Source organism: Haloarcula nitratireducens, assembly GCF_019599505.1.
In genome coordinates this window covers 494,751-547,800 of the sequence record NZ_RKLT01000001.1, presented here as the reverse complement: position 1 = coordinate 547,800, position 53,050 = coordinate 494,751, and the positions used below count along the sequence as shown (strand labels likewise).

At 67.0% G+C, this 53,050-nt stretch carries 59 protein-coding genes and 1 pseudogene (2 of these 60 only partly in view); 22 read left to right on the top strand and 38 right to left on the bottom strand.

Going from position 1 to position 53,050, the window contains the following annotated elements; genetic code table 11:
• The 3 genes from EGH23_RS02845 to EGH23_RS02835 all read right to left on the bottom strand — a co-directional run.
• On the bottom strand, window positions 1–142 hold the beginning of the coding sequence (locus EGH23_RS02845; protein WP_220578515.1) for a DUF7546 family protein. Its footprint begins 533 nt before the window's first position; only the first 142 of its 675 coding nucleotides appear in the window; its start codon is at window positions 140–142; the stop codon falls past the left edge of the window.
• The gene (locus EGH23_RS02840) at window positions 139–1,542 is read right to left on the bottom strand and encodes a heme o synthase (RefSeq protein WP_220578514.1); all 1,404 of its coding nucleotides are present in this window, start codon (window positions 1,540–1,542) and stop codon (window positions 139–141) included. Before EGH23_RS02840 ends, EGH23_RS02845 begins: the two co-directional genes overlap by 4 nt.
• A 108-nt stretch (window positions 1,543–1,650) precedes the next feature.
• Complete coding sequence (locus EGH23_RS02835; protein ID WP_220578513.1) at window positions 1,651–2,298, bottom strand: hypothetical protein; 648 nt, start codon at window positions 2,296–2,298, stop codon at window positions 1,651–1,653.
• Window positions 2,299–2,539: 241 nt separating this feature from the next.
• Between EGH23_RS02835 and EGH23_RS02830 the strand changes: the two genes are divergently transcribed.
• Window positions 2,540–3,967, top strand: coding sequence for a polysaccharide deacetylase family protein (locus EGH23_RS02830; RefSeq protein ID WP_220578512.1), 1,428 nt, complete (start codon window positions 2,540–2,542; stop codon window positions 3,965–3,967).
• Window positions 3,968–3,971: 4 nt separating this feature from the next.
• Here the strand turns inward: EGH23_RS02830 and EGH23_RS02825 are convergent, their stop codons facing one another.
• Entirely contained in the window at window positions 3,972–4,895 is a 924-nt protein-coding gene (locus EGH23_RS02825; protein ID WP_220578511.1) for a glycosyltransferase family 2 protein, read from the bottom strand.
• Window positions 4,896–5,035: 140 nt separating this feature from the next.
• Here EGH23_RS02825 and EGH23_RS02820 point away from each other — a divergent pair, with 140 nt between their 5' ends.
• Window positions 5,036–6,562 carry a lipopolysaccharide biosynthesis protein gene (locus tag EGH23_RS02820; protein ID WP_220578510.1) on the top strand — a complete coding sequence of 509 codons (1,527 nt, stop codon included), beginning with the start codon at window positions 5,036–5,038 and terminating at the stop codon, window positions 6,560–6,562.
• 20 nt (window positions 6,563–6,582) lie between these two features.
• Here the strand turns inward: EGH23_RS02820 and EGH23_RS02815 are convergent, their stop codons facing one another.
• Together EGH23_RS02815 and EGH23_RS02810 are read right to left on the bottom strand one after the other, a co-directional pair.
• A complete protein-coding gene (locus EGH23_RS02815; protein WP_220578509.1) occupies window positions 6,583–7,554 on the bottom strand; it encodes a glycosyltransferase in 972 nt (323 codons plus the stop codon).
• Window positions 7,555–7,656: 102 nt separating this feature from the next.
• Window positions 7,657–9,006 carry a cohesin domain-containing protein gene (locus tag EGH23_RS02810; protein ID WP_220578508.1) on the bottom strand — a complete coding sequence of 450 codons (1,350 nt, stop codon included), beginning with the start codon at window positions 9,004–9,006 and terminating at the stop codon, window positions 7,657–7,659.
• Between the two features lie 488 nt (window positions 9,007–9,494).
• Here EGH23_RS02810 and coxB point away from each other — a divergent pair.
• Window positions 9,495–10,244: pseudogene (gene coxB, locus EGH23_RS02805) on the top strand (cytochrome c oxidase subunit II); the annotation flags it as partial.
• Between the two features lie 264 nt (window positions 10,245–10,508).
• Window positions 10,509–10,940, top strand: a complete 432-nt coding sequence (locus EGH23_RS02800) for a MaoC family dehydratase (RefSeq protein ID WP_220578506.1) — start codon at window positions 10,509–10,511, stop codon at window positions 10,938–10,940.
• Here EGH23_RS02800 and EGH23_RS02795 read toward each other — a convergent pair.
• On the bottom strand, window positions 10,937–11,200 hold the full coding sequence (locus EGH23_RS02795; RefSeq protein WP_220578505.1) for a DUF2250 domain-containing protein: 264 nt from the start codon (window positions 11,198–11,200) through the stop codon (window positions 10,937–10,939). The genes EGH23_RS02800 and EGH23_RS02795 overlap by 4 nt on opposite strands.
• A gap of 71 nt (window positions 11,201–11,271) precedes the next feature.
• Window positions 11,272–12,006 carry a CAP domain-containing protein gene (locus tag EGH23_RS02790; protein ID WP_220578504.1) on the bottom strand — a complete coding sequence of 245 codons (735 nt, stop codon included), beginning with the start codon at window positions 12,004–12,006 and terminating at the stop codon, window positions 11,272–11,274.
• Window positions 12,007–12,095: 89 nt separating this feature from the next.
• On the opposite strand from EGH23_RS02790, the gene srp19 reads away from it, so the two are divergent.
• From srp19 to EGH23_RS02775, 3 genes are all read left to right on the top strand, one after another.
• Complete coding sequence (srp19, locus tag EGH23_RS02785; RefSeq protein WP_162316466.1) at window positions 12,096–12,374, top strand: signal recognition particle subunit SRP19; 279 nt, start codon at window positions 12,096–12,098, stop codon at window positions 12,372–12,374.
• Window positions 12,371–12,598, top strand: a complete 228-nt coding sequence (locus tag EGH23_RS02780) for an H/ACA ribonucleoprotein complex subunit GAR1 (RefSeq protein WP_162316467.1) — start codon at window positions 12,371–12,373, stop codon at window positions 12,596–12,598. The genes srp19 and EGH23_RS02780 overlap by 4 nt, the downstream gene beginning before the upstream one ends.
• A 75-nt stretch (window positions 12,599–12,673) precedes the next feature.
• Window positions 12,674–13,720: a presenilin family intramembrane aspartyl protease PSH gene (locus EGH23_RS02775; RefSeq protein WP_220578503.1), complete on the top strand. Its 1,047-nt coding sequence runs from the start codon at window positions 12,674–12,676 to the stop codon at window positions 13,718–13,720.
• On the opposite strand, the gene EGH23_RS02770 is transcribed toward EGH23_RS02775, so the two are convergent.
• Both EGH23_RS02770 and EGH23_RS02765 read right to left on the bottom strand, forming a co-directional pair.
• Entirely contained in the window at window positions 13,717–14,724 is a 1,008-nt protein-coding gene (locus EGH23_RS02770; RefSeq protein ID WP_220578502.1) for an ornithine cyclodeaminase family protein, read from the bottom strand. The two genes, EGH23_RS02775 and EGH23_RS02770, sit on opposite strands and share 4 nt — an antisense overlap.
• Before the next feature lie 78 nt (window positions 14,725–14,802).
• Window positions 14,803–15,036, bottom strand: coding sequence for a DUF8015 family protein (locus EGH23_RS02765; protein ID WP_220578501.1), 234 nt, complete (start codon window positions 15,034–15,036; stop codon window positions 14,803–14,805).
• A 462-nt stretch (window positions 15,037–15,498) separates the two neighbouring features.
• Between EGH23_RS02765 and EGH23_RS02760 the strand changes: the two genes are divergently transcribed.
• Complete coding sequence (locus EGH23_RS02760; RefSeq protein WP_164509614.1) at window positions 15,499–15,666, top strand: DUF7331 family protein; 168 nt, start codon at window positions 15,499–15,501, stop codon at window positions 15,664–15,666.
• Between the two features lie 84 nt (window positions 15,667–15,750).
• On the opposite strand, the gene EGH23_RS02755 is transcribed toward EGH23_RS02760, so the two are convergent.
• Window positions 15,751–16,167 carry a DUF3054 domain-containing protein gene (locus EGH23_RS02755; protein WP_220578500.1) on the bottom strand — a complete coding sequence of 139 codons (417 nt, stop codon included), beginning with the start codon at window positions 16,165–16,167 and terminating at the stop codon, window positions 15,751–15,753.
• The gene (locus EGH23_RS02750) at window positions 16,164–16,766 is read right to left on the bottom strand and encodes a class I SAM-dependent methyltransferase (protein WP_220578499.1); all 603 of its coding nucleotides are present in this window, start codon (window positions 16,764–16,766) and stop codon (window positions 16,164–16,166) included. The genes EGH23_RS02755 and EGH23_RS02750 overlap by 4 nt, the downstream gene beginning before the upstream one ends.
• Window positions 16,767–16,840: 74 nt before the next feature.
• Between EGH23_RS02750 and EGH23_RS02745 the strand changes: the two genes are divergently transcribed.
• On the top strand, window positions 16,841–17,365 hold the full coding sequence (locus tag EGH23_RS02745; protein WP_220578498.1) for a GNAT family N-acetyltransferase: 525 nt from the start codon (window positions 16,841–16,843) through the stop codon (window positions 17,363–17,365).
• Here the strand turns inward: EGH23_RS02745 and EGH23_RS02740 are convergent.
• Window positions 17,362–18,174, bottom strand: a complete 813-nt coding sequence (locus EGH23_RS02740) for a DUF8054 domain-containing protein (RefSeq protein WP_220578497.1) — start codon at window positions 18,172–18,174, stop codon at window positions 17,362–17,364. The two genes, EGH23_RS02745 and EGH23_RS02740, sit on opposite strands and share 4 nt — an antisense overlap.
• A gap of 80 nt (window positions 18,175–18,254) precedes the next feature.
• Between EGH23_RS02740 and fen the strand changes: the two genes are divergently transcribed.
• Complete coding sequence (gene fen, locus EGH23_RS02735; RefSeq protein WP_220578496.1) at window positions 18,255–19,235, top strand: flap endonuclease-1; 981 nt, start codon at window positions 18,255–18,257, stop codon at window positions 19,233–19,235.
• A 40-nt stretch (window positions 19,236–19,275) separates the two neighbouring features.
• Here the strand turns inward: fen and EGH23_RS02730 are convergent, their stop codons facing one another.
• The 4 genes from EGH23_RS02730 to EGH23_RS02715 are packed head-to-tail and all read right to left on the bottom strand — an operon-like array spanning window position 19,276 to window position 22,754.
• Window positions 19,276–20,418, bottom strand: coding sequence for an ABC transporter ATP-binding protein (locus tag EGH23_RS02730; protein ID WP_220578495.1), 1,143 nt, complete (start codon window positions 20,416–20,418; stop codon window positions 19,276–19,278).
• 12 nt (window positions 20,419–20,430) lie between these two features.
• On the bottom strand, window positions 20,431–21,357 hold the full coding sequence (locus EGH23_RS02725) for a carbohydrate ABC transporter permease (protein WP_220578494.1): 927 nt from the start codon (window positions 21,355–21,357) through the stop codon (window positions 20,431–20,433).
• Window positions 21,354–22,424, bottom strand: a complete 1,071-nt coding sequence (locus EGH23_RS02720; RefSeq protein WP_220578493.1) for a carbohydrate ABC transporter permease — start codon at window positions 22,422–22,424, stop codon at window positions 21,354–21,356. Before EGH23_RS02720 ends, EGH23_RS02725 begins: the two co-directional genes overlap by 4 nt.
• A 12-nt stretch (window positions 22,425–22,436) precedes the next feature.
• The gene (locus tag EGH23_RS02715) at window positions 22,437–22,754 is read right to left on the bottom strand and encodes a hypothetical protein (RefSeq protein WP_220578492.1); all 318 of its coding nucleotides are present in this window, start codon (window positions 22,752–22,754) and stop codon (window positions 22,437–22,439) included.
• Window positions 22,755–23,184: 430 nt separating this feature from the next.
• On the opposite strand from EGH23_RS02715, the gene EGH23_RS02710 reads away from it, so the two are divergent.
• Complete coding sequence (locus EGH23_RS02710; RefSeq protein WP_220578491.1) at window positions 23,185–24,591, top strand: class II fumarate hydratase; 1,407 nt, start codon at window positions 23,185–23,187, stop codon at window positions 24,589–24,591.
• A gap of 144 nt (window positions 24,592–24,735) precedes the next feature.
• A complete protein-coding gene (locus EGH23_RS02705; protein WP_220578490.1) occupies window positions 24,736–25,917 on the top strand; it encodes a PQQ-binding-like beta-propeller repeat protein in 1,182 nt (393 codons plus the stop codon).
• Between the two features lie 35 nt (window positions 25,918–25,952).
• On the opposite strand, the gene EGH23_RS02700 is transcribed toward EGH23_RS02705, so the two are convergent.
• Window positions 25,953–26,741, bottom strand: a complete 789-nt coding sequence (locus EGH23_RS02700; protein WP_220578489.1) for a hypothetical protein — start codon at window positions 26,739–26,741, stop codon at window positions 25,953–25,955.
• A 163-nt stretch (window positions 26,742–26,904) separates the two neighbouring features.
• Between EGH23_RS02700 and gatE the strand changes: the two genes are divergently transcribed.
• Window positions 26,905–28,782 carry a Glu-tRNA(Gln) amidotransferase subunit GatE gene (gene gatE, locus EGH23_RS02695; RefSeq protein WP_220578488.1) on the top strand — a complete coding sequence of 626 codons (1,878 nt, stop codon included), beginning with the start codon at window positions 26,905–26,907 and terminating at the stop codon, window positions 28,780–28,782.
• A gap of 36 nt (window positions 28,783–28,818) precedes the next feature.
• Here the strand turns inward: gatE and EGH23_RS02690 are convergent, their stop codons facing one another.
• From EGH23_RS02690 to EGH23_RS02680, 3 genes are read right to left on the bottom strand one after another with little or no spacing between them, the layout of a single operon-like run.
• Window positions 28,819–29,568, bottom strand: coding sequence for an RNA methyltransferase (locus EGH23_RS02690; RefSeq protein WP_220578487.1), 750 nt, complete (start codon window positions 29,566–29,568; stop codon window positions 28,819–28,821).
• Window positions 29,565–30,089, bottom strand: coding sequence for a DUF8114 family protein (locus EGH23_RS02685; protein WP_220578486.1), 525 nt, complete (start codon window positions 30,087–30,089; stop codon window positions 29,565–29,567). The genes EGH23_RS02690 and EGH23_RS02685 overlap by 4 nt, the downstream gene beginning before the upstream one ends.
• A 48-nt stretch (window positions 30,090–30,137) precedes the next feature.
• The gene (locus EGH23_RS02680; RefSeq protein ID WP_220578485.1) at window positions 30,138–31,604 is read right to left on the bottom strand and encodes an alpha,alpha-trehalose-phosphate synthase (UDP-forming); all 1,467 of its coding nucleotides are present in this window, start codon (window positions 31,602–31,604) and stop codon (window positions 30,138–30,140) included.
• Between the two features lie 213 nt (window positions 31,605–31,817).
• Between EGH23_RS02680 and EGH23_RS02675 the strand changes: the two genes are divergently transcribed.
• Complete coding sequence (locus EGH23_RS02675) at window positions 31,818–32,513, top strand: 6-hydroxymethylpterin diphosphokinase MptE-like protein (protein ID WP_220578484.1); 696 nt, start codon at window positions 31,818–31,820, stop codon at window positions 32,511–32,513.
• Window positions 32,514–32,567: 54 nt separating this feature from the next.
• Here the strand turns inward: EGH23_RS02675 and EGH23_RS02670 are convergent, their stop codons facing one another.
• Both EGH23_RS02670 and EGH23_RS02665 read right to left on the bottom strand, forming a co-directional pair.
• Entirely contained in the window at window positions 32,568–33,566 is a 999-nt protein-coding gene (locus EGH23_RS02670) for a TIGR04024 family LLM class F420-dependent oxidoreductase (protein ID WP_220578483.1), read from the bottom strand.
• On the bottom strand, window positions 33,563–34,324 hold the full coding sequence (locus tag EGH23_RS02665) for an SDR family NAD(P)-dependent oxidoreductase (RefSeq protein WP_220578482.1): 762 nt from the start codon (window positions 34,322–34,324) through the stop codon (window positions 33,563–33,565). Before EGH23_RS02665 ends, EGH23_RS02670 begins: the two co-directional genes overlap by 4 nt.
• A 117-nt stretch (window positions 34,325–34,441) precedes the next feature.
• On the opposite strand from EGH23_RS02665, the gene EGH23_RS02660 reads away from it, so the two are divergent.
• On the top strand, window positions 34,442–35,122 hold the full coding sequence (locus EGH23_RS02660; RefSeq protein WP_220578481.1) for a haloacid dehalogenase type II: 681 nt from the start codon (window positions 34,442–34,444) through the stop codon (window positions 35,120–35,122).
• Between the two features lie 37 nt (window positions 35,123–35,159).
• Here the strand turns inward: EGH23_RS02660 and EGH23_RS02655 are convergent, their stop codons facing one another.
• From EGH23_RS02655 to EGH23_RS02645, 3 genes are read right to left on the bottom strand one after another with little or no spacing between them, the layout of a single operon-like run.
• A complete protein-coding gene (locus EGH23_RS02655) occupies window positions 35,160–36,269 on the bottom strand; it encodes a glycosyltransferase family protein (RefSeq protein WP_220578480.1) in 1,110 nt (369 codons plus the stop codon).
• Window positions 36,270–36,294: 25 nt separating this feature from the next.
• Window positions 36,295–37,473 carry a dihydropteroate synthase gene (gene folP / locus EGH23_RS02650; protein WP_220578479.1) on the bottom strand — a complete coding sequence of 393 codons (1,179 nt, stop codon included), beginning with the start codon at window positions 37,471–37,473 and terminating at the stop codon, window positions 36,295–36,297.
• 60 nt (window positions 37,474–37,533) lie between these two features.
• A complete protein-coding gene (locus EGH23_RS02645; RefSeq protein ID WP_220578478.1) occupies window positions 37,534–38,028 on the bottom strand; it encodes a dihydrofolate reductase in 495 nt (164 codons plus the stop codon).
• Window positions 38,029–38,150: 122 nt separating this feature from the next.
• Here EGH23_RS02645 and EGH23_RS02640 point away from each other — a divergent pair, with 122 nt between their 5' ends.
• From EGH23_RS02640 to EGH23_RS02625, 4 genes are all read left to right on the top strand, one after another.
• Window positions 38,151–39,161 carry a phosphotransferase family protein gene (locus tag EGH23_RS02640; RefSeq protein ID WP_220578477.1) on the top strand — a complete coding sequence of 337 codons (1,011 nt, stop codon included), beginning with the start codon at window positions 38,151–38,153 and terminating at the stop codon, window positions 39,159–39,161.
• A 193-nt stretch (window positions 39,162–39,354) separates the two neighbouring features.
• Window positions 39,355–40,833, top strand: coding sequence for a COG1361 family protein (locus EGH23_RS02635; RefSeq protein WP_220578476.1), 1,479 nt, complete (start codon window positions 39,355–39,357; stop codon window positions 40,831–40,833).
• Complete coding sequence (locus tag EGH23_RS02630; protein WP_220578475.1) at window positions 40,830–41,510, top strand: ABC transporter ATP-binding protein; 681 nt, start codon at window positions 40,830–40,832, stop codon at window positions 41,508–41,510. Before EGH23_RS02635 ends, EGH23_RS02630 begins: the two co-directional genes overlap by 4 nt.
• The gene (locus tag EGH23_RS02625; protein ID WP_236044593.1) at window positions 41,503–42,648 is read left to right on the top strand and encodes an ABC transporter permease; all 1,146 of its coding nucleotides are present in this window, start codon (window positions 41,503–41,505) and stop codon (window positions 42,646–42,648) included. The genes EGH23_RS02630 and EGH23_RS02625 overlap by 8 nt, the downstream gene beginning before the upstream one ends.
• On the opposite strand, the gene EGH23_RS02620 is transcribed toward EGH23_RS02625, so the two are convergent.
• From EGH23_RS02620 to EGH23_RS02565, 12 genes are all read right to left on the bottom strand, one after another.
• Window positions 42,645–43,157 (bottom strand): HTH domain-containing protein, encoded by a 513-nt coding sequence (locus EGH23_RS02620; protein ID WP_220578474.1) that lies wholly within the window; start codon window positions 43,155–43,157, stop codon window positions 42,645–42,647. The two genes, EGH23_RS02625 and EGH23_RS02620, sit on opposite strands and share 4 nt — an antisense overlap.
• 344 nt (window positions 43,158–43,501) lie before the next feature.
• Window positions 43,502–44,575: a methionine synthase gene (locus tag EGH23_RS02615; RefSeq protein WP_220578473.1), complete on the bottom strand. Its 1,074-nt coding sequence runs from the start codon at window positions 44,573–44,575 to the stop codon at window positions 43,502–43,504.
• An 82-nt stretch (window positions 44,576–44,657) separates the two neighbouring features.
• Complete coding sequence (locus EGH23_RS02610) at window positions 44,658–45,650, bottom strand: 5-methyltetrahydropteroyltriglutamate--homocysteine methyltransferase (RefSeq protein ID WP_220578472.1); 993 nt, start codon at window positions 45,648–45,650, stop codon at window positions 44,658–44,660.
• Window positions 45,651–45,712: 62 nt separating this feature from the next.
• A complete protein-coding gene (locus tag EGH23_RS02605; RefSeq protein WP_220578471.1) occupies window positions 45,713–46,357 on the bottom strand; it encodes a HemK2/MTQ2 family protein methyltransferase in 645 nt (214 codons plus the stop codon).
• A gap of 2 nt (window positions 46,358–46,359) precedes the next feature.
• Window positions 46,360–47,217 carry a 16S ribosomal RNA methyltransferase A gene (locus EGH23_RS02600; RefSeq protein WP_220578470.1) on the bottom strand — a complete coding sequence of 286 codons (858 nt, stop codon included), beginning with the start codon at window positions 47,215–47,217 and terminating at the stop codon, window positions 46,360–46,362.
• Window positions 47,218–47,341: 124 nt separating this feature from the next.
• Window positions 47,342–47,917 carry a DUF655 domain-containing protein gene (locus EGH23_RS02595; RefSeq protein ID WP_220578469.1) on the bottom strand — a complete coding sequence of 192 codons (576 nt, stop codon included), beginning with the start codon at window positions 47,915–47,917 and terminating at the stop codon, window positions 47,342–47,344.
• Window positions 47,918–48,005: 88 nt separating this feature from the next.
• Window positions 48,006–48,362, bottom strand: coding sequence for an RNA polymerase Rpb4 family protein (locus EGH23_RS02590; protein ID WP_220578468.1), 357 nt, complete (start codon window positions 48,360–48,362; stop codon window positions 48,006–48,008).
• 1 nt (window position 48,363) lies between these two features.
• Window positions 48,364–48,657: a 50S ribosomal protein L21e gene (locus tag EGH23_RS02585; RefSeq protein ID WP_162316505.1), complete on the bottom strand. Its 294-nt coding sequence runs from the start codon at window positions 48,655–48,657 to the stop codon at window positions 48,364–48,366.
• 153 nt (window positions 48,658–48,810) lie between these two features.
• Window positions 48,811–49,077 (bottom strand): elongation factor 1-beta, encoded by a 267-nt coding sequence (locus tag EGH23_RS02580; protein ID WP_220578467.1) that lies wholly within the window; start codon window positions 49,075–49,077, stop codon window positions 48,811–48,813.
• A gap of 2 nt (window positions 49,078–49,079) precedes the next feature.
• On the bottom strand, window positions 49,080–49,259 hold the full coding sequence (locus tag EGH23_RS02575) for an HVO_2753 family zinc finger protein (protein WP_220578466.1): 180 nt from the start codon (window positions 49,257–49,259) through the stop codon (window positions 49,080–49,082).
• A 92-nt stretch (window positions 49,260–49,351) separates the two neighbouring features.
• Window positions 49,352–49,936 carry a DUF2391 domain-containing protein gene (locus EGH23_RS02570; RefSeq protein WP_220578465.1) on the bottom strand — a complete coding sequence of 195 codons (585 nt, stop codon included), beginning with the start codon at window positions 49,934–49,936 and terminating at the stop codon, window positions 49,352–49,354.
• Window positions 49,933–50,802, bottom strand: coding sequence for a 3-hydroxyacyl-CoA dehydrogenase family protein (locus EGH23_RS02565; RefSeq protein ID WP_220578464.1), 870 nt, complete (start codon window positions 50,800–50,802; stop codon window positions 49,933–49,935). Before EGH23_RS02565 ends, EGH23_RS02570 begins: the two co-directional genes overlap by 4 nt.
• A 150-nt stretch (window positions 50,803–50,952) precedes the next feature.
• Here EGH23_RS02565 and EGH23_RS02560 point away from each other — a divergent pair, with 150 nt between their 5' ends.
• The 3 genes from EGH23_RS02560 to EGH23_RS02550 all read left to right on the top strand — a co-directional run.
• Window positions 50,953–51,912, top strand: a complete 960-nt coding sequence (locus EGH23_RS02560; protein ID WP_135302450.1) for a transcription initiation factor IIB — start codon at window positions 50,953–50,955, stop codon at window positions 51,910–51,912.
• A gap of 130 nt (window positions 51,913–52,042) precedes the next feature.
• Window positions 52,043–52,225: a hypothetical protein gene (locus EGH23_RS02555; RefSeq protein WP_220578463.1), complete on the top strand. Its 183-nt coding sequence runs from the start codon at window positions 52,043–52,045 to the stop codon at window positions 52,223–52,225.
• A gap of 92 nt (window positions 52,226–52,317) precedes the next feature.
• Window positions 52,318–53,050, top strand: partial view of an NADPH:quinone reductase gene (locus EGH23_RS02550; RefSeq protein WP_220578462.1) — the 5' portion only. Its footprint extends 224 nt past the window's final position; 733 of the gene's 957 nt are visible here — the first part of the coding sequence; the start codon lies at window positions 52,318–52,320; its stop codon lies off the right edge, out of view.

The window sequence follows — 53,050 nt, the reverse complement described above, 5'->3', positions numbered from 1 at the left end:
CCCCGCGCCAGGAGGTGGCGCTGGTCCCGCCGAAGAGGACGTGCATCGCCACCAGCAGTAGCTCCGTGTTGAGAAGCAACGCGCCGTACAGCAGCGTCTCGCGGTCGAACGACGGGTCGAAGCGGCGGGTGATGGTACTCATAGGACGAGCGCGTCGGCGACGATGGCGATCAACAGGAGACCGAGGTAGGCGTTCGAGGCGTGGAACGCGCGGAACGCGGCTTCCTCGGTCTGCTCGCGGTGGAGGCGGACGACGGCCCAGAGGAACACGCCGCCGAGCGTCGCCGACGTGAGCGCGTACACCCAGCCGAGCGACGTGAGCGCGGCCAGTATCCCCGAGGCGATCAGCGTCGCGCCGAGGTAGTAGACGATGTGCTTGCGCGTCTCTGTCTCGCCGCGGACCACGGGCATCATCGGGAAGCCGCCGGCCTCGTAGTCGTCCTTGTACGCGAGCGCGAGGTTGTAGAAGTGCGCGGGCGTCCAGAGGAAGATGACGCCGGCCAGCGCCAGCCCCGCCAACCCGATGGTCCCGTCGATGGCCGTCCAGCCGATGAGCGCCGGGAGCGCCCCCGCCGCGCCGCCGATGACGGTGTTCTGGACGGTGTTCGGCTTGAGGACGAGCGTGTAGACGACGCTGTAGAAGAGGATGGCCGTCAGTCCCAGCGCCGCCGCGAGGACGTTCACCTGCCAGAACAGCGCCATCGCGGCCGCCGCCAGCGCGACGCCGAAGGTCGTCGCGTTGCGCACCGGGATCTGGTGCGTGGCGATGGGGCGGTCGGCGGTGCGGTCCATCCGCTTGTCGATGTCGCGTTCGAGGACGTGGTTGAACGTGCCCGACGCGCCGATGGCGAGGACGCCGCCGCCCAGCGTCAGCAGCACCGTCCGAACGGTGAGCGACTGGCCGGCGTTCAGCGCCATCCCGGCGGCGGCGACCAGACACAGGAGCCACATCAGGCGCGGTTTCATCAGTCGGAAGTACGCGTACGCCGTGCCGAGGACGCGCTCTCGCGTCGAGAGCGCGGCTCGCGGAACCGAACCGTCCTCGCCGTCGCTTTCGTCGGGCATCGGGGCCGGCGAGAGGTCGTCGACGGGTTCCTCGTCGTCGCTGCCCGTCTCGGCTTCGAGGTGCCACGCGAGCGCGAGGACGAACACCCCGAAGATGGCCATGCCGACGGCCAGGTGCGCACCGGGGAGCCGCCCGGTCGCGCCGGAAGTGGCGACGAACGCGCCCAGTGCGACCTGAATCGGGTAGAGCGCCAATCCGGCCAGTAACGCGGCCTTGACGCGTCGGCGCGTCGCCGCTCGGAGGCCGAGGACGACGGTGACGAGCGCGAGGACGCCGACGACCGCGGCGGTCAGGCGGTGGCCGCTGGCGATCAGCAGGGACGGGTTCGAGAGCGTCACCGGCCCCCGACAGAGCGGCCACGAGGTACAGGCGGTCACCGCGTCGGTGATGGCGGCCGTCGCGCCGGCGATGACGAGGAGGTAGACGCCGACGGCGGTGGCGGCCAGCGACCCGGTGAACGTACGGCTCTCTGCCATTACCGTATCCTTCGACGGCGCACACTTAGACTCCTCGCTTTTCCCGTCGGGGGAGCCGGGTTCGGGCGACGGTGCCGGAAAGAAAGAACGCCCCGCGGGTCCGACGGCTCAGTTGCCGCCGATTTCGGCACCGGTCACCCAGTCGGAGACGAGTTGCTGGATGGTCGCGTCGTCGATGGTCTGCCCGCCGGTGTTCGGCACCTCGGCGTCGGTCTGCCACCAGTTGACGGCCTGTTGGATCTCGCCGTCCTCGACGCGCGAGTCGTCGCCGTCGCCGTAACTCGCGACGGCCTCGCGCACCGTCATCGCCTCTGTCGACTCCACCGTGACGGTGACGGCGTCGGTGTCGGCGACGTACTCGGAGGTCGACGGGTAGATACCGGACCCCTCGTTCTCGACGGTGTACTCGCCGGCCGAAGCCGTCGAGGGAACCGTGAGCGTGTACGTCACGGTGTAGTCCCCGGCGGTGAGCCAGAGCCACTCGTTCGTCGAGGACTTGTACGTTCCACCGTCGTCGTCAACCGCCTCAACGGTCCAGCCGTCGGGGACGTTGGCGTCGATTAGCGGGCCGTGGACGCCGTCGCCGTCGATGGTCGCTTCGACGGTGATGGCGTCGCCGGGTTCGACCGTGGCGGTCGAGACGGTCGTCGTCACGCCGACGGCGTCGGCGGGGGCGGCGACGGCGGCCGCCGGTGCGAGGACTGCGAGCACGAGCAGGCAGGCGACGGCGACGACGCCGCGAGAGTGCCGGCGCATGGTCAGTGGGGGACAGTCGCTTCGAGCGACTGTGAGGCGGTGCGGTCTGGCGCGCGAGACTCCGGATGCATCAGTACGCTGGCTTCGGCGGTTCCGGCCATTGTTATGGAGCGTTTGACCCCGGTAACACGCCGCCTTCGGTCCGATCGCTCGGGCGTCAGGCGTTCTATAAACAGGTACCGGCTCGAGCAAGCGGCGGCATAACAATGCGGTGGGTAGCAGTATCGACAGCTATTCTGACATGACCAGCCGAAATCCGATTTCGCGCCACGGGCTGCTCAAACGGGGGGCTGCCGCGCTCACCGCGCTGGGGACGACCGCCAGTATCGGGCGGGCACGAGCGGCGACCGAACATCCGCTGCTCAATACGGCCTTCGACACCGCGGAACGCTACGCAGACAGCGGCCAACTGCTCGACGACTTCGAGGACCTGAGCCGGTGGACGGCACAGTCGGGGCATCTCAACGCCACGACTGACCAGCCCTACCGGGGCAGTCAGTCCGCCGAACTGCTCTTGGGCCCGGACGAGGGCACCGACCTCGAGATCGTCCGCTACTTCGACGACCCGATCGACCTCTCGAACAAGGACCTCTCGATAGCGCTCCGACTGGAGAGTCCGTCTACCGAGCAGCTCGACGTTCGGGCCTACAGCGGCGACGACTACGTCGAGATGCGCCGGCGGACCATCACGACCTCCTACGGGTGGTTCCGCATCGACCTCGGCGTCACCAGCGAGTACGGCGACCCGGACCTCAGCAGCGTCGACGCCATCTCTCTGGAGTTCTACCGGGACTTCGATACGGACCTCCGGGTGTGGGTCGACGACCTGCGGACGACCGAGCGGGCCGATACGGGGCGGGTCATCGTCACGTTCGACGACGGCGGCATCACCCAGTACACGAACGCGCTACCCATCATGGAGGACCGCGGCATCCCGGGGCTCACGATGATAAACTCCGCGCGGGCCAGCAGCAGCAACTACATCGGCGAGGACGAGATGCGCGAGATGCGCGACGCCGGCTGGGAGATCGGTAGCCACACCGTCGACCACGAGCACCTCCCCGATCTCTCGAACGCGGACGCTCGCGCACAGATCGAGGAGAACAAGAAGTGGCTCCTCGACCGCGGGTTCGAGCGCGGTGCGTCGATGTTCTCCTACCCATGGAGCGGGAACTCGCCCCGGATACGGGACATCGTCAGCGACTACCACTACCTCGCGGTGACGGACGGTAGCTTGCCCCACGGACGGCAACTCACCGGCCCGCTGACCGTCGGCCGGGTGTTCGGCGAGGAGTTGGAGCGAGTCTACGACGTGCTCGACTTGGCCGAGAAGTACAACCAGACGGCCGTGCTCGCGTACCACCAGGTCGGCGCGGAGGGCTGGATCTCCGAGGACGACTTCCGAGCGACGATGGACCGAATCGCCGACAGTAGTATCGAGGCGATCCGGCCCTCGAAGCAGCTGACCGAACTCCAGTCGCCGCCGGTCGAGGAGATCGTCCCGCTCTCCATCCGCGAAGCAGTGGCGGGCGACGGCAACTTCGAGGGCGTCGAGGCCCAGCGAGCGGTCCACTGGTACCGAGAGAACGAGTACGTCCCGCGGACGAACGGGAAGAAGATCGACGACGCGACGATGAACGAGCTCGCCGCGGCGTGGTCGAACGACTGATAAGTCAGCGAGTGTCGTCGGCCATCACGCTATCGGCCAGCCGTCCGACGCCCATACAGACCTTCTGGAGTTGCTCTAAGACGTAGAACACGCACAGCGTATAGAGCGGAAACGTCGTCTCGGCCCGTCCCTGCACTTCTCTCGCCGAGCTACGCAGCTTTCGGGGCGAGATCGTCGGGAGGTAGTTGGCGGGCGTAAATAGCGGATGTCTGTCGAACCGCTCCGGATAGAAGCGCCGTCGCTGGCCGAGTCCGCGGCCGACTCTGACGTACTTTTTCAGGAGCGCCACCGCCGACCGCGGTGGGTGGTACATCGTGACCGACGGGTCGAACGCCTGCTCGAACCCGGCGTCGTGGACCCGACGACCGAACTCGACGTCGCCCGAGGAGCGGAACCGCTCGTCGAAGGGCCCGACGGCCTCGACGACCTCGCGTCGAACCGCCAGACAACAGGTCGGCGCGAACTGTTCCTCCTCTATGTAGCGTTCGACCGGGAACTCCGAGACGTGGTTGAACGCGACGACCGGGCCGTCCTCGGGTCGCCCCTCGATCTGTACGTCGAAGCCGACGTACGCCGCCGACTGCATCGCCGCGGCCACGTCGTCGACCCACGTCGGTTCGACCTGCACGTCGGCGTCGACGAACGCCAGTACCTCGCCGCCCGCTCGCTCGATGCCGGCGTTGCGGGCGGCGTAGGAGCCCTGAATCTCGTCCTCAACGAGCAGTTCTACGAGGTCGGGATGCTCCCGGCAGTACGACGCGACGACCGCCGGCGTCCGGTCGGTCGACCCGTTGTCGACCACCAGCACCTCGTAGGGCGTCGAGACGGTCTGCTCGGTGAGTGCTCGCAGCGTCCGGTCGACCCCCTCGGGGTCGTCGTACACCGGGACGATCACCGAGACGGTCGGTACGGCTCCGTCGGGGGCCATCTCTGCCTGCGATGCCGTCCGACGCCGGTATAGCTATGCACCGTCTTCCGCGCTCTCCGATCCGTCCCGCTCCGATTGCGGAACGCCGTTCCGGTCGTAGGAGTCCCATAACTTTGCGCGTCCCCACTCACAGCGCCGCTGTGGGGCTCGTATCACGACTCGTCGGCGCAGTTCGACTCGTTCGACTGGTCCCGCGCCTTCTCACGCCCGGCGACTCGGTCATGGAGCGAACCGCGACCGGCGGCGTCTGGCTGTCGCTGCTGACGGTCGCCGATCGAGTCCTCCGGCTCGGGATGTTCGTCGTCCTCGCGCGAGTGCTCGCACCCGCGGATTTCGGCCTCCTGGGTCTGGGACTGCTCGTCCTCGCCGTGCTCCGTCGCGTCTCCAGACTCGGTCTCGACGAGGCGCTGATACAGCGCGAGGAGGCGGACGTGGACGCCTACCTCGATACGACGTGGACCCTCACCATCGGCCGCGGCGTCGTCATCGCCGTCGTCACCGTCGCCGCCGCACCGACCGTCGCCGGGGTGTTCGCCGAACCGCAGTTACGGTCGATACTTCCGATACTCGCCCTCTCGCCGCTCCTCGCGGGCCTCCGAAATCCCGGCGTCGTCTACTTCCGAAAGGAGTTGGCCTTCCACCGCCAGTTCGTCTACACGCTCTCGGGCACCGTCGCGCAGGTGGCCGTCGCCGTCGCCGTCGCCCTCGTCTCTCAGAACGTCTGGGCGCTGGTGCTGGGGGTGGTCGCGGGCGCGGCCGTCCGCACCGCGGTGTCACACGCCATCCACGGCTACCGACCCGGACTGGCGTTCGACGCATCGGCGGCGCGGGAACTGCTGGGATTCGGGAAGTGGATATTCGGCTCCGGACTGGTGCTGCTGGCGCTCAATCAGGGCGACGACGCGCTGGTCGGCTGGCTGCTCGGCGCGTCGGCGCTCGGGCTCTACCAGATGGCGTTCCGGCTCTCGAACGCGCCCGCGACCGAGGTGAGCCACGTCGTCTCGAAGGCGACGTTCCCGGCGTTCTCGAAGGTTCAGGACGACGTCGAGCGGCTCCGTCAGGGCTTCTTCAGGACGGTTCGAATCGTCGTCGCCCTCGCGTTCCCGATGGCCGTCGGCATCGCCGTCGTCGCCCCGGTGTTCGTCCGGGCCGTCCTCGGTCCCGACTGGCTTCCCATCGTCGCCGCGATGCGGTTGCTGGCGCTCTGGGGGGCGCTCCGGGCGCTGGTCGCCGTCGTCGGCCCGCTCTTTCAGGCGACCGGGCGACCCCAGTACAGCACGGTCCTCCAGCTGTCGCGGCTCGCCATCGTCGCGGCGCTCGTCTACCCGGCGGCTCTCAGATGGGGGTTCAGCGGCGTCGCCGCCGTCCTCGTCGCCAGCGCCGTCGCCCAGAACCCGGTCGCGCTCGCCGTTGCCCTCCGCGTCGTCGACGGGAGCCCGCGGCGGTTCCTCCGGGCGGTCGCCCTCCCGACCGTCGCGGCGCTCTCGATGGGGGTCGTCGTCCTCGCGACGGCGGCTGCGCTCCCCCCGGTTTCGCCGTTGGCTGCGCTGTGCTGTCTCGTCGCGGTCGGCGTCGTCGCCTATCCCCTCTTCCTCGTCCTGGGCGCGCGGGCGTTCGAGACGGAACTCGAGAGCGACGTCGCCGTCGTCCGCGACGCGCTGACCTGACTCGCGACGGCACCACTGCGCTATCCGTCGAGCGCTCGCGCGAGCGTGCGCCGACACGCTCGGGCCGGAACCCACGTGTACTTCCCGCCGAGCGACGCCAGGAGATACGCGTAGGTGCGAAGCCTCGTCGGTCGGTGGCGGAGCGACCGACACAGGTAGGTGACCGCCTCGCGGCGGCGTCCGTTCCGGGCGGCGGCGACCGCGAGTTCGCGAAGCAGCGAAGCGAGAAACGCCCGTTCGTAGCTCTCGCCTCCTTCTGCGACGGTCTCTCGGTGTTTCTCGATCAGCAACGGAAACGCCACGTCGCGTTTTTGCGCGTAGTCGTCCGAGATCTGGCCGTGGCCGGTGAACCGTCGAACCGTCAGCGGATCGGGGACGGAAACGCACTCGAACGCCGCGGCGAGGCGGACGTACCACTCCTTGTCCTGCCAGCAGGGGAACCGCTCGTCGAGCGCGCCGACCTCGTCGAACACGTTTGCCCGGACCACGACCGTCGAAAACGGTCCGTACTCGGCTCCAGATGCGACATTTCCGAGGAAATCGCCAGCGGTCGGCGGGCGCGTGACGGCGGTGGTCGTCCCGGACGCGTCGACACACCGTTGGCCGGTGAACGCGACGGCCGCGTCGTCGGCCGTCCGCAAGGCCGCCACCTGCCGAGTGAGTTTCGTCGGCTCCCAGCGGTCGTCGTCGTCCAGAAACGCGACGTACTCGCCGGTCGCGGCCTCGATGCCGGTGTTTCGCGCGGCGTTCGCGCCCCGGTTCTCGTCGTGGCGACAGACCGCGTATCGCGTGAGATCCGACAATGACTCGTCGCCGAACGTCGCGTCGGCGAGCGCCCGCTCGACGTCGGCGGTCGAGCCGTCGTCGACGACCACCAGTTCTATCGGTCGATACCGCTGCGCGAGGACGCTCTCGACGGCGTCTACGAGGAACGTCGGCCGCTCGTAGGTCGGCACGACGACGCTGACCAGCGGGGAGTCACCGGCACCCATTAGCCGACTCTCGGCGGACGAACCACTTTGTTAGCCGATTTATACGGCTGGTACCGCGAAAGACGCGCGTCGAAAAAACGGTGGGTTGTGGCGGTTACGGCGCTACTCGGGCACGTCGACCGTCACCGTGTGGGTGCCGTGGTCGTACGTGTCGGTCACCGAGTCTTCGAGTTCCTGCTGGTCCGCGCGCTCGCGGCTCCAGCCGGGGCCTTCCTTCTCGTAGCTCACCAGCGTGAGCTTCATCCCGCAGTCCTTCTCGACTTCGAACGTCATCGTCGCCTCGCCGTCCTCCACGTGATAGTCCTTCACTTCGACGGCGTGTTTCGTCTCCTCCGACAGCGTCGAGGGCTGTCCGTGCCGCGTGATCGCGTCGTCGGAGCTACCGTGGACGTACTTGATGAGGCGCTTCTGGTCGCTGTAGAACTTCTCGCTGTCGGCGTCGCCGAACTTCTCTATCGGCTCGCCCTTGACGAGGTCGATCTGGTAGTAGGCGTCTGCTCGGTCTTCGCCTTCTTCACTGTCCCCGTCGTCGTGCTCGTGTTCGTCACCGTCTTCGCCTTCTTCACTGTCTCCGTCTTCTTCACCTTCTTCGCCTTCTTCACTGTCCCCGTCGTCGTGATCGTGTTCGTCTTCTTCGCCTTCTTCGCTGTCTCCGTCTTCGCCTTCTTCGCTGTCTCCGTCTTCGCCTTCTTCGCCTTCTTCACCTTCTTCACCTTCTTCACCTTCTTCGCTGTCTCCGTCTTCGCCTTCTTCACTGTCTCCGTCTTCGCCTTCTTCGCCTTCTTCACCTTCTTCACCTTCTTCGCCTTCTTCGCCTTCTTCACCTTCTTCGCCTTCTTCACCTTCTTCGCCTTCTTCACCTTCTTCACCTTCTTCGCCTTCTTCACCTTCTTCGTCCTGCTGGTCGGAGACGGTAAGCGACGCGTCCGTGGTGTCGGACACGCTGTACTCCTGACCCTGGATGGTTCCGAGGGCGCTGACCGAGACCGAGACGGACGCCGTTCCGCTCCCGTCACCTTCGACGGTGACGGTCCCGATCGTCACGGTCCCGCTCGGTGAGGAACTCATCCCGGCCATCGAGACCGTGGCCTCGGAGCCGTCACTTGCGACGTTGGTCTCCTCGAACGACGGGCCGCCGGCCGTGGAGATGTCCGCGATGGTCGCCACGTTCGTGTCGTCGACGCTGACCGTGTACGTCGCCGCGCCGACGCCGTCGCTCGCGCCCTCGACCACGATGTCGTAGGTCGTCGTATCGCCGGCCTCGACCGACGCGCTGCCGGGGTCGAGCATTACGGTGACGCCGTCGGGTGTCTGTTGCTGAGCCACCCTGTCGCCGCCCGGACCGATTGCGGTCGCGGCCGCGCCGACACCCGCGAAGGCGACGGCGACGGCCAATACGATAACTAGCAGACTACTCGCGCTCGCTCTGTTCTGTGGTTTCCGTATCTTCATATTGTGGTTCTCTCGTCGGACGGCAACGGGTACTGCCGACTGTGTACTCGACGCTGCCGTCGAAGTCGGACCGCACCATCGGGTCCCATCATCGGGCCGTCCCCGTCCGCGGGCGCTCCCCACCCCTCACCGCACCGAAGCTCTCGACGTCGTCCGACCGCTCGTCGGGAGGGAGTGAACGCGGGATCGGTCCGCTGGGCCGGCGCTGGTCCGACATGCGTGCGATAAAGCGGCGATAAGTGGCTTGGTAATGGTCGAGTTATCGCGCTTTTCGGTTCCTTGGAAAGCTATCAGTATCCGGTTACTCACCGTTCGGAGCCGTCTAGTCCGATCGGCGACCGCACTCGAGACCGACCCGACGAGCGACGGAAGGACGAGAGAGAACCGACAGTGTGGAACGCTGTCGTCCTCCGGCGACGACGGGTGGATTCCGCCCCCGCGAAACCGAAGACAGCAGTTATTTATTCGTGACTTCCTAAGCCGCGAGCATGACCCGGAGACGTGTCGGTCTTGCCGCTCTGTTCGGCGCGGCGTTACTCGCGCTCGCCGTCGAACCGGTCGCCGCACAGCCGTCCGCCTCGACGACGGTAGAGCAGATCTGGGACCTGAACATGAATCTGCTCTACGTCGCGATCCCGATCACCGTCCTCGTCGAGGGGATCCTCATCTACACCGTCTGGCGCTTCCGCAAGCAGGACGAGCCGCTGCCGACGATGGAGAACCGCCGGCTCGAGATCACGTGGACGGTCGCAACCGCGATCATCCTCCTGTTCGTCGGCGTCGCCTCCTATCAGGTGCTGGCTAACCCTTACGTCACGGCCGAAGCGGAAGGCGCGAACATCCAGCAGGAGAACCCCGAACACATCGAGATACAGGCCTACCGCTACGGCTGGTCGTTCTACCACAACGGTTCGAGTTTCAACGAGACGGCGCAGGCGACGTCCTCCGGAACGCTCCGGCTCCCGGTCGATAGGAACGTGAACATACGAGTCACGTCACGCGACTGGCTGCACGCGTTCCACGTCCCGAGCCTGGGACTGAAAGCCGACGCCTTCCCCGGACAGTACAACCGCCTCACGACGAAACCGACGGAGACCGGAACGTATCAGCTCTACTGCGCGGAGTACTGTGGCTCCGGCCACTCGCAGATGCTCGGCGAGGTCGTCGTGATGCCACAGGACGAGTACGACCAGTGGGTCCAGCAGCAGGCCAACCAGAGCAGCCAATCCGGCAACCAGACGAGTCAGTCGGGTAATCAGACCAGTCAGTCCGGCAACCAGACGACGGGAACGCCACAGGGCACGCAGACGGCACAGGGTACTCAGACGGGAACGCCGCAGGGGACCCAGAGCGGAGAGGCCACGCAGACCGCACAGCCGACGCAGTCCGGAGAAGCAACGCAGACGCCCCAGACCACGGACACCGCGCAAGCGACCCAGACCGCGAACTGACGGCCTTCGTTTTTCCTCGCAATTTAGGACCCGACCCCGCTAGCGGTCGGTATGGAGTACTTCGAAGACCTCGCTGTCGGTGATTCTGCGACCTTCGGCGAGTACGAGGTGACCCGCGAAGAGATAACGACGTTCGCGGGCCAGTACGACCCGCAGCCGTTTCACACCGACGAGGACGCCGCCGAGGGGTCGATGTTCGGCGACTTGGTCGCGAGCGGATGGCACACGGCGGCGATGACGATGCGTTTGCTCGTCGACCATCGGTTGTCGGGAACCGGGGCGATGGGTGCGCTGGGGGTCGACTCACTCCGGTGGCCGACACCGGTCCGGCCGGGCGACGCGCTCTCGGTGCGGACCGAGGTCGTCGAGAAAGAGGTGTGGGACGAGGCGCGCGGTCGCGTCGCGACGGAGGTCACGACGACCACCGACGCCGACGAGACCGTCCTCTCGATGATCGGACAGGTCCTCTGGCAGCGGCGTTAGTCGCCGGTCGCCGAGTAGACCGTCTCCTCGGCAGCGGCGACGACGCGACGACCGTCTTCGGTGACGCGGTACACCGGTTCTGCCGTGACTCGTTCGAGGAGCCCCGCCGTCGCGAGTCGCTCACAGCGCTCTCTGGCCTCCTCCAGCGAGACGGGACAGCGACTGGCGGCGACGGTGGGGTACTCGGGCGCGGTCTCGGCGAGCGTTTCGAGGAGTTTCGAGTCGGCCGACGGCAACGATTGTGCGTGTGACTGTGCCATGGTACCGTATACCACGATTGATGGGTGGACGTATCTTAAACGTATCGGCTGATAAAACGGTGGCTAAGCGGTCACCCGCAGATGTTCGCGGTCGCGTACACGTCGCCGTCGTCGGTCACGACCACCCCGACGCCGAGTCGCTCCGCGTTGTCGAGGAACAACCGTTCGCGGTAGGTACCGGAGTTCAGCCACCCGTCAACTATCGCCCGTGCGACGGCGCTGTCGTTCGCGTTGAACCGCGTCTCGCCGTTCGCTTCGTAGGTCTGTCCGGCGACGGTCGCGCCGACCGCCTCGAAGCGATTCCTCCGAGGGGTCTCGACGTAGGAGTGTTCGGCCGACTTGAACTCGCAGTACTGCGTCAGGTCGTGGTTCTCGTATCGCTCCGCGCTGGTGACGCCATCGATGGTGTGGGCCGCGTTTCGGGCTTCGGCCATCGCTTCGCTGTGGCTCTGTGCCATCGCTTCGACGCGCTTTGCCGTTCTACCGCCGGTTTCGAATCTGTCGAGACCTTTCTCGGCCCGTGCGTCGCTGAGGTACGTGGCGACGTACTGAGAGATCGCAGTCTCGTCGAACCGCGACGGCGGTATCGACGTTCGCCGTTCGGTTCGAACGGGAGTCGCCGTCTTCGTCGCCGTCGCTGGCGCGGGCGTCGCCGTCGCCGTCTCGATACTATCCTGTGGCCCCGTCGGCGTCTCGGTCGGCGTGCTCGCCAGTCCGCCGTCGAGTTGCGTCCCGATCATCACACCGACGCTGACGGCCGAGAGGAGGACTACCGCCGCTAAACTGATGAGGACCTTGTTGACCATCTGCTAACCCGTTACTCGTTCTGATATGTAAGTGTACCTTCACCGGTGGCATCGGAAAGGCACTTTAGCCAGGGATGGCCACTGCCTATATGGTCGAGAACGTAATCTGGCCGGCGGCCTTCGACGCGGAGCGCTCGCGCAGCGAGGGCCGACGGGTCCCCCGCGACGTCGCCATCGCGGATCCGACTGTGGACGAGATCGCCAAGGCCGTCCAACAGGTCGGCTACGACGCCGTCATCGAGCGCGACAAGGCGTATCCCCGGGAGTACGAGACCCGCGGGCGCGTGCTCGTGAAGAACGCCGACGACGCCACGAAGACGGACCTCCTCGGCGCCGTCGCCGTCTACCTGCAGGCGCTGCGCGAATGAAGCGCGTCGGCTCCGTCGTCAGGGTCGCTCAGGGCCTCGCGGTGGTCCGCTCGCCCGACGAGGGGTACGCGGACGTGGGCACCGAGACGCTCGACGAGGAACTGACGACGGTCGGCTCGGTCGTCGACGTCTTCGGCCCGGTGGACCGGCCGTACGTGGCCGTCTCGCCGGCCGAGGGCGTTCACCTCCCCGGGCTGCTGGGGACCACGCTGTACGCTCGGTAGCGGCGAACCGCGCGGAGACGACTCCGTTCGCACGCCTCCGTAACCCTCAAATCGCGGCCTCGCACACGTTATCACATGGATAGGCGCTGGCGTGCTGTCGCGGGGTGTGGTCTCATCGCGGGTATCTTCCTGTTCGTGCAACTCGGCGCGCTCGCGCTGGTCGAACCGTTCCAGACCGCCGGGTACCAAGCGGTCGAAGACCCGTCGAACCCGGCCAACAGCATCTTCTACATACTGGGAATCCTCGTCGCGACGGGCGTGATGTTGCTGGCGTTTCGCTACGACGCCGACCAGTTGATACGCGGCCTCGTCGTCTTCTCGGGAGCGTGGCTCTCGCTGTACGTGTTCCGGGTCCTCATTCCACCGGTCGTCACCTACGGCGGCATCAACGTCCTCGCAGTGGGTCTCGCCGCGGGCCTCGGCATCGCCCTGCTGGTTCACCCCGAATGGTACGTCATCGACACCGCCGGCGCGGTGATGGGCGCGGCCGGCGCGGGGCTGTTCGGCATCAGCTTCGGCGTCCTCCCGTCGCTCGTGTTGCTCACCGTCCTGGCCGTCTACGACGCCATCAGCGTCTACGGCACCGAACACATGCTGACGCTGGCCTCGGGCGTGATGGACCTGAAAGTCCCCGTCGTGCTCGTGATCCCGCTCTCGGCGTCGTACTCCTTCCTCGACGCGGAGACGCCCGATCCGACCGGCGAGCGCGACGCCGACGCCGCGGCGGACGGCGGCGACTCGTCTCCGGCCGAGACCACTGCTGACGGCGTCGAGGGAGCTGAAACAGCCGAAAAGGGCGACGCATCGGACGACGGCGCGCTCGAACGGGACGCGCTGTTCATCGGGCTCGGCGACGCCGTCATCCCGACGGTACTGGTCGCCAGCGCCGCCTTCTTCGCACCCGAGGGGGTTACGACGGTCCTCGGCGTGGCGCTCCCGGCGCTTACCGCGATGGTCGGCACCTTCGTCGGTCTCGGGATTCTCCTCTGGATGGTGCTTAAAGGTCGTGCACACGCCGGTCTCCCGCTCCTCAACGGCGGGACCATCGCCGGCTACGTCGTCGGCGCGCTCGCGGCCGGGATCACCCTCGTCGACGCCCTCGGACTCGGTCCGTACGTCTAACGGCCGTCCATCGCCTCGCTGGCGGGCGAGAACTCTATCTCCTCGCCGACGCCCGCCTCGCGGGCGCGGTCGTACAGCATCTTCCCGGCCGCGACGGTCTCGATCGCCGTTCCGCCCGAGTCGAACACCGTGACCTCTTCGGGCGACGTTCGACCCGACTCCTTGCCGGCGACGACCTCGCCGAGCTCGGCGTGGACGTCGTCCTCGTCGACGACGCCCTCCTCCATCGCGTGGATGAACGACCCGGCGTCCCGCGTGACGCGAGCGCGCAGGTCGGGCACGTACGTCGCTCGTTCGATTGTGGTCGTGTCGAGCTCGCGTTTCTCCGAGTGGTACTGCCCCATCGCCGTGACGTGTGCGCCCGGTTCGAGCACGTCGCCGTCGAAGACCGGCTCGCCGGCGTTCGTCGCCGTGATGATCACGTCCGCGCCCTCGACGGCCGCCGCCGACGAGGCGACGGCGGCGACGGTCGCGTCCAGGTTCTCGTTCATCTCCGCCGCGAACGACTGGCGGTGGTCCTGCGTCGGGGAGTACACCTCGATGCGGTCGAAGTCCCTGACCGTCGCGGCCGCTCGCACCTGTCCGCGAGCCTGCGTTCCGCTCCCGATGACCGCGAGGTCGGTGGCGTCCCGTCGCGCGAGCGCGTCGACGCCGACCGCTCCCGCGGCACCGGTCTTCAGCGGGTTCATGCTCGCGCCGTCTATGAGCGCGAGCGGGTCGCCCGACTCCGCGTCGAAGATCGGCAACGAGAAGTGGGCGTCGCGGCCGCCGAATCCCGCGGCGTACGTGTACCCGCCCATCGCGCCCGTCTCGGGGAGGATAGCGAGATACCCGGTGAGCATCCCTGCAGGGTCATCGTTGAACAGCGTCGTTCGTGGCTCCGCCGGCGCGCCCTCGCCCCGTTCCCGGTACCCCTCGCGGACCGGGTCCACGTAGTCGGCGGGGTCGGCGAGGTCGGCTATCTCGTCGCTCGTGAGGAACAGCGCAGTCGCGTCGGTGGGCATACGCCACGTTTCGAGCGGCCGCTTGTTAACGTACGGGACAGCGAAACCAGCAGAAGTCGGTACTGACGGGCGACGGGGTCAGTCGGCGCTCTGGATCGAGTCGGACTGCATCGCGTCCGCCTGCGCGGCCGGCTCCGGGACCGGGTCCACGGGTGCGCGGACGAACATCGCGTGGCCGATGAGGCCGACCGCGACGACAGAGGCCATCGGAATGGCGGTCGTCAGCGCGAACCCGGCGATCGAGAGCACACCGGTGATTCCAGCCATCGCGAGCGGGATGAGACCGAGGACAATGTCGTAGTAACCCGTCATAAGTGTGATCTATACTTTGCGCTATGGGTACATAAGTGTTTCCCGTAATCACTGGATAGTATTTCATATAGGCATTCGATATTCCGTACGACAGTATTGGGGATGATTTCTATAACTTATGAGAAGGTACTGCTCGCGAATATCACCGTAGCGGCCCGATACCGACTATTCTTCGAGGAGTGGCAGGGGCGATCCGGCAGTGTTACAGAGCCGAGCAAACGTAACCGAACTTCGTCAGTCCCGTCGGGTCCGTCCGCGAGTGGACCGTCCAACGTCACGACAGCTGAGCGAAACTGCGACTTCGCGGTCCGTTTCAACTTCTGAGAACCGAATGCGCGAGACTACCGCTCGATCTCCGTCTGTTTTCTCGGGTGATAATTGGGTCCGAGCGCTTATTATATGCGCCGGGATACTCCTCGATAGGGGGACGAGAGGCGACCCCGCTGACCTCCCTCGAAACCAATGAGTACGAACGCCACGGACGACACGAACGACGCCGCGATGGACGAATCGGCACGCCGCTACGCCGAGCTGAACATCGGTGACGAAGAGTTCGTCATCTACGACCGGGAGAACCACCAGGCGTGGATTCAGTCGACAGTGTCGCTACACGTAGACGAGCTCCGTTGACCGTGGGGCGTTACTCGTTTTGGTAACGGACGTGACGACGGCAGACTGACGGGACAGATCTCCTACCTGTTTTCATTTTTGAAGTCACGAGAGCACGAGCGTCGCGATCGCTCGCCAGAGACAGAGCAGCGTCCCGCCGATCAGCACGGAGACGACGGCGAAGGTCAGCGCCGCGCCCCCGTGAAATACCGCGGTCGCCCGCAGTCCCATCGCGACGACGACGGCCAGGATCCAGCTGACGGCGGTGACGCCGAGCGTTCGTCCGAGCTTCGCCGTCGCGTCGGTCGCGTAGAGTCCCGCCGCCCCGGCCATCAGCGCCCAGCCGACGAGGAACGGCGCGAACGTGCCGGCGACGCGCCCCACGTCGACGAGCGGGTTGTAGCCGTGTTGGTACTCGCCGGCCGCGACGAAGAGGAGGATCGCCGCGAGGTCACCGGCCGCCAGTACCGCCGTTCGCGATGACGGTTCGATGCGCTGCCATCCAGCCGTCGAGACGCTCATACGTCGCGTTCGGACTCCCCGTACTTCCCTGTCCCGTTCGTGACGCCAGCCACCGTGTAGCCGAAACCCCGCTCGACCACGCGCGGGGCGAACCCCGCCGTCGCCATTCGCGTCGTCAGTTCGTCCGGCCGGAGGAAGGTAGACTCGAAGCCCACGAGGTGTTCTGCAGTTACCAACGCCCGTCCTCGGAGCGTCCCCGGATCGAACTCCCTGACGACGAGGACGCCGCCCGGACGCAGGACGCGGCGGGCCTCTGCCAGTACGGCATCGACTGCGCCCATGTGATGCAACGCGTCGACGATCAACACCGCGTCCACGCTCGCCGTCGCGACGGGGAGTCGGCCCGCGTCGCCGGCGACGGTATCGAGTCCGTGTCGCCGCGCCTGTCGAAGCATACCCGGTGCGGCGTCCACGACGATCCGTCGCGGGACTTCGAGCGCCCGGACGGCCCGTCCCGAACCGCCGCCGACGTCGAGTACCCGTCGAACGTCCCGCTCCGCCGCTCCGAACCCTCGACGCAACTTGCTCGCTCGCGCCGGCGGCATCACGCGGTCGTAGGCCCACGAGAAGCGGTCGAACGGCCCGACGTCGCTCTGCATATCTATCTGTTGGAGAGCGAGCCCTAAACCTCGCTCGCCACAGCGTACAACTTTCTGGCCACCGAACGCCCCGTATGGAGTTCGCGCTGCTGGGGTGGCCCGAGGACGACCATCGCCTGCGCCTCGACCACCGGCGCTTCGCCTACGCCGGGAAGTTCGTCATGACCTCGACCGGCAAGGCCGTCGTCGGCGACGACGGCGTGGTCGCCGCCGCCGCGTTCGACGCCGACCGGACCGACGCCGAGACGCTCTGTGTCCGCTACGTCACCGTCCGCGAGGACCGGCAGGGCGAGCGGCTGGGGGCTCGGCTCCTGCGCTTCGTCCGCGAGCGGGCGAGAGAGCGGGGCTACGAGCGCGTGACCATCGGCGTGAACAACCCCTTTTCCTATCAGGCGGCCTACCGCGCGGGGCTGTGTTTCACGGGCGAGGAGAGCGGTCTCGCGGAGCTCACTCTCGCCTGGCCCGGCGACCGAAGTCAGTCTCGGTACCAAGCGGGACTGGACGTGTTTCGGGAACGCGACCTCTCGTCGGAAGAGACCTCGTTTCTAGCCGACAAGCGCGAGCGCGACCCGCCGGCAGTCCTCTCTCCGCCGGCTTAGACCGGCTCGGACTCGAAGAGGCGCGCGTCGCAGTTCCCGCAGGCGACCGCGGCCACGTCGTACTCGCTGCAACAGGACTGGACCGTCTCCGTCCCGAACGTCGGCGTCCCGCCGCACGCCGGACAGGTGTCGAGGAACAGTCGCAGGCCGTTCAACACCTGGCCGCGCCGGCGAACCGACAGTCGCTCCCAGCCGTCGTAGTTCTCTTCGAGGACCCGCGCGGCGGCGACGTCGGCCTCGAAGGCCGCCCGCGACTCCCACGTCCCGACGTACCCCTCGTCGACTCGCGCGCGGAACGCCTCGCCGTGGTCCTCGAACTCGACCTCCGTGTCGTCGAGGTTCAGCTGCGCGAGCAGCGCCGTCCGGTCCGGGTCGGCCTCGTCGAGCGCGTCGCGCCACGCCTCGCTGTACCACTCGGTCAGACAGAGGTCGTCACCGCACGGTTCGAGCGCGCCGATGTCGAGCAGCAATCGTTCGACGTCGACGTCCTCCTCGGGCGTCGTCGCGGTCCCCGACGGCTCCGCCGCAGGTCCCTTGCCGAACAGCGCCAGCGCGCTCGCGGGCATGTATCGCTTCGTCAGCGTCGGCGTCCCCGGCACCAGATACCCCCGGAGGTAGATGGCGGCGGCGGCGGGCAACAGGACGGCGGCCGCGGCGAGCGTCGCAACCGTCGAACCACTGGCCCGGAAACCGAGGACGGCGGCGAGCAGCGCGAGACCGACGGCGACGACGCCGTTGACGGCAGTACACGGGAGACAGCGGTTCTCGCCGGTGTACTCCGGTCGCTTGAGGCGGTCGACTACGCTCATCGACGGATAATTCGGCGTGCTCCCTGTTGAATCTTACCCGTCCCGGGAGATTCAAACCGCTGTCCCCCTAACGATGGCCAATGGGAAACGCAGATCTCCGCTCGCTCGCGGTCATCGAAGACGTCTCCTTCGACGATTTGGACGGAACCGTCGTCGCCGTGGACGCTCACAACTGGCTCTATCGCTACCTGACGACGACGGTCAAGTTCACGAGCGACCGGAAGTACACGACGAGCGACGGAACTGAGGTGGCGAACCTCATCGGCGTCGTCCAGGGGCTCCCGAAGTTCTTCGAACACGGCCTGACGCCCGTGTTCGTCTTCGACGGCGCGGTCACCGACCTCAAGGACGACGAGGTCGAGAAGCGCCGACAGCAGCGGGAGCGCTACGAGAAGGAACTCGAAGCGGCCCGCGAGAGCGGCGACAGCGTCCGCGCCTCCAAGCTCGACTCGCGCACTCAGCGGCTCACCGAGACCATCGTCGAGACGACGCGCGATCTCTTGGAACTGCTCGACGTCCCCATCGTCGACGCGCCGGCCGAAGGCGAAGGGCAGGCATCGTACATGGCCCGACAGAACGACGTGGACTACGTCGGCAGCGAGGACTACGACGCCCTGCTCTTTGGCGCGCCCTACACGCTCCGGCAACTGACCTCCAAGGGCGACCCCGAACTGATGGACTTCGAGGCGACGCTCGACGAGCACGACCTCACCTGGGAGCAACTCGTCGACGCCGCCATCCTCATGGGGACCGACTTCAACGAGGGGATCGCCGGTATCGGCCCCAAGACCGCCGTCAAAGAACTGCACGAACACGGCGACCTCTACGCCGTCCTGGAAGCCCGCGGCGACCACATCGACCACGCCGACCGCATCAGGGACCTGTTTCTCGACCCCGCCGTCACCGACGACTACGAGGTCAGGACCGATATCGAACCGGACGTGGCGGCCGCGCGTCGATTCGTCACCGAGGAGTGGGAGGTCGACCCCGAAGAAGTCACTCGCGGGTTCGAGCGCCTCGAAGAGTCCGTCGTCCAGACGGGACTGGACCGCTGGACGTAGTCGAGAAACGGGACCCGTCGTGAGCGGAGAACGACCGGCGTCAGACGACCGACTGGACCTTCTCGACGGAGTCGAGATTTCGGTTCCGAACCGCCTCGCCGGAGCGCGAATCGAAGACGTGAATCGCCTCCTCGGGGAACCGAACCGTCACCCGGTCGCCGCCCTCGACGTCTCGCATCCCCTCGACGGTGGCGATGAAGTGCGACTCCTCGCTCCCGTCGAACGTGAGGTGGACCGTGTTCTCGTTCCCGCGCGGTTCGACCACGTCGACGACGGCGTCGTAGTCGTGACGGCCGGACGCCGTCTCGATCACTTCGACGTCCTCCGGACGGACCCCGAGCGTGACGTCGGTGTGGTCGCCCAGTTCGTCGACGGTCCGCTCCGAGAGTTCGTACTCGAAGTGGTCGGTGACGAGCGTCGAGCCCCGCCGGTCCGCCTCGAAGAAGTTCATCGACGGTTCGCCGATGAACCCCGCGACGAACAGGTTGTTGGGCTCGTGATAGCACTCTAGCGGCGTCGCGGCCTGCTGGAGTCGCCCGTCGTTGAGGATGGCGATGCGGTCGGACATCGTCATCGCCTCGGTCTGGTCGTGGGTGACGTAGACGGTCGTCACGTCCAGGTCCTCTTGCAGGTGCTGGAGTTCCGTCCGCATCTCCGAGCGGAGCTTGGCGTCTAAGTTCGCCAGCGGCTCGTCCATCAGGAACACCTCCGGGTCGCGGACGATGGCCCGGCCGAGCGCCACGCGCTGTTGCTGGCCGCCGGAGAGTTCGCCCGGCTTTCGGTCGATGAGGTCGTGGATACCGAGCAGTTGCGTCGCGTCGGTCACGCGCTCGTCGATCTCGTCGTCCGAGAGCTTCGTCGATTGTTCCAGCCCGAACGCCATGTTCTGGCGGACGCTCATGTGCGGGTACAGCGCGTATGACTGGAACACCATCGCCACGTTTCGCTGGGCGGGCGGCTGGTCGTTGATGATATCGTCGCCGAGTCGGATCTCGCCGGACGTGATGTCTTCGAGGCCGGCGATCATCCGCAGCGTCGTCGACTTCCCGCAGCCGGAGGGGCCGACCACACAGAGGAACTCGCCGTCCTGGATGTCGACCGACACCTCGTCTACGGCGACGATCTCGCCCTCGTCGTCGTCGTGGAATATCTTCGTTACGTCGTCGAGTGTTAGATTTGCCATTCTGTGTACCTCCTATTCAGCGACACCCTTTGCGAACTGTTCACCGAAGAAGACGTACACGAGCAGCGTCGGCAGCGCGGCGACGATCGCCCCGGCCATCGTGGTGTTGAACGACTGGACGACGCCGCCGGTCAGGGCGGTGAGTCGCTGGGTCGCGACGTTGGCCGCCGGTTCGTTGACCAGCACGAGCGCGAACAGCAGGTCGTTGTACACCTGCGTGAACTGGTAGATGAGCGTCACCGCGAACATCGGGAGCGACAGCGGCAGGATGATGTTCTTGTAGATGCTGAACGCCGTCGCGCCGTCTAAGCGCGCGGCCTCGATCATCTCGTCGGAGATGCTCTTGTAGTACGACCGGAACAGCAGGGTACAGATAGGCAGCCCGTACGCCGCGTGGGTGATCGACAACTGGATGAGCTGGACGTTTCCGTCTCGACTCGGGTACACCCAGTTACCGTTGGTGTAGAACCCGAAGACGGTGTTGACGAAGCCGTTCATCAGGTCCGGGAGAATCTGGTACCAGAACTGCGAGAGCGGCACCAGCACGGCCTGGTACGGGATGAAGATACCCGCGATGATGAGCACGACGACGCCGACCTGTCCGCGCCAGTCGAGCGTCGTGAGCCCGTAGGCGGTCAGGCTGCCGAGCAGCGCCGACAGGATCGTCGCCGGGATCGCCATCAGCATGGAGTTGACCAGCCCCGGACGGAGCGTGTTCCACGCCGTCTGGAGCGCGGACAGCGTGAAGCCGTCGGCCGACGGCGGCGCGAACGGGACGGTCTGAGCGAACGCCTGCTGGGTCTTGAACATCGTCATCACGGCCGTCTCCATCGGGAAGAGATAGAAGACGATGCCGAACAGCAAGACGACGTAGAGACCGATACGGCTGCGTTCCATGTTCCGGAGCCGCTGAATGGGATTTCGATCAGACGTACTCATAGTTGACCTCGCTTGTATTCACTGTAGAGATACGGGCCGATGACGAGCAGCGCGAGAACGAACAGCACGATGGCGATCGCGGAGCCGTACGCCCATCGGAGGCTGCTGAACGCGACGCGGTACATCATCGTCGCCAGGATGTCCAGGTTCGCGCCCGGCTGTGAGCCGCGGAGCGCGTAGATGAAGTCGAACGCCTTCAGCGCGAACACCATCAGCACGACGGACGCCGAGACGGCCGAGGCGCGCAGTTGCGGGATGATGACGCGGAGGTACATCCGCACCGTCGACGCGCCGTCGACGCGTGCGGCCTCGTAGTGCTCGTCGGGGATCGCGCGCAGTCCGGCGAGGAACACGACCATCGCGTAGCCGCTGAACTGCCAGATCAGCGCGAAGATGACGGCCGCGAGCGCCGTCGTGTTCCAGGAGAGCCACTGGACGACGGTGGCGTTGACCGTCTCGGGTTTCAAGAGCGAAACGACCAGTCCTTCGAGATTCAACAGGCGAAGGAGCTGGTTGAACACGCCGTTCTTGGCGTTGTACACCCAGGCCCACATCGTCGCCGTCACGACGAACGAGAGGCTCATCGGGAGCAGGTAGATGGTCCGGAACGTGTTCTCGAAGCGGATGTTCTGGTCGATCAGTATGGCGACCAGCATCCCGAGGGCCAGACAGAGGATGGTGAACACCACCAGAAGTACGATGGTGTTCTGGGTCGCCTGCCAGAACGCCCCGTCGCTCAGCATCGTCGCGTACATGCTGAAATCGAGCTGGCCGTAGTTGGGCTCGCCGAGGCCCTGGAAGTCCGTCATCGAGAGGAGGACGTTCCAGAAGATCGCGCCGTAGACGAAAAAGCCCGCCAGCAACACCGGCGGTAGCCAGAACGGGGCCGACTCGATCAGTTCCCACTGGACGGGTAACGAATCCCGGAGCGTATCCCGTCGTCGGTCGCCGACGACGGTCTCCGTCCCACCGTCCGTCGCTACTTGTCTGTCGTCCGATTCCTCCCGCGATGTCGCCGACCGGAGGGTATCCCCGGCTTTTCGGAGTCTATTGAATATCTCGCGCATGGTTGTGTCAGTCTACGCGGACGTGAGTTCGTCGTACACCACGTCGACGGCGTCGTCTGCGCCGGATCCCGACGCCCCCGGTGATAACACCGTGGACGCCGTCCGTCCCCGCTCGGTCGCGGGGACGGCCGCTACGTCGCTCACCCACCAGTGAGCGAGTCGTCGCGCCGTCGGCACCGCTGGTGTACCACTAGCACCCGTCGTCGCCTCGCCGCGCTCTGGCTCCTCGCTGGAGCGACCACCGCGGTCGGCGGAGGCGTCCGAAGCTATCGTCGCTCGCGTGCAGGTGGCACGAGTGCGCGGTAGCTCCGAAGATGGGTCGTCAGTCATGGTTGTCACCGTGGAGTCGAACTCATCCTAAGTGGCGAGACCCAACACTTAATGCTTCCGAATATTCATGCATATCAGCCGGCGACTGAAACGCCGAAATTCGTCGCGCTCGGCGTTCTATGGTGATAATTCGTGATTTTATTCGATGCCTTCTTGGTTTGGAGTATCATGGAGGTCTATCGCCGATAAAACCGATCTAGAGGTCGAAATACCCGAAAATTCTACGTAGGAACCGACGATCTCTCTCGTAGTTCCCTGGAAGACGAGTTAACCGGTCGACGGCGAACTGAGAACACCTCCATTTCGGGTGGAGTTCGGTAAAATGTGGTGAACGAGTACGTAACGATTAGTAGGTGACGTCCGTCGACACGGCGGGACGTTCCGGACGTACCGGTGGGTTTTACGCGAGGGCGTTCGACCGGTCGTACGTATGAGTGACGAGTTCAGGACCGAACAGGACAGTCTCGGTGAGATGGAGGTCCCGGCCGACGCGTACTGGGGCGCACAGACCCAGCGCGCGATAGAGAACTTCCCCATCAGCGAGGTCACGTTCGGCCGGCGGTTCATCCGCGCGCTCGGGGTCGTCAAGAAGGCCGCGGCGCAGGCCAACCGCGACCTCGAGATGATCCCCGAGGAGAAGGCCGACTGCATCGTCGAGGCGGCCGACGAGGTCATCGCGGGCGAACACGACGACCAGTTCCCCGTCGACGTCTTCCAGACCGGCTCCGGGACGTCCTCGAACATGAACGCGAACGAGGTCATCTCGAACCGGGCGACCGAGCTCTACGGCGGGGAGATCGGCACCCGCGAGATCCACCCCAACGACCACGTCAACTTCGGGCAGTCATCGAACGACGTCGTCCCGACGGCGATGCACGTCGCCTCGCTCGAAGCGGTCGAGAAGGACGTCCTCCCGGCGCTGAAGTCGCTGCGCGACGCGCTGAAGGAGAAGGAAGACGAGTTCGAGAACGTCGTCAAGACCGGCCGAACGCACCTGCAGGACGCTACGCCCATCACGCTGGGACAGGAGTTCTCGGGCTATCGCACCCAGGTCGAGAAGGGCATCTCGCGCGCACAGGACGTAGAGGGCCGGCTCTCGGAGCTCGCGCTCGGCGGCACCGCCGTCGGGACGGGGCTCAACACCCACCCCGAGTTCCCCGCGAAGGCCGCGGAGTACATCAGCGAGGAGACGGGCGTCGAGTTCCGCGAGGCCGACAACCACTTCGAGGCACAGGCCGCCCACGACGCGATGTCGGAGGCACACGGCGCGCTGCGGACCGTCGCCGGGTCGCTGAACAAGATCGCCAACGACCTCCGGCTGCTCGCCTCGGGGCCGCGAAACGGGCTCGGCGAGATCGACCAGCCGGAGAACCAGCCCGGCTCTTCGATCATGCCCGGCAAGATCAACCCCGTGGTCGCCGAGGCGGTCAACCAGCTCCACAAGCAGGTCGTCGGCAACGACGCCGCCGTCTCCGCCGGGGCCGCGGAGGGACAGATCGACCTCAACCTCTACAAGCCCGTCCTGGCCTCGAACTTCCTCCAGTCCGCGCGGCTCATCGCCAACGGGAGCGAGGTGTTCGCCGAGAAGTTCGTCGCCAAACTCGAAGCCGACGAGGAGCACTGCGCCGAGCGCGTCGAGCAGAGCATGGCGCTCGCGACGGCGCTCAACCCCGCCATCGGCTACGACAAGGCCAGCAAGGTCGCCAAGAAGGCGCTCGCCGAGGACAAGACCATCCGCGAGGTCGTCCTCGAGGAGGGCTACCTCGACGAAGACGAGGTCGACGAGGTGCTGGACCCGAAGAAGATGACCGAGCGCGGGATTCTGGGCGACGAGTAAGCGGGGACCGCCGCGATGCGTGCGTGAACCGCGGTCGTCGTCCAGTAGGCGAGGAGTAGCGAACGAGGGGCGGAGCAGCGTCGAAGCGACGCGGTATCGTGTAACCCCACAAAATAATGCTCTTCTAAACGAAACGCGCATTCGATGCCCTCCAGACGTAGCTTCCTCGCATCAGTGGGAGTCGCAACAACGGCTATCGTCGCAGGTTGTCAAATCGACTCGGGATACGACGCCGCGGCGAACGCCGCCGGCGACGACACGGACTGGCCGACGACCGGCCACGACCGCCAGCACACGCGATACGTCCCGGCGGGATCGGGGCCTCGGTCCGGCGTCACCGAGCGCTGGCGCGTGGAATCGGGGCTGGTCACCGCCGAGCCGGTCGTCGTCGGCGACACCGTCTTCGCGACCGTCGGCAGCGATATGTTGGCTCTCGACGCGGAGAGCGGCGAGGAGCGCTGGTCGGCCGACTCGGGAAACCGGGGAGCGAGCTACTGGGCCGCGCCGGCGGTCTACGACGGGACCGCGTACGTCACCGGCAGCGAACGAGCCAGGGCGTTCGACGTCGAATCGGGCGAGCAGCAGTGGTCTCGGCGGTTCGAGTCGCCCACTGCCGGATCGACGGTCGGGTACGAGGGGAGCGGGCTGTTCGTCGCCGCCGGCGAGAGCGTCTACCGTCTCGACCGCGAGACCGGCGAGGTAGCGTGGCGGCGCCGTCTGTTCGGCCAGATTCGCCGACCGGTCGCGGTGAGACCGCCGTTCGTCGTCGCCGTGACCGAGGGCGGCGACGTGTACGCACTCGATGAGAGCGACGGTGGCGGATACTGGCGGACGGAGTTGCCCGACGCGGTCCAGTGTACGCCGACGATGGCGGGCCGACGCATCTTCGTCGGCTGTTTCGACGGCAACCTGTACGCGCTGGGCCACCGCGGTCAGCGCGAGTGGGCGACCGAGATCGGCGGGTTCGCAAAGGGTGGTATCGGCGTCGCGGACGGCACGGTGTACGCCGACGGCGGCCGCGAACTCCACGCCGTCGGGGTCGAGGATGGGGAGCACCGATGGCGGATCGGTCTGGGAACGACCGGCGACCATGCCCCGGTCATCGTCGGTAACACCGTCTACGTCGGCGGCGACCGTCTCCGCGCGCTCAAGCCGGGCGGCGGCGTCGGCGTCGGCGACGTCCGCGTCGAAGCCGCTCGGTTCACGGCGAATATCGGTCGCTACGTCGGCCAGCTATCCGCCGCGAACGGCTCGCTGTACGCTCACGTGACCGAAGAGACCGACGACGGAGAGCGGAACGTCTTGGTCCGACTGGACCCCGAGTGAAATCCGTCCGTCGAGCCGTGTCGACTCCTCGCCGTTCAGTCGATACCGTCCACCCAGCGCGGCGTCGAGACGCCCGTGCTGCCGAACCTGCGGTATCGGAAGCTGTACGTCACCCGGTCCGTCTCCGTCCGGTAGTGAACCTCCAGTCGGTGGACGACGCCGCGGGCGTCGACGAGGAGCGAGACTCGGTACGACTGCACGGCGGATCTAGATGGCGGAGTTCCGCCGGACCCGGTCACCCAGAAGAACCGCCGTCCGTCTCGTCGAACGACCCGAGTTCGACTCTGCGGGACGGCCGCGTACTCCTCGATGTAGAACGCGGCCTCGTAGGCGAACTGGTCCTGCGTGAACCGGATGCGGCCGCCGGTCTCGGTGACGTCGCCGTCGTCGCTGCGCTCGTACCAGCGCCGGCCGTCGGCGAAGGTGGTCTGTCGGTAGCCGGCGACCGGCTCGTCGTCCAGATACCGCTGCCGGTGCAGGTGATGGAGATACCGCTTCGCGCTGGCCACTCGCGTCGTCTCGTTGCGGGCGAGGACGACGGTGCCGTTCGGCGTCTCGGTCGTTCGCCGATACCGCTCGTAGAAGGTGTACGAGCGGTTCTGCAGCGCTTGTCGGTGCGCCGTCGCGAGAACGTCCGCCCGGTGTAGTCCGTCCTCGTCGATGCCGGGCGGGAAATCCATCTGCGCCCGGGTCGCCGTCGGCGGGTCGGGGACCGGCGCCGGCGTGACCGTCTGCGAGCGCGGGGCGTCGCCGAACCCGGAGAGGCCGCTGCACCCGGCGGTCACCGCGAGCAGACCGACGAGGAGGGCGGACTGCCGGCGCACACCCGAGGCAAGTGCGCGAGAGGCAAAAGCGCGAGGGGCTGATCGGCACTGCTGTAAGTCGTCTCCGGATCTCGCCGTCCGGTGTCGGCGAATCCCCGGGAACAGTTACACCAGTCCCGATGAAGGGAGCGTTTTTTGCCCCCCGGTCCCGGACCATCCGACAATGACTGCCGCCGACTTCGACTACGAGGATCTGGGACTGGTGGCCGGACTGGAGATACACCAGCAACTGGACACCGCGACCAAGCTGTTCTGTGAGTGCCCGACGGAACTGCGCGAACCGGAGGAGTCCGGCCGGCGCTTCACCCGCTATCTCCACCCGACCAAGAGCGAACTCGGCGAGATAGACGACGCGGCGCTCGAAGAGAGCATGGTCGACCGCGAGTTCGAGTATCTGGCCTACGACACCACCTGTCTGGTCGAGGAGGACGACGAACCGCCGCACCGCGTCGACCGGGAGGCCATGGAGACCGCGATGGAGATCGGTCAGCTCATGGACATGAGCGTCGTCGACCAGGTGAACGTCATGCGGAAGATCGTCGTCGACGGGTCGAACACGACCGGCTTCCAGCGGTCGATGCTCGTCGCCAACGACGGCGCGATCGAAACCGGCGACGGGCAGGTCGGCATCGAGGACATGCTTTTAGAGGAGGAGTCCTGTCAGCGCGTCGAGGAAACGGAAGAGGGCGTCCGCTTCTCGCTCGACCGCCTCGGCATCCCGCTGGTCGAGATCGGGACGAAACCGGACATCCGCTCGCCCGAACAGGCCCGCGAGGCCGCCGAGCGAATCGGGATGCTCCTGCGCTCGACCGGGAAGGTGAAGCGAGGGCTGGGGACCATCCGGCAGGACGTGAACGTCTCCATCGCCGAGGGCGCGCGCATCGAACTCAAGGGCGTCCAGAGCCTCGACGACATCGACGACCTGGTGCGCAACGAGGTCCGCCGGCAGGTCGAACTGCTCGACATCGCCGAGGAACTCGACGAGCGCGGCGCGACCGTCGGCGACCCGCAGGACGTGACCGACACCTTCGAGGACACCGAGTCGGGCGTCATCCGCGGCGCGCTCGACGGCGGCGGGCGCGTGCAGGCCGTTCTCCTCGCCGGCTTCGACGGCCTCGTCGGTCGGGAGCTCCAGCCCGACCGCCGCCTCGGGACGGAGTTCTCGGACCACGCCAAGCGCCACGGCGCGGGCGGCATCTTCCACACCGACGAACTGCCGGCCTACGGCGTCACCGAGGCCGAAGTCGAGGCGCTGCGGGAGGCCGTCGGCGCGGGTCCCGAGGACGCCGTCGCCATCGTCGCCGACGACCCCGAGACGGCGGACCTCGCTATCGACGCCGTCGCGGAACGCGCCGAGACGGCACTCTCCTGCGTGCCCGAGGAAACCCGGGACGCACTGGAGGACGGCACCTCGCGGTATCTCCGGCCGCTACCCGGTGCCGCGCGGATGTACCCCGAGACGGACGTGCCGCCGGTCGAACCCGACGTGACCGACGTGGAGACGCCGGAACTGCTGACCGAGAAGGTCGAGCGCTACGAGGAGGAGTTCGGTCTGGACTCCGGCCTGGCCGAGCAGGTCGCCTACGGCCAGCGGTGGCCGCTGTTCGAGTCGCTCGTCGGGCAGGACGCCGTCGACGCGACGCTGGCGGCGGGGACGCTCGAATCCACGCTGACCGAACTCCGCCGCGACGACGTGCCCGTCGAGCGCTTGACCGACGACCACCTCCGAGAGACTATCCTGCTCGTCGACAGCGGCGAGGTCCCGCGGGAGGGCATCGAGGACCTGCTGGCGGCGCTCGCCGAGGACCCCGACCTCTCGGCGGAGGAAGCCGTCGAACAGGAGGACTTAGGCGGCGTCGACGAGAGCGAGGTCCGCGAGGCCGTCGAGGAAGTGGTCGAGCGGAACGCGGAACAGGTCGAGACCGAGGGGATGGGCGCGTTCTCCGGCCTCATGGGCGAGTGCATGGGCGCTCTTCGCGGGAAGGCCGACGGCGACACTGTCAGCAGCGTGTTGCGCGAGGAGATACAGAAGAGAGCCTGAGCGGCACGTCTACTGGCTCCTTTCTCCGCTCTCCAGCTATCCGTCTCTGCTCTCCGCGCTCTCGGCGCTTTCGGCGCGTTCGATCCGTTGTCGCGCTTTCCGGAAGACGCCTCTGAGCGTGCGGGTCTCGCGGCCGGTGGGATGCGCCCGGCCGAGCAACCGGCGGAACAGGCGTCGGGTCTTGGGCCGTTTCCCCTCGGGATGGCCGCTGGCGGCGAGGAACCGCTCGAACTCGCCGTGGAGTCCCTCGACGGCCCGCTCGTCGGCCCGAGCGTGGAGCTCCTCGGGGTGCTGGTCGCGCTCGACGGTCAGCTCGCGAAGCTCGTAGAGGACGATCGTCGCGGCCTGCCCGAGGTTCAGGACCGGGTAGTCGGCGCTCGCCGGTATCGAGCAGAGCTCGTCGAGGCGAGCGAGTTCGTCGTTCGTCAGGCCGACGCGCTCGCGGCCGAAGACGACGCAGGTGTCGCTCTCGACGCCCCGCAGCGAGTCGGCGAGTTCGGCCGGCGTCTTCGCGGGGTAGCGGACGTGGTTGGAGGCGTCCTCGTTCGTCGTGGCGGTGCAGGCGACGGTGTGGTAGTTCTCGGCGAGGTGGTCGAAGGGGACTTCGCGGGCGTTCGGCAGGATGTCCTCGCGGGCCTGCCCGGCGAACCCGTAGGCCTCCCCGTCGGGGTCCAGTTCCGGCGGGTCGACGAGCAGCAGTTCGGAGAGCCCGAAGTTCTTCATCGACCGAGCGATGGTGCCGACGTTTCCCGGCGTCTCGGCGTCGACGACGGCGACCGAGATCATACGTCGAGGTCGCTGAAGTCCAAGTCCATCGCCGTCTTCTCCTCGTCGTCGAGTTCCTGGAGCTCCTCTTCGAGGCTCGGGACGGCCTCGGAGCGAGTCGGCGCGTCGGGCAGCGCCGTCGGGTTCTCGTCGACGTGTTCCAGCCCCTCGTAGCCGTCGGGCGCGCGGTTGCCGTCGAGGAACCACTGGTGGAACGCCTCCTGCAGTTCGAGGTCGCCGGCGTACTCGTCGCCGCCGGCCTCGCGGAACCAGTAGAGGAAGTCCGGTTCGTGGACCGAACAGAGGACGACCTCGCCGCCGGGTTCGCCGTAGATGACTTCGGCGACGTTGCACTCCTCGATCTGCCCGTCGCCGTACTCTAACCAGCAGGCGTCACACGGGTCGACCACCCGGTCGGCCAGCACGAGGAGGCGCTGGCGCACTTCCGGTTCCAGCGTCGCCAGCGGCCGAATCCGGCCCTCCTCGTTCAGTACCTCCTCGTCGAACCGCCAGCCCCGTAGCCCGATGTTGACCTTCGCCATGGGCGGCGGTAGTCGATAGCGAGACTAAAAGAGCGCGATGTGGTCGCCTCAGCCGGAGTCGGCCCGGAACTGGCGCTCGACCCAGTTCGTGCTGTCGAGCGCCTCGATACTCGCCTGCAGGCGGTCGAGCCTGTCGCGGCGGTCGCGCTCGTCGAGTTCGAGCGCCCGTTCGAGCGCGTCGGCGATCTCGGCGATGTCGTGTGGGTTGACGGTGAGCGCGCCGTCGAGTCGCGTCGCCGCGCCGGCCAGTTCGCTCAGGACGAGCGCGCCGTCGCCGTCGACGCAGGCCGTCGGGTACTCGTGCGCGACGAGGTTCATTCCGTCCCGGTGGGGCGTCACGAGCGCCGCGTCGGCCACTCGGTAGAGGCCGGCGAGCGTCTCGGCGGAGAGCCGCCGCTCCGTGTAGACGGCGGGGTGCCAGTCGTCGGTGCCGTACCGCTCGTTGATGCGTTGCATCTCGGCGACCACGTCCTGTCGGTACCGCCGGTAGTCGGCGATCCCCTCCCGGGTCCGACTGGCCTTCTGGACGTAGGTGAACGCCCCGCGGAGGTCCGGACGGCGCTCCCAGAGGTGATCGAGCGCGGCGATGCGTTCGGGAATCCCCTTCGAGTAGTCGAGCCGCTCGACGCCGACGACGACGGGAATCGACGGGTCCGGCACCGTATCGCCGAGCAGCTGGCGACGGACGGCGCCGGTGTCCGCGTTCTCGGCACGGCTTCGGATACCGGCCACGTCGATGCCGAGCGGGTTGGCCACCGCCCGCGTCTCCGTGCCCTCGTAGCGGACGACGCCGTCGTCGAGGTCGACCGTCGCGTCGGAGAGGGTGGCCTCGACGCAGCGACGGAAGTGGTCGGCGTCGGACTCCGTGTGAAAGCCGATGACGTCACAGGCAAGCAGGCCGTCGAGGACCGCTTCGCCTCGAGGGCAGTGGTCGAAGACCGTCGGTGCGGGCCACGGGATGTGCCAGAAGTGATGCAGCGTCGCGTCGGGGCGCGCCGTCCGCACGCGACGGGGAGCCAATGCGAAGTGATAGTCCTGGAACCAGACGGTGTCCTCGCGGTCGGTGACGTCACGAACGGCCTTGGCGAAGCGCTCGTTGACCACCCGGTACTGCTCCCAGTACGTCGGCTTCGCCCAGATCCGTCCGGACTCCTCGTGGCACAGCGGCCAGAGGACCTGATTGGCGTAGCCGTGGTAGTACCCCTCGATTTCTTCGTCCGATAGGGGGACTCGCTTGAGGTCGTAGGACTCCTCGCCGGGCGGGACCGCCACGATGCCCTCGTCGGCGACGGCCATGTCGGCGTCGCCGCTGGCCCATGCGACCCACGTCCCGCCGAGCGAGCGCATCAGCGGGTCGAGCGCGCTCGTCACGCCGCCCGTCGCCGTCGTGACCGCGACGTCATCCGTCGTGATCGCGCCCTCGACCGGGTCCGCCGTCCACTCGTGGCTGTACGGCTGACGGTTCGAGACCACGACCAGCGACTCGGGAAGCGCGTCGGCACTCGACTGGTTCATCGCTCTCACGTTCGTCCGTGGCCGTCTTAGGGCTATCGCGGCGGTGAGAACAAGTGGCGAATTGGCGTCAAGCAGGTGGCAGTAAGAGAAAGCTTATACCGGAGGGGTCGAAATACGGGCGTGAAAGCCGAAAGGGCACCCGGGTAGGGGTACACGGACGTGCCATTTCGGCTCAATCCGGTTTATCTGGGCGCGACGCTCGCAGTACCAACTATGCAATTCCATACGTGGGAACCGGTATACGAAGCGATCCTCGCCGACTTCGGCTATCCCCGCGACGGCGACGAAGCCGCCCGAGACGCGCTCGGCGACCTGTTGCGGGAAACCGACACCTACCGACCAGAAGGCGTGGGATTCGACGGGAGAACGGTGGCTATCGCCGGTGCGGGTCCCTCGCTCGAATCCGAGACCGACCGAGCCGACGAGGCCGACGTCGTCGTCGCCGCGTCGGTGGCCGCCGACCGCCTCCGAGAGGCCGGCGTCGCCGTGGACTGCATGGTGACCGACCTCGATAAGAACCCCGAGACCGGCCGCGACCTCACGCGCGCGGGGACGCCCGTGTTCGTCCACGCCCACGGCGACAACGTCTCCGCGGTCGAAGAGCACGTCCCGACCTACGACGCCGCCTTCGTTGTCCCGACGACGCAGGCCGCACCGACCGAGACGGTCCACGACTTCGGCGGGTTCACCGACGGCGACCGGGCCGCGTTCGCCGCCGACCACTTCGGGGCCGGGCAGTTGACGTTCGTCGGGTGGGACTTCGACGACCCGGACGTGACACCGGAGAAACGCCGGAAACTCGACTGGGCCGAGCGACTGCTGCACTGGCTCGAACGCCGCCGCGACGAACGCTTCTCGATCCTCGACGGGCGGCGAGGCGACATCGACCCACTCGTCAGTCCCCGGTAGCGAGGGGCACGAGCGACGCGAGTGGCCCTCGAAGCGGCGGGGTGAAAATTCCGTTCACGGGGCCAGCACGTCGATGGTCGCGTCGATCACGTCTCGATCGGCCGCGCGCGGGAAGGAGACGTTGATGGCGTCGACGCCGTCGATCTCCTCGAACCGGGCGATCTGGTCTCGACACTCCTCGGGCGTGCCCGCGACGGCGATCTCGCCCAGTAAGTCGTCGCCGACGGCCGCCGTGGCGGCCTCCTGTTCGCCGGAGGCCCACCGCTGGGCCACTTCGTCGGCCGTCTCCTCGTAGCCCTGCCTGGCGAGGGCGTCCCGGTAGTAGGTCCCCATCCCGCCGACGTAGAACGCGATGTGCTGTCGGGTCAGCTCTCTGGCTCGCTCGCGGTCCTCCAGTGCACAGCAGGGCAGCGAGAGCGTGACGCGCTGGTCGTCACGGTCCCGGTCGCCAAGTTCCGTCCCGCGTTCGAAGTCGTCCAGTCGCTCGGCGACGCCGTCTGCGGTCAACAGCAGGGCGTGCCAGCCGTCGGCGAAGCGCCCGGCGAGTTCGACCGACTTCGGACCGAGCCCCCCCGCGTCGACCGGCGGAACCGGGTCCGGCGGGTCACAGCGCAGGCGAAAGCCCGACAACTGGAAGATGTCGCCGTCGTAGTTCACCGTCTCGCCGGAGAGAACCCGTTTGACGACGTCGACGGTCTCGCGGGTCCGCTTGAGCGGTCGCTCGAAGTCGACGCCGTGCCACCCCTCGATGACGATCGGGCCGGACGGTCCGATACCCATCCGCAGGCGACCGTCAGAGACTTCCTGTAACGTCGCCGCCGTCTGTCCGATGAGCGCGGGCGACCGGGAGTAAACGTTCATCACCGAGGTGCCGATACCGATCTCGTCGGTGTGCTCGGCGACGCTCGAGAGCGTCGTGACGGCGTCCCGGCCCCACGTCTCCGGGAGCCAGACCCGATCGTAGCCGCTCGCTTCGGCGAGTTGGCTCATCCCGACGAGCGTCTCGACGGAGGGCTGTGCGGCGACGGGCAGGTAGACGTCTCGGTCCGTCATAGCTCCGGGGTCTCCTCTATCGGCGGCACGCCGCGCGGAGAGAGGGTCTGGCCGGTGACGAAGGAGGCCGCGTCGCTGGCGAGGAACCGAACGGCGTCGGCGATCTCCTCGCTGACGCCGACGTTGCGGTCGACCGACTCCCGGTCTACCTCGTCGGCGCTGATGCCCATCTGGGATTCGAGACCCGGCGTCGCCACGTATCCGGGCGCGACGCAGTTCACGCGGACGTCCCTGCCGGCCCACTCGTAGGCCAGCGTGCGCGTGAGGTTGACGACGGCCGCCTTCGAGGCGGCGTAGTGGCTCATGTACGGCGCGCCGTCCGTGCCGGCCACGCTGGCGACGTTGACGACGCTGCCGCCGTCGAGGTGGTCGCTCGCCGCCTGCGAGCAGTTGACGGTGCCCGTGAGGTTCACGTCGACGACGGACTGCCACCCGTTCGCGGAGATGTCCTCGAACGACGACACGAACGACGCGCCGGCGTTGTTCACCAGTACGTCGAGCCCGCCGAACGCCTCGACGGCCGCCTCGACGAACGCCCCGACGCTTTCCCTCTCGCGGACGTCGCACTCGACGCCGATCGCGTCGCCCGGGAACTCGTCGCTGATTTCGTCCGCCGCCGCGGTTATCTCGCTCTCGTCGCGCGAACAGACGGCGACGTCGGCCCCGTCCGCCGCGAACGTCTCCGCGACGGCCCGCCCGATACCCCGCGACGCCCCCGTGACCACCGCCGGTCCGTCGACGCTGAACCTGCCAGACATGGGCCGCACTCCGGCCGCGTGTGCCATAAACCCACAGGCGCGTCCGAGCCGGGCCGTTGAAACGGATTTCAATTCCCTGCCGGTTCTTTATCCGACTCGCACGCCTACCGGCGTCCGATGCCTTTCGACCCCGACGCCGTGACGACGGTCACGTTCGACTCCTACAGTACGATCGTCGACGTCGAAGCGGCCGAAGAAGCGCTACGAGAACGCGTCCCGGACCCGGAGCCCGTCTCGCGGCTCTGGCGCTCTCGGTCGCTGGCGTACACGTTCGTCGCCAACGCCGTCGACGCGTACCAGCCGTTCTACGAGATGAACCGCGACGCGCTCCAGTACGCGCTGGAGGCCCACGGCGTCGGCCTCGACGCGGCGGAGCGCGACGAGATCCTGGCGGTGTACCACGAACTCGACGTGTTCGACGACGTGCGCGACGGGATGAATCGCCTCTCCGAGGCCGGCTACGATCTCTACGTCGTCTCGAACGGCAACCCCGAGATGCTGGAGTCGATGGTCGCCCACGCCGACATCGGCGACCTCGTCGAGGACACCGTCAGCGCCGACGAGATTCGGACGTTCAAACCCGCCGCGGAACTGTACCGTCACGCCGCCGCGCGGACCGGGACGCCCATCGACGAGATAGCCCACGTCACGGCGGGGTACTACGACGTCTACGGCGCGATGCACGCCGGAGCGCAGGGCGTGTGGGTGAACCGCGACGACGGCCCGTGGGAGTCTTTCGCCGGCGAACCGGACCTGACTATCGGGTCGTTCCACGACCTCGCCGACGAGTTGAACTGAGCGGCGGGAATGGACGGGGCGGACCGCCCGTCGGCGGTCACCCGGACGAGCTATCGCGACGCCGTTCGAGCGCGTCCCGCGAGGCGTCGACGACCGCCGACGGCGCGAGACCGATGTCGGTCCACGCCGGAAGCCGGTCGTCCGGTCCCGGCGGCTGGACGCTCTCTCGGTACTCCGCTATCTGTGCGCGCTCCCCCTCGGGGTCGTAGTCGAGGCCGTTGAACGCCGCGTCCGCGGCGTACTGCTCGACGTAGCGGTTCGCGGCCGTTCGGTACGCCCCGGGGAGCGTCCCGTAGTCCGGAACGACGCCGCCGTCTTCGAGGACGCGAAACAGCGCCTCGCCGACCTCGGTCGCCATCGTCGAGAGGCCGCCGCGGCCGCCGACCGGCCGGTGGTCGTGGCGGTGAATACCGAGGTCCACCTGTGCGGTTCCCGTCTCGCCGGCCACGTCGTAGGCCTCGCCGAGCATCCCCAGTTCCAGCCCCCACGCTCGCTGGGCGCGAATCCGTCGCGCGGCGTCGGCGGTGACGGCGAACTCGCCGGCCAGCGGATACCGGAACGCGGAGAGGTACCCGAGTAGCGGGTCCGAGTGGCGGTCCTCCAGCGCGCGCAGAAGCGGCGCGACGAACAGCCGCGCGAGGCGACCGTACAGCCGGTCGTCCTCGACGCGCGCGTAGTAGCCCTTGACGAACTCGTGGCCCATCGTCAGCGGAGCCAACAGCCGGGGGACGTGCTTCTCGGCGTACGTCGTCGCGTCGGCGTCGTGGACCGCGACGTACTCGGCGCGGCTCGCGGCGACGCCGAGGCCGAGCCAGACGTCCCGCCCCTTGCCGGTCGTTCCGCCCAAGCCACGCTCGTCGAGCAGCGTCTCTAGCAGCGGGGAGTCACACCACAGCACCGTCACCGGGACGGCGAACTCGCTCGCCCACTCTCGGAACGCGAGGGCGACCGCTCGCGGCGCTCGAAGCGGGACGACGACCTCGCTCGGTCCGACCGCCGCGAGCGTCTCGAAGACGTGGGCGGGCGTCACGGCCGCCTCCGTCTCGCCGGCGATGGGGACGACGACGGCGCTCTCGGTGACCGGCGCGTCCGGCGTCGGGTCGGTCAGATCGTGCAGCGTCGTGATCCGCTCCTGTGCGTAGTCCATCAGTTCGCCTCCGGCGGTCGGTCGGTCACGGGTCGAACGCCTCGGCGAGCGGGTCGAACGCCGTCGTCTCCGGGAGTCGCGCCGCCGCCTCCCGCAGCGCGTCGAGGCGACCGCCGACGAGGAGACCGCTGTCTCCCGCTCGGACGACGAGGGCCGTCTCCTCGGCGACGGCCAACAGTTCGTCTACCGATTCGGGGTCGAGTCCGCTCACCTCGAAGACCCGGCCGACGTACGCCTCGCTCGCGTCCCCGTCCGCGCCGATGCGTTCGAGGTGGCGAGCGACCTCCATCGGTCGGCGAACGTCGAGTTCGCTCACCGTGACGCGGTCTCGCACGACGCGCGAGCGCTCGGTGAACGCCTTCCCGACGAGCGCCGCGTCCCGCGTCTCGGCCACGTCGTGGGTCCGGACGACGTGCGCGCCGCGTTCGACCGCCATCGACGTGGCGGCGAGACTGACCGGGAGCGCCTCCTCCGTCGAGCGGTCGGCGATGGTCTTCAGGAAGTTCTTGCGGTTGATGGAGACGAGGATCGGGCGGCCGTGACCGCGGAACTCCCGGAGGCGGCGGAACGTCTCGCGGTCGTCTTCGAGAGTCTTGGCCTCGCTCCACCCGCCGAAGGCGGGATCGACGATGGTCTTGTCGGTGAAGCCGTTCTGTTCTAACGCCGCGTAGATCTCGTCGACGTAATCGGCCCGCTCGGTCCACTCCGGCGAGCGGACCGCTTCCCAGTCGGTCTCCTCGACCGCGCCGGGGCGCGCGAGGTCCGGCGGGCTCGCCATCTTGGCGACGGCGGCGTCGTGCTCCCGGCAGACCGCCGGCATCTCCGGGTCCGCGAAGCCGCAGATGTCGTTGACCATGTCGAACCCCCGCTTCAGCGCCGCGTCGGCGACCTCGGCGTAGCGCGTCTCGATCGAGAAGACGGCGTCGCCGCTCACCGACTCGATGGTCTCGACGGCGGTGTCGAGCCGCGCCAGTTCCTGCTCGGGCGTGAGCACGTCCAGGCGCTTGTTCGCCGATTCCAGTCCGACGTCGACGATGTCGGCCCCTTCCCCGACGAGTTCCTCGTCGACGTACGCGGCGGCCTCGCCCGGGTCGTCGTAGACCGAGGGGTCGTACGGTGACTCCTCGCTGACGTTCAGTACCCCCATGATACGGGGCGGGTGGTCGTCACCGATGCCCAACCCTGCCGCCTCGACCGTTTGCATGTCCGTCCGAACGGGCCGGAGTAGCTAAGGGCTGATGATATCGGCGGAGGTGCGCCCCTCTCACTCGCCGCTCGGCGGCGAGCGCGGGTCGTCGTGGACGTACTCGACCACGTCGAAGGCGTCGTAGGCGTGGCGGTCGACGACGGTCCAGTCGGTCCCGAGATAAGGGAAGACGCGGCTCCCGTTGCCGTATTCCGGCAGTTCGGAGACGAGCGCCCGGTCGGCGTAGGGGAGAAACATCGAGTAGACGGCCTGCCCGCCGATGACGTACCCTCGGTCGTCATGCGCCGCGACGGCGTCGATCGCGCCTTCGACCGTCGAGACGTGAGTCGCTCCGTCCTCGTCGTACTCGTCGGGGTTTCGAGTGACGACGACGGGGTGGGTCCCGCGGATTCGACTCATCCCCTCGTGGGTCCGCCGGCCGACGACGACGGGATGGCCGGCGACGCGCTCCTTGTACTGCGTCTCGTCTTGCTCGTAGTACCACGGGATCGTCTCGCCGTCGCCGATGGCACCGGTCCGGGCGACGCCGGCGATCAGCGTCAGTTCGGGCATGCGTGGGGTTACGCCTACGTCGACAAGCGAGTGTCGGCTACGGAACCGGACTCGCCGCCAGCCGGTTCGGCGGGGTGAACCGACTGACACTTTTATTTAGCCCTCTATCCTACCCGCTTGCAGTGTCGACACCGGAACGTGACATCGAAGCGGTGCTCGACGAGTCCGGTCCCGACTACGAGGGGTTCTCGTTCGAGACGCCGACGGGCGGCCACCAGAGCGACGTCTACATGGTGACGCTCCGGCACGGCGGCGAATCCTACGAGGTCGTGGTGAAGTTCAAACCGGCGGGCGACGTGCCCTTCGCCGTCGAACCGAAGCTCCACGAGTACGTCGCCGACCGCACCGACGTCCCGGTGCCGCGCATCCTCGTCTTCAAGGAGGACCCCGAGATGGACGTCCGGCCCTACTTCGTCACCGAGCGCGTCCGCGGAGAGAACTTGGCCGAGGAGTTCGCGGGCCTCTCGACGGAGAACCGACAACGCGTCATGCGGCAGGCGGGGACCATCCTGGGCGACATGCACTCCGAGATCGGCTTCGAGGCGTTCGGCCGCCTCGACCTCCACGACGGCCGACTCATCGTCCGGGACTGGATGGGTAGTTGGCGCGAGTACTTCGAGACGCTGACCCGGACGCACCTCTCGCGGCTCGACGACACGCCGTTCGCGGACGTGGCCGAACGGGCCGAAGAACGTATCGAGCCGGCGCTGGACCTCGTCCCCGAGGACGGCGTGCCGCGGCTCGTCCACGACGATTTCCGCCCGGCGAACCTCCTGTTCGACCCCGAGGACGAGCCGATCACGGCCGTCCTCGACTGGCAGGACGTGCTGGCGGCCCTCCCCGAGTACAACCTCGCACAGACGGAGTTCCTCTTCATCGACTCGTCGTTTCGGGACCCCGAGATCCGCGAGCGGCTCCGCGGGGAGTTTCACGACGGCTATCTCGAACAGCGACCGATGGCGTTCGTCGACGGGTACGAGGAGCGCCGGCCGCTGTATCAGCTCTCGACGCTGCTGTGGCGGATGGCCGGGTTCGAGGCCGCCTTCGCCGAGCAGTCCGGCCTGGCACAGGCCCGTGCCGAAGCCCAGTACCGCCAACAGTTCGAGCGGTTGCTCGGCGGAGTCCCCCTCTGAGAGCCGTCTCCGGCCGATATCACGGCCGACGATAGCGTCGTTCACAGAAAATTTCGCGGTATCGGTGCGATACTTTCACCAGTTATAAATCGTAGTCGGATGGACGGGACCACATGGAACAGGTCCCCATCTGTCGTGAGGTCGTCCTCCAGCCTGATCCTCGAACGAACGTTCGACCGGCGAGGGAGGGACGATGCGTCGTCTGACGGCGCTCGTACTGATAGCGAGCGTCGCCATCGTCCCGATGACGGTCGCCGGTGCGGGCGTCGACGCGTCGGTATCGAACGTCACCGTCTCGCCCGGCTCCCCGGCACCCGGCGAGTCGATCACGTTCACGCCGACGGTTCGGAACGCCCAGTCGAGTACCGCGCCGCTACGGGTGAACGCGATCGCCATTAGAAAGGCCTCGGGGCAGGGGATCACCGAGTACGAACGCATCACGGACGTCGGAACGATATCCCCGGGGTTGGACATACGGGTCCCGCTGACCCACACCTTCGACGAAGCCGGTACGCGGAACCTCCGACTCATCGTCTACGGCGAGAACGCGAACACGAACGCGTCCGTCCAGTTGCGCTATCCGATATCGCTCTCGGTCGAGGAGAACCACCCGCAGCTCGACGTCCGCGCCAACGAGTCGGTCTCCGGCGTCCCCGCCTCCGGGACCGTCACCGTGGCGAACGGACTCGACACCCCGGTCTCGAACGTCGAGATAACCGTCTCCGGCGACGGCGTCACGATGCTCGAAGACCGGACCGTGCTGGCGACGCTCCCCGCCGGGAACACCGCCTCGGCCCCGTTCCGGTTCCGCCCCGAGAGCGAGGGAGCACACGAACTCGAAGCGACGCTCTCCTACACCGTCCCCGGCGGCACGGACCGAACCGTGACGCGGACGCAGACGATTCGCACCGAGGAACTCCGTGAGGGCGTCGTCCTCGACGCCTCGGGCGTCGGGACCGGCACCGACCGCGCCCTCGCCGTCGACGTGATCAATCAGGGGAACGCGCCCGCGGAGGACGTGGTCGTCACGGCCTCGTCGGCCAACGCGACGTTCCAGCGGGCCATCGTCTCGTCGGTACCCGCCGGCTCCTCGAAGCGGGTTCGGCTCAACGCCACGATGTCGGAGGGGAGCGCGGACGTCGCGGTCGACGCGAGCTACGAGATCGGAACGCGACAGCGAAGCGCCGGCACGACCGCGCAGCTCCGCTCGGTCCCGGGCGCGATCCGGCTGACCGGCGTCTCCGTCACCCGAGAGGGCGGCCACCTCCAGATAAGCGGAAGCGCGAGTAACGTCGGGATGTCGAGCGCTAACAGCGTCATCGTCGGCGTCGTCCCCACCGAGAACGTCGAACCGGTCGAACCGAACAAGGACTACTTCGTCGGGACGGTCCCCTCGTCGGACTTCGTCTCCTTCGACGTCACCGCCCGCACGACCGGCAACGTATCCTCGGTCCCCGTACAGGTGTCGTATCTCGTAGACGGGACCCGCAAGCAACGGACGTTCGCCGTCGAAACCGGAGCGACGTCGAGCGGTCCGGTACAGACGCCGGCCCAATCGAACGACGGCGGCGGCCTGCTCCCGATACTCGCCGTCGGGGCCGTCGCGGTCGTCGTCGTCGCCGGCATCCTCATCCGCTGGTCCCGTCGCTCCGACGAACCCGACGACATATGACTGTCATCGACGCCCGGAACATCGTCAAGCGGTACCGGACCGGCGGCGAGACGCTTGAGGCCCTCGGGGGTATCGACTTCACGCTCGAAGCCGGCGAGTTCGTCTCAATCATGGGGCCCAGCGGGAGCGGGAAGTCCACCCTGCTCAACGTCCTCGGCCTGCTGGCGACGCCGACGGAGGGGCGAGTCATCCTGAACGGAAGAGACGTGACTGACCTCGGCGACCGCAAGCGAACCGCCCTCCGCAAGCGGACCATCGGGTTCGTCTTCCAGCACTTCTACCTCCTGCCGACGCTGAACGCCGTCGAGAACGTCGAGGTCCCGCGCCTGTTCGACCGCGACCCCGACCGCGCGGCCCGCGCCCGCGACCTGCTCACGCGGGTCGGCCTCGGTGACCGCTTCGACCACAGACCCGACCAGTTGTCCGGCGGGCAGAAACAGCGCGTCGCCATCGCCCGGTCGCTCATCAACGACCCGAAGATCGTCCTCGCCGACGAGCCGACCGGCAGCCTCGACCGCGAGACCGGCCGCCAGATCCTCGACGAGTTCAGCCGCATCGCCGACGAGGAGAACGTGGCCATCGTCGCGGTGACTCACGACGAACTGGTCAACCAGTACGTCGACCGGACGGTCCACCTCGTCGACGGCACCATCGGCAAGGAGATGATAGATGCTTGAGCCGCTGTATCGCCGCTTCCCGGCGGCGCTGATGGCGAGTCGGAATCTCACGCGGACGAAGATGCGCTCGCTGCTGGCGTCGCTCGGCATCGTCATCGGCGTCGTCGCCATCGCGTCGCTCGGGATGTTCGGCGTCGCGCTCCAGTACTCCTTCACGCAGAACCTCGGCGGCGTCGGCAACCAGCTGACCGTCTCGCCGAATCAGGAGGCGGGCTTCGATTCGCTCTCGGAACGGGATATCAGAGACATCAGACGCGCCGCGGGACCGGACGCGACGGTGTCACCGGTCAAGCAGGGCGTCCAGCCGGTCGCCTTCGACCGCGATCGGAACACGACGCAGTTAGTGTACGGGCTTCGAAACCCGGCGGAGGTGTACAACGCTACCGAGGGACGCGTCCCGCAGCCGTTCCGGTCGGGCGCGCTCGTCGGTAGCGCCCTCGCAGAGCAACACGACTTGCATCCGGGAAGCACTATCGCCGTCAACGGGAGCGCCGTCCGGGTGCGCGCGGTGCTCGAATCGGGCGACGCGTTCTCGCCGCTCAATCCGGCGAACAGGCTCGTCCTCCCGGCCAGTAGCTTCGACGAACGGGGTTACTCGCAGGTGTACATCACCGCTCAGTCGGGGTCACAGGCCAACGAGACGGCGATGGCGATCCGCGAGTCGCTCAACGGCCGACAGGAGCGGGTCACCGTGACGGAGTTCGGCAGCATCGTCGACCTCATCGAACAGCAGTTCCAGATCATCAACACCGTCCTCGTCGGCATCGCCTCTATCTCGCTGTTCGTGGCCGGCATCTCCATCCTCAACGTGATGTTGATGTCGACCGTCGAACGCCGAGAGGAGATCGGCGTCCTGCGCGCGGTCGGCTATCAGAAACGCGACGTGCTCAAAGTGATGTTGACCGAAGCCACGCTCCTGGGCGTCATCGGCGGACTCGTCGGCGTCCTCATCAGCCTCGTCGCCGGGTTGGCCATCAACCACTACACCGTCGGCGACGCGATGGTCGTCTTCCGGATGGCCAACGCGTGGTACCTGCTCGCGGCGTTCAGCTTCGGCGTCGTGACGAGCATCCTGAGCGGCCTCTATCCGGCGTGGAAAGCCGCCAGCGAAGAACCGGTCGAAGCGCTACGCGGTTAAGGCGTCGTCTCGACGCCGGGTTCGAGCCACGGTTCGGTGCGCCCGACGGTGACGGTGTCGAACTGCGCGAGCCACTCCTCGTCGCCGCGTTCGAAGGCGTCCAGCGCGTCGCCCACCGTGTAGGTGTGGTCGCCGTCGGTACACGGGAAGACGGCCTCTAACTGCGTGTCGTCGTAGATCGCCAGCGAAACGACCGGGAAGACGACGACGTCGTCGACGCGGTCCAGGCCGACGTAGCTCCGGATCCGTCGCTCGAAGGCCGGTTCCAGCGACGTGGCGTTGCGCTCGGCCCAGTCGCGGAACTCCTCGTAGGTCGCCAGCGCACCCGAACGTTTGTCCTCGGCCATCGTCCGGATCCGCTGCCACTCCCCGGCGACCATCGACTCCGTGAACACGCCGTTGGCTTCGAGTCGCTTGACTCGGTTCAGGACCTGCTGTTGGGCGTCGAACGTGCCGTACGTGTCGCCGCGAAGGTACAGTTCCGCCCGGAGGTGTATATCGTCAGTCATGTTTTCTCGTTGTGATTCAACACCCGAGAGTGACTAAACTCTTTCCCAGAGTGTCATCGTTTGTCTCACTTTGATTCCTACGTGAGATACCAGGTCTAAGAATCGCTAAAGAACGCTACAACGGCGATCTATCTGAAACAATTCTTGGCAGTAAATGACAATCTACCTGAATCTATTGTGGTCGATGGTCGATAGTAATTTCGGCTTTCGTCGAATTTTCGGTAACGCTTCTCACGGCCCGCGTATTCACACAACGCGTTAGTCGATAGAGACCATCGGCCGATCGAAGCGATGCAACGAAACGGAGTCCGCTCGACCGTTCGCGGCCGAGACCGCTCACCGGTTCAATCGTCCGCGCTCGCTTCCGCACCGCTCGCGACGACGTCGATCTCGCCGGCGTCGAGTTCCTCCTCGATCTCGCGGGCCGCCTGCACCATGTTCTCCATCTTGCCGTAGGCGACCTCGCGAGGCAGGAGTTTCACGCCGCAGTCCGGCGAGACGGTGAGCCGCTCCGGGGGAACGACTTCCAGTCCCTTCTTGATGTTCTCCTTTATCTCCTCGACGGATTCGACTTCGGCCGTGTGAGCGTCGAGGACGCCCATCGCGAAGTCCTTCGTGAACTCGTGCTCTTTGAAGACGTCGATCTGCTCGTAGTCGCCGTTGGCGAGTTCGAGGTCGTACTCGTGGACCGGGTACTCCAGAATCTCGGGGTAGATGCGCGAGTAGTCGCCGTAACAGACGTGCAGACCGAGACGGACGTCCTCGGGCACGTCGTCGACGATGCGTTCGAGACACTCGCCGACGATGGCGTGGTCGTCTGGCGTCGTCGCCAGCGCCGGTTCGTCTATCTGGATGTAGCGCGCGCCGGCGTCGACCAGCGCCTCGATCTCCTCGTTGACGAGGTCGGCCAGTTCGTAGGCCAGTTCCTCCTCGCTGTCGTAGACCTCGTTGAACGACCAGTTGGCGAGCGTGTAGGGGCCGGTGATGGGCACCTTGACCGGGCGCTCGGCCACCTCGTCGGTGAACTCGAACTCCTCGACGAGCCACTGTTCGCCGTACTCGACCTCGTCGGCGACGCTCGGCTTATCGAAGTAGTTGTGACCCCAGACCTTCACGCGGCCGTTGAACTCGTAGCCGTCGATGCGGTGGGCGAAGTACTCGACCATCTCGTTGCGGCGCATCTCGCCGTCGCAGATGACGTCGAGACCCGAGCGCTCGTGTTCGTGAGTGATGAGCCGCGAGGCGTCGTCCTTCGACTCCTCCCACTCTTTCTCGCCGAAGTCGGCGTCCTCGGCTTCGAACATCTCGCGGGCGCGGTCGTGCCACTTCGGCTTCGGGTAGGAGCCGACGACTGTCGTCAGCAGGAAGTGGTCGTTCGGGTGATCCTCGGGTCGGAACTGCTCGCGTGGTCCGGTCATGCGAACACCACCTCGTTGGTGTTCGCAAGACGTTGATAGTCACAGTCCGTGCAACGAAGTGAACCGGAATGTCTATCAGTAGTCATGCTTCCACCTCCAGGGTCGTCGCGTTCGCAAGCGATTCGAGCTTGTCCGCGAACTTGTTGACGGGGAGATAGAACAGCTCCGTGTTCGCGGTGGCGTAGACGGTGTCGTAGACGGTGTTGGTCTGCTGTTCGAACCAGTCGATGCGGTCGCGGATGGTCTCGGGCGCTTCGACGTGCGTGTTCTGCCCGTCGACGACGCCGAGCGCGACGTCGTCTTTCGTGCCGTACTCCTGGACGTTGTAGACGTTCTGGTCGTGGTCGGAAATCAGGTCGAAGCCGATGGCCTCGACGTCGGCGTCCATCAGGTGAGCGTACACCTTCTCCTCGATCGCTCCCCAGTAGGTGTGAGCGACGACGTCGGCGTCGACGGCGTCGGCGACGGCGTCGATGGCCTCGCTGGCTCGTTCGTCCGCGCCGTCGTCGGGGGCGTTCTCGACCAGCGACGGCTCCAGCAGGAACAGCGTCTCGACGTCGGGGAACTGCTCGGCCTCGCCGGCGAGGAAGTCGGCGATGGCGTCGAGGAAGGCGGCGTCGTCGCCGTAGTGCTCGTCGGTGGCGAGGTCCGCGAGCGAGTACGGGCCGGGAAGAACCGCCTGCAGTCCGTCGTCGACGAGTTCGGCGGCCGCGTCGAGCTCGGCGGCGACGTCGCCGTCGGCGGTGAGGTCGCCCTGCACGACGGGGTCTCGGTAGAAGTTGTTGTTGTCGTAGTAACGGACGATCCCGCGCGTCTCCACGTTGTCGTGGACCGCCAGCGGGTGAGCGAGCATGTCGTCCCAGCGGAGTTGGCCCTCCACGACTCGGTCGAGTCCCGCCTCCCGCTGGAGCGAGACGACTTCCTCGCGGGCGCGGTCGTAGGCCTGCGTGATCTCTCCGCCCTCGTCACCGCTGATGAGGTCGGTCTTCTGGTGCCCCTTCAAGTCGGACAGTTCGTCCTTGGCCCAGTCCGGCAGCGGGAACAGACCGGGGGTCGTGGCGACTATCTGTGTCATTGCGCCCGCCTACGAAATGACGGGCTTTAATATTTCCTATTCGAGAAAATGCTTATTGGTAATTATTTTTCGGAAAACCGCAGGACGACGAGCTCCTCGTACGGATGCTTCTCGCTCGCGAGCCGCTCGCTCGTCAGCCCGTGTTCGCGGCCGTACTCGCGGACGGCGTCGGGGTCGGTGAGGCTACTGACGAGCAAGAGCGCCGCGCCGTCGGGTGCGAGGACGCGACCGACGGACGCCAGAAACGGGTCGACGAGCCGGCGGCCGTCCTCGCCGCCGGAGAGCGCGTGTTCCATCCAGTCGTCCCACTCCTTCTCCTCCGGCGTCGGGAGGTAGGGCGGGTTGAACGTCACGAGGTCGAAGACGCCGTCGCGGAACGGTTCGAGGAGGTCGCCGCGGACGACCCGTACGCCGTTCCCGCGGGCCTGCCGACACGCGAGCGGGTTCACGTCCACGCCGACGGCGTCGGCTCCCGCCTCGGCCATCGTCGCCGCGACGTAGCCCGACCCGGTACCCACGTCGAGGACCCTGTCGCCCGCGCCCAGCCGCTCGGACGCCGCCCGCGCCAGCAGGTCCGAGTCCTCGGCCGGTTGGTACACCGATTCCACGTCGCGCCGGTCGGCCAGCGCGGGCCGCCCACCGGTATCGGTCGCGTCGTCCGGACCGTCCGCGCCGGCCGCGTCGCCGGTTCGCTCGCCCTCTTCCATCCTCACGCCTCCGGTTCGCCGACTTCGTAGGCCAGCGTCGCCAGGTCGGCGAAGTCCGCCGGCGCGAGATTCCCGGCGCGGGCGCTCATCAGGTCCTCGTCGGCCGCCTCGACGACGGCGTCGGGGTCGCCCAGCCCGGAGATGTGGGCGGTGTTCCGAACGGCGTTGCGCATCGTCTTCCGGCGCTGGGTGAACACTCCCTTCAGGAAGCCCATGAAGAAGTCGTCGTCGGGGACGGAATACTTCGGTTCGCGGGGCGTCGTCCGCACGAGCGCGCTCGTCACGCGCGGCTGCGGGTCGAACGCCTCCTTGGGGACCGTCTCGACGACGTCCACGTCGGCGTAGTGACCCGCCGTCACGGAGAGGCGGCCGTAGTCGTCGGTAGCGGGCTCGGCGGCCATCCGCTCGGCGAACTCCCGCTGGAACATCAGGACGAGCGGTCGCTTCCGCGGGAGGAGTCGGAACGCGATCTCCGAGGACGCGCCGTACGGGAGGTTCGAGACGCTGGCCGTGAACTCCGGCAGCGAGACGTCGAGCGCGTCGCCTTCGAGGACGGTCAGCCGGTCGGCCGCTCGCTCGTCGGCGAACTCCTCGCGGAGATGCGCCGCGAAGTCCGGGTCGCGCTCGACGACGGTCACTCCCTCGGCGTGGCCGAGCAGTCGGTCGGTCAGCGCGCCGGGGCCGCCCCCGATCTCGAGGACGTGAGAGAGGTCTACGCCCGCCTCGACGGCGTACTCGGGGATGCGGTCGAGCACTCGGTCGTCGACGAGGAAGTGCTGATCCTGTCGGGTGTCGGCCCGCTTGCCCGCCCGGCGGACGAGCGCGTCGGGATTACGACGCCCGGTCTGCGTGTCGGTCATTGGCTACCCGTAAACGGTCGGCGGTTGAAAAGGTCGCCTACTCGGGGGCCGACTTAGCTATCGGCCTCGCCCTGCTCTGCGGGTCGTTTCACTCCCCGTTTCGCTACGAGACGGAGTTCGTCCCTCACTCCGCCTCGCCTTGCTCGCTCCGGCGAACGAACGTCCGATACTTCAGATCGTCTTCGCGCAACTCTTCGAGGATGCGCTCTACGAGCACCTCTTCGGGGTTGTGGAGACCGCCGACGCGCTCTTCGAGTTCCTCGAAGCTCTCGAAGGGCTGGCGCTTTCGCTCGTCGAGAATGGTGTTCCGGAGCTTCTTCCCGATGCCGGGCAGGAGGTTCAACTGGTGGAGCCGCAGCGTGATGGGTTGGGCGTCGTTGTAGAAGTCGACGAACCGCTTCTCGTCGGCTTCGACGATCTCTTCGACGGCGTAGTCGAGCTCGGACTGCGCGCTGCTCGGCAGGTCCTCGTACTCGATTTCGTTCACCCGACCGAACGCCGTGAGGTCGATCCGGTCGCCGATAGAGACGTCGTGGTCGTCGTCGAGAACGAGCTCGTAGAGATAGAACTCATCGATATCGAGAACGAACGCGAGCGGCTCTTTCTGGTGTTGTGGTCGGTCGTCGTCGCTCCGTCCGCGCGGGAGGAGATCGAGGACCGCCGCGACCATCTCGTCACCACCGCTCTCCGTGTTGGTCATGCACTGCGATACGACGAGAGTACACTTAATGGCCGTGGATGAACGGATAGAAACGGGAGACTGCCGTACGATCGCCCCGCAGTCTCTATCAGGCGTACTGCCTGACGACGTCGAGAATCTCGTCCAGTTCGTCGCCCGAGAGGGTGTACCGCTCCTGGGCGAAGACCGCGCGCAGTTCGTCCCGGTCGAGGGGCCGCAGGTTCGCGATCTTGTAGGCGGTCGGCTCGTCCACCTTCTCCAGCTCCCGCAGTTGCGAGACGAACTCGCGGGACTCCTCGGGATCGAGCAGGGCGAAGCGGTTGACGTGCTCGATGGCCCGCTTGAGCTCGTAGCGCATCTCGCGGTCCTCGTCGGCCGCTCGCTCCACTTCGAGGTCTTCGAGTACCGCCTTGGTCTCGGCGAGGGTGAGGTACTCCTCGTCGACCTTCGCTTTGAAGATGGTCATCTCAGTTCTCTTGCCGACGCAGGTGCGCGGGCTTGGCGATGACCGTCTTCGTCTTGCCGCCGTCGACGATCTCGACCTTGTAGGCCGTGCCCTGCTCGCCGAGGACGGTGCCGGTCAGGCCGTTGAACCGCGGGTGGAAGCGGCCGTCGGGGACCGAGGGGTCTATCTTCAGGTGGACCTTCTCGTCCTCCTCGAACTGCTCGACGGAGCGCTGGGGCGGGGACGTACCACGTTCTCGGGCGTCGTTCTTGAGCTTGTCGCGAGTTCCTTCGAGAGGACCGTTTGAACTAGGCATTCTTGCCCATCGCTTATCCGGTCGCCGTAATAAAACGTGCGTTCTCCGTCCGCGAGTGGGGCCGAGGACCCGCGCGGCCGGCGGGGTCGACGCGGTCGCCCCCGCGCAGTCGTCACTGGTCGGTCGATGAACGCGAAAACGGGAGCCAGTCGCTTACAGGCGGCCGACGGTGTCGACGTCGACCGATTCGACGCCGTCGACGTCCGCGAACGCTTCCTCGACGGCGTCGGTCCCACCGGACTCGTCCGGGATGATGACCGTCGGGAAGAGGGCGACGAGACCGAACGCGACGTCGTCGCGTTCGAAGCCCTTGATCTTCGCGCCCTCGGGAAGCGACCCTTCGAGACGCTCCTGGAGGTCGTCGAGGTCGACGTCCGGACTCTCCGGCATGACCTTGATCTTGGCGGCTACCTTCCCCATCGTTATGGCCCCGTGAAGCCGCAGTCAGGACACTTGTAGAGGTTGCTCTGCTTCCGGCAGGTCGAACAGCGGTAGATCTGCTGCCCGCAGTCCGGGCACTTGAACGCCGCGGCGTTGTTGCCGGCGATGTTGATGCCACACGAGACGCACTTCCGCGTCCGCTTTTGCTGGCTCTCGCTCATATCACCCCGTATCCGACCGCGGCTTTTAACGGTTGCCAAACGTCGCCGACAGCGGGGACCGGTACCACGAATTCTCGACAGGTCGGCGCGAATCAGCTGCCGGGGAGGATGTCGCCCAGCGCCGCGCCGATAGCCATCGGAACGAAAGCCACGGTGCACGTACAGAGCGACCGCCAGACGACGACGGGGTCCGTCGACCACTCGACCAGCCCCCACCCGGTCAGGAGCGCCACGGAGACGGCGAACGCGGTAGCCGTGACGACGGCGAGACGGCGCGGGATGATCCCGAAGAGACGGTTAGCGACCCGGACGTCCTGAAAGTCCGCGACGTAGAGGATACCGAACACCATCGCCACCGCCGCCGCCAGCGTCCCGAGGAAGTACAGCGGATGTCGCGCGATATGCTGACCCGCGTCTATCGTGCCCCCTTCGACGGCCATCGGAATACCGAACAGGAGCGACCCGAGGACGGCCTCCGCGAAGTCCTCGCGGTCGAATCCCCAGATGACCCGGCCGAAGACGACGGGATCGCGGTCCTGTGCCGCCGTCGCCGCTCGCATCGCCTCGCGGACCTGTTCGCGCTCGGCCTCGCTGTCGACGATGTCCTCCAGCTCTTCGAGCTCGTCGAACAGTTCGTTGATCCCGTCGTCGGCGGCTTCGGACCGGTCGTCGGTCATCCCTCGTCGAAGTCGTCGCCGGGGGCGGCGGTCCGAGAACGCAGTTCGGCGGGCGAGGACGGCTCCCCGTTCTTCCAGACGTAGAACCCCTCGCCGGTCGATTCCCCGAGGTGGCCGTCGGCGACTCGCCGGCGGAGGAGCGCCGGCGGCTCGAAGCGGTCGTCGAGGGCCGGCGCGAGGTGGTCGAGCGATTCGAGGACGGCGTCGAGCCCGCGTTCGTCGGCCCGAGCGAGCGGGCCGCGCTCGCTCTCCGTTCGCGCCGCCGCGAGGTCCGCGTCGGGGACGGTGGCGACGCCGGATTCGACCACCCGTATCGCCTCGACCAGTTCGGCGAGTTCGAGGCGCGCCGCGGCGAACCCCGGCGTGTCGCGGACGGTCAGCGGGACGCCGCCGAGTTCTTCGACGAACTCGCTCACGCGTTCGCGCGCAGCTTCGGTCGTCTGGTCGGCGAGCACGACCTCGACGAGTTCGGATTCCGCCGGTTCGACGAAGTGGAGACCCGCGGCGCGTCCGGGCCGCTCGAGCCCGGTGGCGACGGCGGTGACCGACTCCTCCGTCTCGCTGACGAAGATCGCCTCGTCGTCGACGAACTGTTCGACCTCGGCGAGCAGTTCGCGGCGTTCGTCTACGTCACCGGCCGTCGTATCGAGAACGACGTCGGTACCGGAGACCGCGCTCTGTAGCCCCGTCGTCCCGTCGACGTGGTCGCTGATATCGCGTTCCGGAAGCCGCTGTCCGACGGCGTCGATGCTGTCCATCACGGCGTGGGCGTCCGAGTCGTACAAGCGCACGTCGTATCCTGCGCGCAGGCACTTGCGGGTGGCGTCGCGCCCGCGCGTGCCGGCCCCCAGTACGGCCACATTCATGCCACTATCACCGGTCGCCCCCGGGTTAAGCCTTTACGCACTCCCCGATGTTCCTCCGATTCGCCACCAGTAGCAGGCACTTACCCGGGGTAAATCACTGCCTTAGCCAAAACATTTATACGTAATAGGCCGTTCTCCGTAAAAGAACACATGGAAAGGCCGACGCGCCAGCGGGAAACGGACCAGCAGGAGCGTGAGCAGGAGTCCGAGGACACGGGTCAGCAGACCTGTCCGGAGTGTGAGTCGGAATCCATCACCAGCGACGGCGGTGGTGAGCTCGTCTGTGAGGACTGCGGCCTCGTCATCGAGGACGAGAACATCGATCGCGGGCCGGAGTGGCGCGCGTTCAATCACTCCGAGCGCCAGTCGAAGTCACGCGTCGGCGCGCCGACGACCCAGACGATGCACGACAAGGGGCTGACCACCCAGATCGACTGGAAGGACAAGGACGCCTACGGTCGGTCGCTCTCCTCGGAGAAGCGCTCCCAGATGCATCGCCTGCGAAAGTGGCAAGAGCGCATCCGGACGAAAGACGCCGGCGAGCGCAACCTCCAGTTCGCGCTCTCGGAGATCGACCGCATGGCCTCGGCGCTGGGTGTCCCGCGCTCGGTGCGAGAGGTCGCCTCGGTCATCTACCGGCGCGCGCTCAACGAGGACCTCATCCGCGGCCGCTCCATCGAGGGCGTGGCGACGGCCTGCCTGTACGCCGCCTGCCGACAGGAAGGCATCCCGCGGAGCCTCGAAGAGGTCTCGGACGTCTCACGAGTCGAGCAGAAGGAGATCGGGCGAACGTATCGCTACGTCGCCCAGGAGCTCGAGCTCAAGATGGAACCGGTAGACCCCAAGCAGTACGTCCCCCGGTTCGCCTCGGAGCTCGAACTCTCCGAGGAGGTCCAGTCGAAGGCCAACGAGATCATCGACACGACGGCAGAACAGGGCCTGCTCTCGGGGAAGTCCCCCACGGGTTACGCCGCCGCGGCCATCTACGCCGCGTCCCTGCTCTGCAACGAGAAGAAGACCCAGCGCGAGGTCGCAGACGTCGCGCAGGTGACGGAAGTCACCATCCGAAATCGGTATCAAGAGCAGATCGAAGCGATGGGTATCCACTGACGGCTCGTCGCCACTTCCGTTTCCGACTCCGTTCTTTCGTGCGGTCCGTACGCCACGGTGAGCGGCCGGTCGACCCTTTCCCACAAAAAAGTGAAACGTTCGTACCGTCGAGTGTAGCCGTATCACGTCGATGCCATCGGACTTCGACGGGAAGCTGGCCCCTGACCTCGCTCTGGACTACCTGACAGCCCGGTTCCCCGAGATCGTCGAGACGGAACTCGACGCGCCGACGGGCGAGGGGACCGCCCCGCACCGAACCGAGCGGGTTCGCCCGACGAGGCTGCGTCTCGAAAAACAGGATAAACACTCGTAACGCGGTGAATAATCGGTGGATTTCACTCGGCACCGGTTCTGGTCCGTCGATTTCCCGCATTCTTTTTATCCGTACCCCGTGACCCGCCGGACATGCGCGCTGTCAGATTCCACGAATACGGCGGACCGGACGTCCTCACGGTCGACGAGATCCGGCGACCAGAGATAGGGGCGGACGAGGTACTGGTCGAAGTCGAGGCCGCGGCGGTCAACCCCGTCGACACCTACTTCCGCGAGGGCGGATACGAACCGGGCGACCTCCCGTGGATTCCGGGGTCGGACTGCGCGGGCACGGTCGCCGCGGTCGGCGAGTCGGTCTCGGAGTACGCCGAGGGCGACCGCGTCTTCGCCACCGGACTCGGTAACTGGCTGCAGGGGACCTGTGCCGAGTACGCCGCCGTCCCCGAATCCTATCTGGCTCACCTGCCCGAGGGCGTCGACTTCGAGACGGGGGCGGCCGTCGCCTTGGTCGGCGTCACGGCGTGGGAGTCGCTGGTCGCCGCCTGCTCGCTGAACCCCGCCGAACGCGCCCTGATTCACGGGGGAAGCGGCGGCGTCGGCCACGTCGCGGTCCAGCTCGCCGCCGCGAACGGCGCGCGGGTCACCACGACGGCGTCGCCGACGTACCACGACCGGCTACGCGAACTGGGTGCCGACGACGTGCTGGATTACTCCCGGGACGACCTCGCCGACGCCGTCGTCGCGGCCGGCCGCCCGGACGTGATTCTCGATCACCGCCTCGACGACTACCTCTCGTTCGACGCCGAGGTGGCCGCACAGGGCGGTCGGGTCGCCGCCATCGGCAACAGCGACGCCGCGGCCACGT

Coding starts and splice junctions, on each gene's coding strand:
- EGH23_RS02840 (WP_220578514.1), bottom strand. CDS start 1,542: ATGGCAGAGAGCCGTACGTTCACCGGGTCGCTGGCCGCCACCGCCGTC.
- EGH23_RS02835 (WP_220578513.1), bottom strand. CDS start 2,298: ATGCGCCGGCACTCTCGCGGCGTCGTCGCCGTCGCCTGCCTGCTCGTG.
- EGH23_RS02830 (WP_220578512.1), top strand. CDS start 2,540: ATGACCAGCCGAAATCCGATTTCGCGCCACGGGCTGCTCAAACGGGGG.
- EGH23_RS02825 (WP_220578511.1), bottom strand. CDS start 4,895: ATGGCCCCCGACGGAGCCGTACCGACCGTCTCGGTGATCGTCCCGGTG.
- EGH23_RS02815 (WP_220578509.1), bottom strand. CDS start 7,554: ATGGGTGCCGGTGACTCCCCGCTGGTCAGCGTCGTCGTGCCGACCTAC.
- EGH23_RS02810 (WP_220578508.1), bottom strand. CDS start 9,006: ATGAAGATACGGAAACCACAGAACAGAGCGAGCGCGAGTAGTCTGCTA.
- EGH23_RS02800 (WP_220578506.1), top strand. CDS start 10,509: ATGGAGTACTTCGAAGACCTCGCTGTCGGTGATTCTGCGACCTTCGGC.
- EGH23_RS02795 (WP_220578505.1), bottom strand. CDS start 11,200: ATGGCACAGTCACACGCACAATCGTTGCCGTCGGCCGACTCGAAACTC.
- EGH23_RS02790 (WP_220578504.1), bottom strand. CDS start 12,006: ATGGTCAACAAGGTCCTCATCAGTTTAGCGGCGGTAGTCCTCCTCTCG.
- srp19 (WP_162316466.1), top strand. CDS start 12,096: ATGGTCGAGAACGTAATCTGGCCGGCGGCCTTCGACGCGGAGCGCTCG.
- EGH23_RS02780 (WP_162316467.1), top strand. CDS start 12,371: ATGAAGCGCGTCGGCTCCGTCGTCAGGGTCGCTCAGGGCCTCGCGGTG.
- EGH23_RS02775 (WP_220578503.1), top strand. CDS start 12,674: ATGGATAGGCGCTGGCGTGCTGTCGCGGGGTGTGGTCTCATCGCGGGT.
- EGH23_RS02770 (WP_220578502.1), bottom strand. CDS start 14,724: ATGCCCACCGACGCGACTGCGCTGTTCCTCACGAGCGACGAGATAGCC.
- EGH23_RS02765 (WP_220578501.1), bottom strand. CDS start 15,036: ATGACGGGTTACTACGACATTGTCCTCGGTCTCATCCCGCTCGCGATG.
- EGH23_RS02760 (WP_164509614.1), top strand. CDS start 15,499: ATGAGTACGAACGCCACGGACGACACGAACGACGCCGCGATGGACGAA.
- EGH23_RS02755 (WP_220578500.1), bottom strand. CDS start 16,167: ATGAGCGTCTCGACGGCTGGATGGCAGCGCATCGAACCGTCATCGCGA.
- EGH23_RS02750 (WP_220578499.1), bottom strand. CDS start 16,766: ATGCAGAGCGACGTCGGGCCGTTCGACCGCTTCTCGTGGGCCTACGAC.
- EGH23_RS02745 (WP_220578498.1), top strand. CDS start 16,841: ATGGAGTTCGCGCTGCTGGGGTGGCCCGAGGACGACCATCGCCTGCGC.
- EGH23_RS02740 (WP_220578497.1), bottom strand. CDS start 18,174: ATGAGCGTAGTCGACCGCCTCAAGCGACCGGAGTACACCGGCGAGAAC.
- fen (WP_220578496.1), top strand. CDS start 18,255: ATGGGAAACGCAGATCTCCGCTCGCTCGCGGTCATCGAAGACGTCTCC.
- EGH23_RS02730 (WP_220578495.1), bottom strand. CDS start 20,418: ATGGCAAATCTAACACTCGACGACGTAACGAAGATATTCCACGACGAC.
- EGH23_RS02725 (WP_220578494.1), bottom strand. CDS start 21,357: ATGAGTACGTCTGATCGAAATCCCATTCAGCGGCTCCGGAACATGGAA.
- EGH23_RS02720 (WP_220578493.1), bottom strand. CDS start 22,424: ATGCGCGAGATATTCAATAGACTCCGAAAAGCCGGGGATACCCTCCGG.
- EGH23_RS02715 (WP_220578492.1), bottom strand. CDS start 22,754: ATGACTGACGACCCATCTTCGGAGCTACCGCGCACTCGTGCCACCTGC.
- EGH23_RS02710 (WP_220578491.1), top strand. CDS start 23,185: ATGAGTGACGAGTTCAGGACCGAACAGGACAGTCTCGGTGAGATGGAG.
- EGH23_RS02705 (WP_220578490.1), top strand. CDS start 24,736: ATGCCCTCCAGACGTAGCTTCCTCGCATCAGTGGGAGTCGCAACAACG.
- gatE (WP_220578488.1), top strand. CDS start 26,905: ATGACTGCCGCCGACTTCGACTACGAGGATCTGGGACTGGTGGCCGGA.
- EGH23_RS02690 (WP_220578487.1), bottom strand. CDS start 29,568: ATGATCTCGGTCGCCGTCGTCGACGCCGAGACGCCGGGAAACGTCGGC.
- EGH23_RS02685 (WP_220578486.1), bottom strand. CDS start 30,089: ATGGCGAAGGTCAACATCGGGCTACGGGGCTGGCGGTTCGACGAGGAG.
- EGH23_RS02680 (WP_220578485.1), bottom strand. CDS start 31,604: ATGAACCAGTCGAGTGCCGACGCGCTTCCCGAGTCGCTGGTCGTGGTC.
- EGH23_RS02675 (WP_220578484.1), top strand. CDS start 31,818: ATGCAATTCCATACGTGGGAACCGGTATACGAAGCGATCCTCGCCGAC.
- EGH23_RS02670 (WP_220578483.1), bottom strand. CDS start 33,566: ATGACGGACCGAGACGTCTACCTGCCCGTCGCCGCACAGCCCTCCGTC.
- EGH23_RS02665 (WP_220578482.1), bottom strand. CDS start 34,324: ATGTCTGGCAGGTTCAGCGTCGACGGACCGGCGGTGGTCACGGGGGCG.
- EGH23_RS02660 (WP_220578481.1), top strand. CDS start 34,442: ATGCCTTTCGACCCCGACGCCGTGACGACGGTCACGTTCGACTCCTAC.
- EGH23_RS02655 (WP_220578480.1), bottom strand. CDS start 36,269: ATGGACTACGCACAGGAGCGGATCACGACGCTGCACGATCTGACCGAC.
- folP (WP_220578479.1), bottom strand. CDS start 37,473: ATGCAAACGGTCGAGGCGGCAGGGTTGGGCATCGGTGACGACCACCCG.
- EGH23_RS02645 (WP_220578478.1), bottom strand. CDS start 38,028: ATGCCCGAACTGACGCTGATCGCCGGCGTCGCCCGGACCGGTGCCATC.
- EGH23_RS02635 (WP_220578476.1), top strand. CDS start 39,355: ATGCGTCGTCTGACGGCGCTCGTACTGATAGCGAGCGTCGCCATCGTC.
- EGH23_RS02630 (WP_220578475.1), top strand. CDS start 40,830: ATGACTGTCATCGACGCCCGGAACATCGTCAAGCGGTACCGGACCGGC.
- EGH23_RS02625 (WP_236044593.1), top strand. CDS start 41,503: ATGCTTGAGCCGCTGTATCGCCGCTTCCCGGCGGCGCTGATGGCGAGT.
- EGH23_RS02620 (WP_220578474.1), bottom strand. CDS start 43,157: ATGACTGACGATATACACCTCCGGGCGGAACTGTACCTTCGCGGCGAC.
- EGH23_RS02615 (WP_220578473.1), bottom strand. CDS start 44,575: ATGACCGGACCACGCGAGCAGTTCCGACCCGAGGATCACCCGAACGAC.
- EGH23_RS02610 (WP_220578472.1), bottom strand. CDS start 45,650: ATGACACAGATAGTCGCCACGACCCCCGGTCTGTTCCCGCTGCCGGAC.
- EGH23_RS02605 (WP_220578471.1), bottom strand. CDS start 46,357: ATGGAAGAGGGCGAGCGAACCGGCGACGCGGCCGGCGCGGACGGTCCG.
- EGH23_RS02600 (WP_220578470.1), bottom strand. CDS start 47,217: ATGACCGACACGCAGACCGGGCGTCGTAATCCCGACGCGCTCGTCCGC.
- EGH23_RS02595 (WP_220578469.1), bottom strand. CDS start 47,917: ATGACCAACACGGAGAGCGGTGGTGACGAGATGGTCGCGGCGGTCCTC.
- EGH23_RS02590 (WP_220578468.1), bottom strand. CDS start 48,362: ATGACCATCTTCAAAGCGAAGGTCGACGAGGAGTACCTCACCCTCGCC.
- EGH23_RS02585 (WP_162316505.1), bottom strand. CDS start 48,657: ATGCCTAGTTCAAACGGTCCTCTCGAAGGAACTCGCGACAAGCTCAAG.
- EGH23_RS02580 (WP_220578467.1), bottom strand. CDS start 49,077: ATGGGGAAGGTAGCCGCCAAGATCAAGGTCATGCCGGAGAGTCCGGAC.
- EGH23_RS02575 (WP_220578466.1), bottom strand. CDS start 49,259: ATGAGCGAGAGCCAGCAAAAGCGGACGCGGAAGTGCGTCTCGTGTGGC.
- EGH23_RS02570 (WP_220578465.1), bottom strand. CDS start 49,936: ATGACCGACGACCGGTCCGAAGCCGCCGACGACGGGATCAACGAACTG.
- EGH23_RS02565 (WP_220578464.1), bottom strand. CDS start 50,802: ATGAATGTGGCCGTACTGGGGGCCGGCACGCGCGGGCGCGACGCCACC.
- EGH23_RS02560 (WP_135302450.1), top strand. CDS start 50,953: ATGGAAAGGCCGACGCGCCAGCGGGAAACGGACCAGCAGGAGCGTGAG.
- EGH23_RS02555 (WP_220578463.1), top strand. CDS start 52,043: ATGCCATCGGACTTCGACGGGAAGCTGGCCCCTGACCTCGCTCTGGAC.